Below are 56,855 nucleotides of genomic sequence, written 5' to 3'. Positions count from 1 at the left end.
AACGGCCGCCGACACAGCCGGGTCGGGTCGTGACCGTCTGGCAGCCGTCATCGCGGTGCAGGTCGGTCACACGATGCTGCGGCCCGGCTCGAGTCGGGCCCTCGTCGGAGACCTGGGCCGCGCGATCCGTCTGCCGGAATTGGCGACGGCTGTGAAGCAGGTGTTCTACGAGCCGATCGCCAAGCTGCTCGTCGCTGGCGCGCAGGACGGCTCCCTGCGTAGCGTGGCCGATCCAAACAGTGCCGCAATCAGCATCTTCGGGGCGGTGATGGTCACGGCGATGCTGCACAACGTGGTCGATTCGGACGCATCGGTGAACGACGTTTCCGACGGTGTCATCGACCTCCTGATCAACGGGTTGTTGCCGTCAGCGTGACCCGGTCACCGGGATCGTGGCGCTGATGCTGGTGCCCTCGCCCGGATGGCTGGTCACCGTCAGCTCGCCGGAGAGCGCCTCGACGCGGTCGCGCAGACCCACCAGGCCCGAACCGCCGTCGGCGGAGGCGCCCCCGGATCCGTCGTCGGTGACCGAAAGCCGAAGCAGACCGGGGTCATTCGTGGTGTCGGTCGCGGTGTCCTCGAAGACGACCCGGACCGTCGCGGAGTCGGCGCCGGCGTGTTTGGCCACGTTCGTCAGCGCCTCGGCGACCACGTAGTAGGCCGCCACCTCCACCGGCTCGGGGAGGCGGCGTTCCACCTCGACCTCCAGATCCACCGGGACCGTGGAACGCCGCGCGAGGTTGCGCATCGCCGGTCGCAGGCCGCCGCGCGACAACACCGCTGGGTGCAGACCGCGGGAGAGTTCCTGGAGATCGGAATGCAGTCCGGCCAATCCGTGGACGACCGTCGCCAGCTGCGCGCGCAACTCTTCGTCCTCAGTGGCCGCTTCGGCGGCGCGCAGTTGCAGGCTCAAGGACACGATGCGCTGCTGGGCGCCGTCGTGGAGGTCGCGTTCGAATCCGCGCCGCGCCTCGTCGGCCGCGGCCACGAGGCGCGCCCGGGAGGCCGTGAGCTCGGCACGCGTCTCGGCATTGGCGATGGCCGTGGAGATCAGATCCGCGAAGTCCCCGATGTGGGCCTCGGCCACCTCGGGCAGACCCTGCCGGCCGTGGGACCCCACCGCGAGCACGCCGCGCGTCCTGCCGTCGACGATCAGCGGCGCACCGGCTCCCGTATGGACGCCGATCGCTCGTAGCCGCGACGCGATCTCGCCGGAAGCTGCGTCATAGTCCTCGATGCGCGCCGCTGCGCCCGTGCGCCGCACCCGCTCGCTGACGCTGTCCCCGTCGAGAGTGAAGCGTTCCCCGACGTCCCAGGCCGGCACGTCACCGTTGTTCAGCGCCGCGAGGACGACGCACGACTGGTCGGCCTCGAAGGCCAGCAGCGTCACGTGGTCCACCTCGAGGCTGTGCGCCAATTCGGCGACGGCGCCGCTGTAGACATCGGCCAGCGGTGCACCGCGCGCCACCAGCGTCGCGACCCGGCGCAACGCGGTCTGCTGGGCGCGTGCCGCCCGTACGCGGTCCTGCTCCTGGCGGCGCTCGGTGACGTCGCGGGCGCCGCCGAGCAGAACGCCGTTGTCGTACACGACATTCCACTCCAACCAGCGCACCTCGCCGTCGCGGCGCAGGCACCGGTTCTCGAACTGGGCGGCGCCATCGGTGCGCGGCACCGCGGCCAGCGCCGCTGTCGTCACGTCACGGTCGTCGGGATGGATGAACTGGAGGAGGGGGCGGGCCACCAGCTCGGCGGCCGAATAGCCCAGCGCCCGTTCGAAGGCCGGATTGACGCGGGTGAGGCGGGCCGAACCGTTCTCGCCCGTCCCGATGAAGAGCAGGTCGGTGGCGACGACGAAGAAGCGCTCCAGTTCACGGCGGCTGGCTTCCAGCTCGGCGGTGATCTCCTCCCGGTCGCACGCAGCGGCCAGCAGCGCCTGCAGCGCAGGCACCATGCGGTGCACTCGCCGCACCGACGCGACGGGCAGATCGCGGGGGATGAACAGCATTCCGGTCTCTTCGGACCCGTCGCGCAGCGGGATGGCCAGCTGATCGCCCCGGGCGTCCTTCTCGCCGACGGTCAGCTCGGCGTACGGCAACCCGAGCACGTCGGCGAATCGGCGCCCGGCATCGTCGAGCGCCGGGCCGACCGCGGGGGCGCGCAACATCACGCGCGCCAGGTCGGCCGACAGGTCGGCCTCCCGGCGCCGCTGTTCGGCCTCGGCGGCGCGCAACCGTGCTTGCCCCACAAGGGCGTTGGTGAGGAACGCCAGGGTCAGGAAAATCGCGAGGGCCGGAGCCAGACTGTCGCGGCCCTCCAGATGCAGATACGCATACACCGCTGCACTGGCCAGGGACGTGGCGATGGAGAGGCCGAAACCCCAGCCCGCCGACACCACCAGCACGCCGAGCAGCAGCAGCGCACCGAACGCGTTCTCGGGGGCGATCCGCTTCAGTGCGAAGACCGCCATCACCTCGGCGACCAGGAAACCGACCGCGACGACGATGCCGAGGCTCAGGGGCCGCGCAGGGGAGCGCACCACCTGCTCCAGGAAACGGGCAGGCACAGATTGCCAGGTCACCGGCCGATGGTAGACCCCAGGATTACCGGTAACAGGAATGCCAACGGCAGCGACGCCTGACAAGCTCGAGTCATGAATGGTCCGCGCTGCTTGATCGTCGATGACAGTGCCGACTTCCGCGACGCCGCCCGCGCCATGCTCGAACGTGGCGGCATCGAGGTGGTCGGCACGGCGTGCGACGGCACCGAGGCGATGCGGCGAGCCGAAGAGCTGCACCCCGACGTCGCCCTGGTCGATGTCGACCTCGGCACCGAGAGCGGGTTCGACGTGGCCGAGCTGCTGCGCGGTGTGCCGGTGATCCTCACCTCCACCCATGACGAGCAGGACTTCGCCGACCTCATCGCCGCGAGCCCCGCCCTGGGCTTCGTGCCGAAGCTGGCGTTGTCGCCGGGCGCGGTGAGGCAGCTGTTGGAGGAACGGCCCTAGCGGGTTTCGAGATACATGATCACCGCGCGGACGCGGCGGTGGTCGTCACCCGTCTCCGGCAGGTTGAGTTTGGTCAGGATGCTGCGCACGTGCTTTTCCACCGTGCCTTCGGTGACCCACAACCGCCGGCCGATGCCTGCATTCGACAGGCCCTCCGCCATCAGCGTCAGCACCTCGTGCTCGCGGGTGCTCAGTGCGGCGAGTGGATCGTCGCGCTTACGTGCCGAGACCAGCTCGGCCACCAGCGCGGGGTCCACGACCGAGGCGCCCTTGGCGATCCGCTGCAGCGTGTCGACGAAGTCGGAGACGTCGGTCACGCGCGTCTTCAACAGGTAGCCGATGGCGTGACCGCCGGCCAGCAGTTCCATCGCGTGGTCGACGTCGACGTGGGCCGACAGCACCACGATGCCCACACCCGGGAACTCGGTGCGGATCACCCGCGCGGCATCGAGACCCTCGCTGGTGTGCGACGGCGGCATGCGGATGTCGACCAGTGCCAGGTCGGGCTGCTGCTCACGCACCAGGGTCAGCAGGCCCTCGCCGTCGCCGGCCTGGCCGGCGATCTCGAAGCCCGAGCGCTCCAACAGGCTCGCCAGACCTTCGCGCAACAGCACGTCGTCGTCGGCGACGACCACCCTCAGGGCGCACATAGCGACACATTGTCGCATCGACGGCCCATCTCAGCAGCGGTGACGGCGCGGATTGGGTGCTAGCGGTAACGGCGGACTACGGCCAGCATCGACGACGGCGCCCCCGATCACGGCGAAGCTTGACGTCATGAGCACCTGGGTCGGGCGTCCCGTCGATCGTGTCGAAGGCCTCGACAAAGTGACGGGGCGCGCGCTGTACACCGCCGACACCCCGGCGCCGGCGGTGCGCTACGCCGCGCTGGTGCAGTCACCCATCGCCCGCGGCCGTGTGACGGCGCAATCCGTGGCGACAGCCGCCGCGTCCGCGGCCTCCTCTCCCGGTGTGGAGTATGTGCTCACGCCGCTGAACTGCCCGCCGCTGCACCCACTTCCGAAGGACCTGACCTGGGACCTGCCCATGGAGCGGCGTCCGCCGCTGTCGGACCTCACCGTCCAGCATGTCGGTCAGCACATGGCCCTGGTGGTGGCGGACTCTCCCGAGAACGCCGCGCAGGCCGCGGATTCGATGGTCTTCGACTATCGCGAGGAGCGCGCCGCACTGTGCGCCGCGGAGGTCCTCGCCCAGCCGCAGGGCGACGAGCCCCCCGACGCGGTCGTCCGGCACGGGGCCTACCGACCGGACCACTTCGTGAAGCTGGACGACGAGAAGCTGCAGGACCACCGCGGACCCCGCGCCGAGCCGCCCGGCACCAAGGTGGAGGCGACGTACCGGACCACGGTCAACACCCACTATCCGATCGAGCTGTCGGCGACGATCGCGCAGTGGGACGGTGACCACCTCACGGTGCACGACAGCACGCGCTGGATCACGGGTGAACGACGCGCTCTCGCCGCGTATCTCGGCCTTCCCGAGGACCACGTCAGGATCGTCTCGCCTCTGGTGGGTGGAGCGTTCGGCGCCAAGAGCTTCCTCTGGATGCATGTGGTGCTGTGCGCGGTCGCGGCCCGCGCGGTGGGGCACCCCGTCAAGCTGGTGCTCACCCGCCGGCAGATGTACACCTCGACCGGGCACCGGCCCCGCACCGAGCAGCGCGTCGCGCTGATCGCCGACTCCACGGGCCACCTCGCCAGCACCGAGCAGCACACCCTGACCGAGACGTCGACCGTGGCCCATTTCTGCGAACCGGCGGGTCTGTCCGCCCGTGTCCTCTACCGGTCGCCGCGGATGGCGGTGACCCACACGGTGGCCCGGATCAACGCCCCGACACCGTGTTTCATGCGTGGGCCGGGGGAGGCGCCCGGCCTGTTCGCCCTCGAGGTGGCCATGGACGAGCTCGCCTGCGCGCTCGGGCGGGATCCGCTGTCGCTGCGCACGGAGAACATGGCCGAGGGTGACCAGACCAACGGGCGGCCCTGGTCGGCGTCCCATCTGGCCGAGTGCTACGCCGTGGGCGCACAGCGCTTCGGTTGGGGCGGGCGACCGGTGGCCCCTCGGAGCCTGCAGCGCAACGGGATTCGGATCGGGTGGGGGATGGCGACGGCCACCTACCCCGGCCGCCGCATGGCTGCCGGGTGCCGGGTCGAGACAGGGGTCGACGGGCACGTCCGATTCAGCGCCGCCACCCACGAGATCGGCACCGGGGTGCGCACGGTCATGACACAACTCGCGGCCGACACGACGGGCCTGCCGATGTCGCGGGTGAGCTTTCTCTCCGGTGACTCACGATTCGCCGCCGCGCCTTACAGCGGTGCTTCGCAGACCACCGCGACGGTGGGGTCGGCGGTGTTTGAAGCCGCGAAGGAATGGACCCGCCGCCTCGGGGGCCGGGCGCCGCTGGGGACCCGGGTGTCACCGGAGTTGGCCGCTGAACTGACGTTCACCGTCGCCAGTGGCGGAGCGCCCGACAGTGGACCGGTGTCCCAGTCGTTCGGCGCGCACTTCTGCGAAGTCGAAGTCGACGAGGAGATCGGACGCGCGAGCGTCACCCGCTGGGTGGCGGTCATGGACTGCGGCCGCGTGCTCAACCCGAAGCTGGCCGCCAACCAGGTGATGGGCGGCATCACTTTCGGCGTCGGGATGGCGCTGATGGAGCAGGTGCCCCACGACCCGCGCACCGGTCAGCCGCTCGGCGAGTACTACGTGCCCACACACGCCGACCGGCCCGCGTTCGACATCACGTTCGTGGAGGGGGCCGACGCCGCCCTCGACCCGATCGGCGTCCGCGGCATCGGCGAGATCGGCACCTGCGGGGTGCCCGCCGCCATCGCCAACGCCGTTCACCACGCGACCGGAAAACGGCTGCGAGAGCTGCCGATCACCCTCGAAGCCCTCCTGGAGGAACAGCCGTGACCGCACCCGCCCACCGGATTTGCCTGACCGTCAACGGTATCGACCGCGAGACCCCCGCGGACGTCCGCTCGACCCTGCTCGATGTGTTGCGCGAGCGCTGGGGCCTGACCGGCACCAAGAAGGGATGCGACCACGGACTGTGCGGTGCCTGCACCGTGCATGTCGACGGCGAACGCGTGCTGAGCTGCCTGACGTTGGCCGTCTCGGTCGACGGCGCCGAGGTGCACACCGTCGAGGGCCTCGCCGACGGCGACGAGCTGGATCCGCTGCAGCGGGCGTTCGTCGACAAGGACGCGTTCCAGTGCGGCTACTGCACACCCGGGCAGCTGTGCTCGGCGCGGGCCCTGCTGACCGAGCACGCACGCGGCGACCTGTCGGCGGCATCCTTCGACGACGACACGGTCCGCCATGCCGGGCAGGACGCGTTGTCGGACAACGAGATCCGCGAGCGCATGGCGGGCAATATCTGCCGGTGCGGCGCCTACGCCAACATCGTCGCAGCCATCACCGCGGTGCACGAGGCGTCATGAAGACCTTCGACTACCACCGGGCGACCACGGTCGGCGACGCCATCGAACACGCCTCGGCGGGGGCACGTTTCTACGCGGGTGGAACGAACCTGCTCGACCTGATGAAATCCGGCGTCGAGTCTCCGGACGCCCTCGTCGATGTCGGCCGACTCGGCCTCGGCCGGGTGGAAGAGACCGCCGACGGCGGCATCCTGATCGGCTCGGGCGTCACCAACACCGCGGCCGCGAACCACCCCCTGGTGCGCACCCGGTATCCCGTGCTGTCCCAGGCGATCCTGTCGGGTGCGACCACACAGATCCGCAACATGGCGACGGTGGGCGGGAACCTCATGCAGCGCACCCGCTGTCCGTACTTCATGGACCCCGCCGCAGGTCGATGCAACAAGCGGGCCCCGGGATCCGGCTGCGCAGCCCGTGAGGGCTTCAGCCGCGAACACGCCGTGTTCGGGACCAGCCTGCCCTGCGTCGCCGTGCACCCGTCCGACATGGCCGTGGCGCTCGCCGCCCTCGATGCCGTGGTCCATGTCGAGGGTGGCGCCGGACAACGGGCGATCCCCCTGCGCGAGTTCTACCTTCTGCCCGGCGCACATCCGGAACGGGACACCACCGTCGAGGCCGGGGAGCTGATCACCAGGATCGAGCTGCCCGCGACCCCGTACGGCCGGCACAGCTGGTACCTCAAGGTGCGCGACCGGCACAGCTACGCCTTCGCCCTGGTCTCCGTTGCGGCCTGCCTGCACGTTCGCGACGGCGTCATCGCCGCGGCCGCGGTGGCGGTCGGCGGTGTGGCGGCCACCCCGTGGCGGGTCCCCGCCGCGGAGGCGGCCCTGGTGGGCCGCGTTCCCGACCGTGCGGTGTTCGCCGACGCGGCCGAGGCGCTGGTGCACGGTGCAGCACCGTTGAGCCAGAACGGATTCAAGGTGATGCTGATGAAGAACAGCGTGGTGCGCGCACTGTCGCAGGCCGCCCGCCGCTGAGACGCCGAGTGCGCGGTTCCCGACGGCGGCGGAAAATGGCGTCAGGAACCGTGCACTCGCGGCAGTCGCAGGGACCGTCAGCCGCGCTCGTGGCTGTCCTCCATCACCGTGCGTCCGATTTCGGCGTAGACCTGCGGCCTGGTGTGCCGCAGCCACAGCGCGTATCCGAGCCCGATCAGGAACACTGCCGCGATGAAGAACGGCGCGTTCTTGAACACCAGGGAGTCGGCGGCGTATCCAGCTGCGAACGCGCGGTTGTCCCAGAGCAGCCACACCACGTATGCCATCGCCACCGCACCCAGCAGCGGGCAGATCAGCGTGGTCACGATATTGCCGCGGTGCGTCTTTCGCACCCAGAAGTACCAGATGACCGCGACGGAGCAGATCGCCTGGACGAGCAGGATCGCCGCGGTGCCGATCAGCGCCAGGATGCCGTAGATGTTCGTGTACGGCACCAGCGCCGGGGTGTCCACCGGCACGCCGTCGGCGCCGGGCACCTGAACCGCGGTGAAGGCGAAGAACGCGACGACGATGGCCAGCGTGATGACGCTCTGCACCGCAGAGGCGATATAGGGCGAACCGTGTCGGGGGTGCGCGGCGCCGAGCGTGGATTTCACCTTCGCCGAGGGAATCTCGCGACCCAGGGCGAACAGGTATCGCGACGCGGCGTTGTGGAACGCCAGCGCGCAGGCGAACGACCCGATGACGAGGAGAATCTTGTACACGTCGAGCAGGACACCGCCGAGATTGGACTCCACCAGGTTGAAGAACAGGTCGAGCGGGGACGCGCTGATGGATGCATCCACCGACGTCTTGGCGCCGTTGCCCGCCAACACCATCGCCGAGATGAACGTGTAGAACAGGCCGAGGCCGATGACCGCGATGAGGGTCGCCCGGGGGATGATCTTCTTGGGGTTGCGCGATTCCTCGCCGTAGACGGCCGTGGTCTCGAATCCCACCCAGGACCAGAACGCGAAGAACAAGCCGATCGCCATCGAGCCGGCGGCGGCCGCGGTGCCGAAGGCGCCTTCGGGCAGGCTCGTGAACGCGTTGTGCAGCAGCACCGTCTTGTCCAGCATGAAGCCGTCGGGACCGCCGCCCCCGGCGATCACCGTGAGCGCCAGGGCGAGCAGGATCAGGACCTCCGAGACCAGGGTGACGCCGAGGATCGCCGCGGTGAGGCTGATGTGGAAGTGGCACAGCGCGCCGATGACCACGATCGCGCCGATGGCGAACGCCAGCCACGGAACATCAACTCCGACAATGGTGTTTACCGCGTCGTTGGCGAAGTAGGCGCACCCGCCGATGAGTGAACCCTCGAAGACGACGTAGGCGAAGGTCGCGAGGAATCCACTGGCCATTCCCCAGACCTGGCCGAGGCCGTGGGAGATGAACCCGTAGAAGGCGCCCGTGGTCGTGATGTGTTTGGCCATCGCGACATAACCGAGCGCGAACAGGGTCAGCGCGATCGTCGCGAACAGGAATCCCGCCGGTGCGCCGAGGCCGTTGCCGAAGCCCACCGCGATCGGCACGTTGCCCGTCATCGCGGTGATCGGCGCCGCATTGGCGACAGCCATGAAGATGACGGCGACCATGCCGATCGCACCCTTTTTCAAGCCCGCGGGCGCCGGCTCGACGGCTGCGGATTCTGTGGCCATAACGGTTCTCCCGCTTCGGAATGCAGTGTGAGGAGCCTGCGGCACTGCAGACCGAGGAAGCGTTGCACTGTATAGACCACTCGACAACTCGGGTAATGCACTGTTAACACCAGGTCGGGGAAGGCGCCGGCCGGCCCATCGCCGCGAGCTGTGTCAGAGCCCGCCCCCGGGGCCGGAAATGCATTCGGCCCGCACCCTTTCCGGGTGCGGGCCGTGCAGGTCGGTCATTGTCAGCGCAATGACTGCGTGTCGATGACGAATCGGTAGCGGACGTCGCTGGCCAGCACCCGCTCGTAGGCCTCGTTGATGTAATCGGGTGCGATGACCTCGATCTCGGGTGCGACGCCGTGTTCGGCGCAGAAATTCAGCATCTCCTGGGTCTCGGCGATACCGCCGATCAGCGAACCGGCGATGCTGCGCCGGCCGAAGATCAGCGAACCCGCCGGAACCTCCATGGGGTGTTCGGGCATGCCCAGTTCGACGAGCGTGCCGTCGAGCTTGAGGAGCTTGAGGTAGTCGTCCAGATTCAGGTTGGCCGACACGGTGTTCAGGATGAGGTCGAAGCGGCCGCGCAGCTCTTTGAACGTCTCGCGGTCGCTCGTGGCGCGGTACTCGGTGGCACCGAGTCGCAGGCCGTCCTCCATCTTCTTCAGCGACTGGCTCAGCACCGTCACCTCGGCGCCCATCGCCACGGCGATCTTCACCGCGAGATGGCCCAGACCACCGAGCCCGATGACCGCGACCTTCTTACCCGGGCCCGCGTTCCAGTGGTGCAGCGGCGAGTACGTGGTGATGCCCGCGCACAGCAGAGGTGCCGCCTCGTCGAGCGAGATGGACTCGGGGATGGAGAGGACGTAGTTCTCGTCGACGACGATCGCGCCGCTGTATCCACCCTGGGTGGGCTCGCCGTCGCGTCCCACGCCGTTGTAGGTGCCGACCATTCCGCCGCCGGTGCAGTACTGCTCCTCACCGGCCCGGCAGGCCTCGCACTCGCGGCACGAGTCGACGAAACAGCCGACGCCGACGCGGTCGCCGACGGCGAACTTCGTCACCTCGGAGCCGACCTCGGTGACGATGCCCGCGATCTCGTGCCCCGGCACGATCGGGTACTGCACACCACCCCACTCCTCACGGACCGTGTGGATGTCGGAGTGGCAGATGCCGGCGAAGTGGATGTCGAAAGCGACGTCGTGCGGTCCGACCTCGCGGCGGGTGATGGTGGTCTTCGTCAGCGGTTCGGTGGCCGACGTGGCCGCATAAGCGGTAACAGTGCTCATCAGATCCTCTTGTTCTACGCGTTGTCTGCACGGGGCGCTCGCCTGATTCCGGCAACGCTTCCGGTACGTGCCGCCTCGATGCGGCTCAATCCGTTCCCAACGGCCCGCCGGCCCGCGTTAGTCCCGAATCTGCCTGTGATCTCGGATCGGGGGCGGCGGCCAGACGGTGACGGTCAGTTGATGGGAGCGTTGACCCATCGTAGGTCGGCAAGCACGCCGCGGGCGGCGACGATGCCCTCTCCTGTTTGCCACACCTCGTTGTTCACCGCGAACACCCGGCTGTCGCGGGTCGCCGACAACCGCTTCCAGGCATCGCTCTCCATCACCTCGGGGGCCCGTTCGCGCGCTTCGGCTGTGGCGAAGGACACGTACACGATGTCGCCGTCGGCGTCGGAGAAATCGGGGGAGTCGCCGAGGTCGGTGTCGGTGATACCCACCTCGACATACGGCTTGTCGGAGAACCGCTGGGCGGCGGGCCGGTCGACGCCGACGTCGGCGAGGATGCCGCCGGCGAAGTTGTCGACGCCGAAGATCCGCATCGTGGTGTCGGTGAACTGCACCACCGACGCCTGGAAGTGGGTCGCGTCGTTCTCCGCGCCCGTCTTGTCGGCGGCACGCGCGAAATCGTCGATCAGGGCGTTGGCGGCCTGCAGCCGGCCCGTCGCGGCCCCCACCGTCCGCAGGTTGTCCTTCCAGGCCGCGCCGGGCGGCCCGCCGAAGACGGTGGGCGCGATCTCCGACAGCGCCGGGTGCTCGTCGGGGGTCAGGGACACCGACCCCAGGATCAGGTCGGGTCCGGCGTCGCGGATCGCCGCCAGGTCGGGATCGGTGCGGCTGCCGACGCCGGGCAGCCCGTGCACGACGGCGCCGAGATAGGACGGCTGCACCTCGGAGCCGTCGGGAAGTGCGGCGGCGACGATGCGCCCCTGCAACCCGAGTGCGCACAGCGCATCGAGCTGGTCGCCGGACAGCACGACGATCCGCTGCGGGTCGGCGGGCACGACCGTCATCTCGGGAACGGGAGGGGAGACGCCGTGGCCCGTCGCGTTGGGCACCTCGCGCTCCGGCGGCCCGTCGTCGAGCCGCGCGGGCTCGGCCGCACACGACTCGTCGGGCCTGCGGTCGTTTCCGAGCACACCGGCGTTGGCGATGCGGGTCGTGCTCGTGGCGGGCGTTCCGGACGGTCCGGACGCCGGGGTCCGCTCGGACGTACCGCATCCGTTGAGGCCGACCACCGCGACCGCGGCGCCGACCGCGGCCAGCCCGATCCAGCGGCCCGTCCGCGCTCCGGTCACCAGCACGCGCAGACGGTAACATCAGGCTGCTCCGAGGCAGGTCAGCGCGCGTGGTCCGGCGGTGTCGGCGCGTCAGAGAAACGAAATACGACCGTTTGTAGGACCTCCCCGGCCGTCGGTGTTCCGGGGAGTTAGGATTCATATCGGACCGTCGGCCTGCCGGCCGTCCGATCCGGGTACCCGGGTAGTGATACGGAAGGTTGGAGGACCAGTTGGTAGCCGAAGCGCCCCCAATCGGAGAACTTGAGGCCAGGCGTCCCTTCCCGGCGCGGATCGGTCCCAAGGGGAATCTGATCTACAGGCTGATCACCACCACCGATCACAAGCTGATCGGCATCATGTACTGCGTCGCGTGCTTCGCGTTCTTCCTCATCGGCGGGTTGATGGCGCTGTTCATCCGCACCGAGCTCGCCGCCCCGGGGCTGCAGTTCCTGTCGAACGAGCAGTACAACCAGCTGTTCACCATGCACGGCACGGTGATGCTGCTGTTCTACGCCACCCCGATCGTGTTCGGGTTCGCCAACCTGGTGCTGCCGCTGCAGATCGGCGCCCCCGACGTCGCGTTCCCGCGTCTGAACGCGTTCTCGTTCTGGCTGTTCCTGTTCGGCGCGCTGATCGCGACCGCCGGCTTCATCACCCCCGGCGGCGCCGCCGACTTCGGCTGGACCGCCTACTCGCCGCTGACCGACGCGATCCACTCGCCCGGTGCGGGCGCTGACCTGTGGATCATGGGCCTGGCCGTGGGTGGTCTCGGCACCATCCTCGGTGGCGTCAACATGATCACGACCGTGGTCTGCATGCGCGCCCCCGGCATGACGATGTTCCGGATGCCGATCTTCACCTGGAACATTCTGGTGACGTCGATCCTGGTGCTGCTGGCCTTCCCGCTGCTGACCGCGGCGCTCTTCGGTCTGGCCGCCGACCGCCACCTCGGCGCGCACGTGTACGACCCGGCGAACGGCGGTGTGCTGCTCTGGCAGCACCTGTTCTGGTTCTTCGGCCACCCCGAGGTGTACATCATCGCGTTGCCGTTCTTCGGCATCGTCTCGGAGATCTTCCCGGTCTTCAGCCGCAAACCGATCTTCGGCTACACCACGCTGATCTACGCGACGCTGGGTATCGCGGCGCTGTCCGTGGCGGTGTGGGCCCACCACATGTACGCCACAGGCGCTGTGCTGCTGCCGTTCTTCTCGTTCATGACGTTCCTGATCGCCGTCCCGACCGGCATCAAGTTCTTCAACTGGATCGGCACGATGTGGAAGGGGCAGTTGACGTTCGAGACACCGATGCTGTTCTCGATCGGCTTCATCGTGACCTTCCTGCTCGGTGGCCTGTCCGGTGTGCTGCTGGCCAGCCCGCCGCTGGACTTCCACGTCACCGACAGCTACTTCGTCATCGCGCACTTCCACTACGTGCTCTTCGGCACCATCGTGTTCGCCACCTATGCGGGCATCTACTTCTGGTTCCCGAAGATGACGGGCCGGCTGCTCGACGAGCGCCTGGGCAAGCTGCACTTCTGGCTGACGTTCATCGGCTTCCACACCACGTTCCTGGTGCAGCACTGGCTGGGTGACGAAGGCATGCCGCGCCGCTACGCCGACTACCTGGAGTCCGACGGCTTCACCACGCTGAACGTGGTCTCCACCATCGGCGCGTTCATCCTCGGCCTGTCGACGCTGCCGTTCCTGTGGAACGTGTTCAAGAGCTGGCGTTACGGCGAGGTGGTCACGGTCGACGATCCGTGGGGCTACGGCAACTCCCTGGAGTGGGCCACCAGCTGCCCGCCGCCGCGGCACAACTTCACCGAGCTGCCCCGGATCCGTTCGGAGCGTCCGGCGTTCGAGTTGCACTACCCGCACATGATCGAGCGGATGCGTCGTGAAGCCCACGTCGGTCGTGCCCACGGCCCCGAGGACGGCGACGTCACGCGCAACGAAGAGAACGTCCGCACCTGACGGTGATCACACGCGACACTCGGGGGTGAGCGCTCGTCCGTGACTGAACCTTTCGGCTCTTCACGCAACCGTGCCTCCCTCCTGATCACCGTCACCGGTCGCGACCAACCGGGCGTCACCTCGGCCCTGTTCGAGGTGCTGTCCCGCCACAATGTCGACCTGCTGAACGTCGAACAGGTGGTCATCCGCGGCCGGCTCACCCTCGGTGTCCTGGTCGCCGCGACCGACGATGTCGCGTCGGGCACCGAGTTCCACGCGGCCGTCGAGCACGCCATCCACGGGGTGGGCCTCGACGTGACCATCGAGCGCAGCGACGGGCTGCCGGTGATGCAGGTGCCGTCGACGCACACCATCGTGGTGCTGGGACGGCCCATCACCGCGGAGGCGTTCACCGTCGTCGCCCGGGAGGTGGCCGCGCTCGGGGTCAACATCGACTTCATCCGCGGCGTGTCCGACTACCCGGTCACCGGCCTCGAGCTGCGGGTGTCGGCGCCGGCGGGGGTGCACGCCGAGCTGCAGGCCGTGCTGGCCAGGGTCGGCGTCGCCGAGGGCGTGGACATCGCGGTCGAGGACTACACACTGACGCGGCGGGCCAAGCGGCTCATCGTCTTCGACGTCGACTCCACGCTGATCCAGGGTGAGGTCATCGAGATGCTCGCCGCCCACGCCGGGGCAGAGGCCGCGGTCGCCGAGGTCACCGAGGCGGCCATGCGTGGCGAACTCGATTTCGCGGAGTCTCTGCACCGCCGGGTGGCCACCCTCGCCGGTCTGCCCGCCGAGGTCGTCGACGAGGTCGCCGACCAGCTCGAGCTGACGCCGGGTGCCCGGACCACGATTCGCACGCTGCGGCGGCTCGGCTACCACTGCGGCGTCGTCTCGGGTGGCTTCCGCCAGGTCATCCAGCCGCTGGCCGAGGAACTGATGCTCGACTACGTTGCGGCCAACCACCTAGAGATCGTCGACGGCAAGCTGACCGGCAGGGTCATCGGGCCCGTCATCGACCGGCCCGCGAAAGCCAAGGCGCTGCGCGACTTCGCGGCCCAGGTCGGGGTGCCGATGGAGCAGACCGTGGCGGTCGGCGACGGTGCCAACGACATCGACATGCTGTGCGCGGCCGGGCTCGGGGTGGCGTTCAACGCCAAACCTGCGCTGCGCGAGGTGGCGGACGCGTCGCTGAGCCACCCCTACCTGGACACCGTGCTGTTCCTGCTGGGCATCACCCGCGGGGAGATCGAGGCCGCCGACGCCCTCGACGGCGTGGTCCGCCGGGTCGACATCCCCGACTGAACCGGGATTTCGGTGTAGTTGGTCACTCTGACGTTGACCGGCGGCACCGAAATCGCTGGGGGTGCGTCAGACCACGACCGTCGTCGGCTCGGGCGCCGACAGCCCGGTGACGGTGCGCCACGCGCGCGCGAGGAGTTCGATGGCTTCGACGAGCTGCTCGTCGGGCAGTGTGTACGGCACCCTGATGAAGCGCTCCAGCGTGCCGTCGACCCCGAAGCGCGGGCCGGGTGGGATCTCCAGCCCCATCCGCGATGCGGCGGCAGAGAGCGCCGAGCTCATCGGTGCGGGCAACCGGACCCACAGCGACATCCCGCCCTTCCCGGGCACCGGCTGCCAGTCGGGGAGATGCTGGGCGAGCAGTCGCAGCAGCAGCGCCCGTCGCGACCGCAGGATATCTCGGCGTTCCGGCAGTACCTCGTCTTCAGCGGCCAAAAGTGTTGCCGCAGCCAGCTGTTCGAGGATGGGTGTGCCCATGTCCACAGCGGGGCGCAGCGCGGCGATCGTGGCCAGGGTGCTGCGGTCGGCCCTGATCCACCCGATGCGCAGCCCGCCCCAGAACGATTTCGACATCGACCCGACGGTCATCACGAGGTCGCGGCGCGCCGTGACGACCGAGGCCAGCGGCGGGGGGACCTCTGCGTCGAGCCACATGTCGGTGATGGTCTCGTCGATGATCGTGCGGGTCCGCGTGTCACCGATGATGTGCGCCAACCGTTTCCGGTCGGCGACCGGCATGGTCATCCCGGTGGGGTTGTGGTTGTCGGGGATCAGATAGGCCAGGCTCGGGGCCAGTTGGCGCACCGCCGCCTCGACGGCGTCGAGTTCCCAGCCGTCGGGGGCCAGCGCGACGGGGACCGGCCGTAGACCGCGCGTGGCCATGGCGGCCAGCACACCGTGATAGGTCGGCTGTTCGACGAGAACCCGGTCGTCGGGCTGGGTGTAGGTGGCCAGGATGAGACCGATCGCGTGCAACGCTCCCGTCGTCACCATGATCTCGTCGGGATCGGTGGGAAGCCCACGCGCGCAATATCTTTCGGCGATCGCCGCGCGAAGGGGCGCCACGCCGCTCAGCTCGATGCCGATGTCGTGCAGGTACGGCGTCACCTGTTCGGCCGCGTCGGCGAACGCCCGTGCCGCGATGGCCGCCGGCGCGGCCAGGGTGGCCGCTGACAGGTTGGCCGCCGCGACGGTCACGCGGCTCGGCGCCGGCGGCTCCACAGGGAGCGCCGTGGTGCTGCGAGCCCCACGGCGGGCGTTGAGATAGCCGTCGTCGCGCAGCTGGGTGTAGGCCGCCGTGACGGTGGTGCGGGACACCCGCAGCACCTCGGCGAGAGCCCGTTCGCTGGGCAGCCGGGCGCCGACCGGGACGCGGCCGTCGATGATCAGCAGCCGGATCGCGTCCGCGAGACCGTGGTAGGCGGGCCCGCTGCGACTGGATGTGCGCCAGTTGCCCAGCTCACGTGCCAGGAGGTCCACATCGAGCGATCTGGTAGCCAGTGCCTCAGTCATTAGGGCCAGTATTGTCCAACTGGCTATTGATCAGCAAGCCAGTTGCGCAAGATCATGGCCACATGACCCACTGGATATCTCGACTGGCCCACCGGTTGGCCGATTTGTACTACATGCCGCCCATGGGCGGCGGAATGCTCGACGAGCGGGACGCGGACGCCCGACGGGTCCGCAGCGAACTGGATGCCATCAGGATGCACTTCCCGGATCACGCCTAGCATGACGAACGTGGGAGGCGGAACGAGTCCGGCCGGGAGATCCGGCCGGGCGCCGAGGGTCGGCAGGGGGGCGTTACGGGCGACCGCGCTGCTCGTCGGACTCTGTGGCTACGGCACTTCGATGGCGATGATGGTGCGCGCCGGTCTCGGGCTGGACCCGTGGGACGTCTTCCACCAGGGTCTCGCGCTGCAGACCGGCATGACGATCGGCACGGCCTCCGCGGTCGTCGGCGTCGCGGTGCTGCTGGCCTGGATCCCGCTGCGCAACAGGCCCGGAATCGGCACGATCGCCAACGTCATCGTCATCGCGGTCACCGTCGACGTCGCCCTGTTGCTCATCCCCGCCCCGACGTCGCTGCCGGTACGCATCGCGCTGATGGTCGCCGCGGTGGTGTGCAATGCGATCAGCACGGTGCTCTACATCGGCGCCGGTCTCGGCCCCGGGCCGCGGGACGGCCTGATGACGGGTCTGGTGGTTCGCACCGGGAGGTCGGTTCGCCTGGTGCGCACCACGATCGAGGTCACCGTCCTTCTGGTCGGGTGGCTGCTCGGCGGCACCGTCGGGGTCGGCACCCTGCTGTATGCGCTCGGGATCGGTCCGCTGGTCCAGCTGTTCGTCCGCGTGACTCCTCGCAGGGTGCTCGCGGTGAGCGGGTGGGCCCGGGTGGAATCGGCGCACCGCGCGGTCGATGATGTCAGGGATGAGCAGCCCCCCGGTGTCGGATTCGCTGACGGCCCAGGCGATCGCGCTGGGCGAGAGAACGCAGCGTGCGGTCCTGGGCATAGCGGGTAGCCCCGGCGCCGGGAAGTCGACGCTGGCCGACGCCCTGCTGGCGGACATCGCGGCCCGCCGCGGACCGGAATGGGCCGCCCATGTGCCGATGGACGGCTTTCACCTCGCCGATGCGCAACTGCAGCGCCTGGGGCTGCTGGACCGCAAGGGGGCGCCGGAGACCTTCGATCCCGACGGCTATGCCCACCTGCTGACCCGGGTCCGCCATCACGCCGGTGCCGACGTCTACGCCCCCGGCTTCGACCGCGCGCTCGAACAGCCGCTGGCGGCCGCGCTGGTCGTGCCGGCCACCGCGCGACTCGTCATCACCGAAGGCAACTACCTGCTGCTCGACCGGCCGCCGTGGCGCGCGGCGCGGCGGGCCATGGACCAGGTGTGGTTCGTGACCTCCGACGAGCAGACCCGCATCGACCGGCTCGTCGCCCGCCACGTCGCGTTCGGCAAGACCGATGACGCGGCGAGGTCGTGGGTGGGCGGGGTCGACGGACCGAACGCCGAACTGGTCTCGGCGACCGCCGGGGCCGCCGACCGCGTCGTGGTCAACGGTGCGCGCGGCTGGGCGTTTTCGGCCTGATTACGATGGGCGGGTGCCCGTCGAGGAAGTAGAAGCAGCCGACCCTGACCTGCTCATCGACTTCGCGAAGGTCAGCCTGCGGCGTAACGGCCGCGTCCTGGTCGGGCCGGTGACGTGGTCGGTCGAACTCGACGAACGCTGGGTGGTGATCGGCCCCAACGGGGCGGGCAAGACGTCGCTGCTGCGCATGGCGGCGGCGATGGAGCATCCGTCCTCGGGCACCGCCTACATTCTCGGCGAGCGGCTCGGCAGGGTCGACATGTCCGAACTGCGCGCCCGGGTCGGTCTGAGCAGCGCGGCCCTGTCGCAGCGCATCCCCGACGACGAGACCGTGCGCGACCTGGTGGTGTCCGCCGGATACGCCGTGCTGGGTCGCTGGCGCGAGCAGTACGACGACGTCGACTACGAGCAGGCGGTCGACATGCTCGAAAGTGTCGGCGCCGAGCACCTCGCGGAGCGGACGTACGGCACCCTCTCCGAAGGAGAGCGCAAGCGCGTCCTCATCGCGCGATCGCTGATGACCGATCCCGAGCTGCTCCTGCTCGACGAGCCCGCCGCCGGCCTGGACCTGGGTGGGCGCGAGGAGCTCGTCGCGCGGATGAGCGACCTGGCCGCCGATCCGGACGCACCCGCGCTCGTCCTGGTGACCCACCACGTCGAGGAAATCCCGCCGGGGTTCTCGCACTGCCTGATCCTGTCGGAGGGCAAGATCGTCGACTCCGGCCAGCTGAGCGACGTGCTCACCGCAGAGAACCTGTCCACGGCGTTCGGGCAGTCGATCGCGCTCGACGTGATCGACGGACGCTACTTCGCGCGGCGGGTCCGTAGCCGCGCAGCACACAGGAGGCGGCAATGAGCGAACAGACGGCCGACGACCCGCTGGTCCCGCGGCCCGCCGCGACGGTCATGCTCGTCCGGGACACCGCCGAAGGCATCAAGATCTTCCTGATGCGCAGGCATTCGGCCATGGATTTCGTGGCGGGCGTGATGGTCTTCCCCGGCGGCGGGGTCGACAACCGGGACCGCAACGCCGACGTCGCGTGGCGCGGTCCCGACCGGCACTGGTGGGCGCAGCGCCTCGGCGTCGACGCCGAGCTCGCCGAGGCCCTGGTGTGCGCGGCGGCCCGCGAGACGTTCGAGGAGTCCGGCGTGCTGTTCGCCGGGTCGGCCGACGATCCCGATCTGCTCGTCGACGACGCCTCGATCTACCGCGACCAACGCCAGGCGCTGGAGAACAAGTCGCTGTCCTTCGGCGAGTTCCTGCGCTCGGAGAAGCTGGTGCTGCGGGCCGATCTGCTTCGCCCGTGGGCGAACTGGGTCACGCCGAAAGAAGAGCGCACCCGGCGCTACGACACGTATTTCTTCGTCGGAGCGCTCCCGCAGGGTCAGCGTGCCGACGGCGACAACACCGAGACCGACAAGGCCGACTGGGTGACCCCGCAGGCGGCCCTCGACGACTTCGCCGAGGGGCGCAGCTTCCTGCTGCCGCCGACCTGGACCCAGCTCGATGCGCTCAACGGGCGCACCGTCGCCGAGGTGCTGGCCGTGGAGCGCAAGATCGTCGCGATCGAGCCGTCGCTGGCCGCCAAGGAGGGCGGCAACTGGGAGATCGAGTTCTTCAACAGCGACCGCTACAACGAGGCCCGCAACCGGCGTGCACCGCAGGGGTACACCGACGGGGCGCCGCTCGCGTGAGGGAGTTCGTCAGCGCGATCGTGCCCGACGGCGGCCCACGGGTGGTCGCGACCCTGCTGGTGTCGAGGCCGCCCACCAACGCGCTGACCCGGCAGGTATGCCGGGAGATCACCGAGGCCGCCGCCGAACTCGGCGACCGCGACGACGTCGCTGCGGTCATCGTCTTCGGCGGCCACGAGATCTTCTCCGCCGGCGAGGACATGCCCGAGCTGCAGACCCTGAACGCCGAGGAGGCCGCGCAGGCCGCCGAGCTGTGCGGCAGGGCCGTCGACGCGCTGGCCGGGCTGCCGAAGCCGACCGTCGCGGCGATCACCGGATATGCGCTCGGGGCGGGCCTGACGTTGGCGCTCGCCGCCGACTGGCGGGTCAGCGGCGACAACGTCCGGTTCGGGGCGACGGAGATCCTGGCCGGTCTGGCGCCCGCAGGCGGGGGCGCAGCCCGCCTGGCCGGCGCGGTCGGCCCGAGCAAGGCCAGGGACCTGGTGTTCAGCGGGCGGTTCGTCGACGCGCGCGAGGCCCACGAGCTGGGCCTGATCGACGAGATGGTGGCCCCCGACACCGTCTACGACGCGGCGATGGCCTGGGCCGGCCGGTTTCTGGAGTATCCACCCGAGGTGCTGGCCGCCGCGAAGGCGTCCTTTTCCGAGCAGCGGGCACCGTCGGGACCGTAGCGCCCACCCGGTCAGCGGCGCGTCGGTGAGGATGCCGGAGACGTTAGGCTGCCCTGCATGACGGAAATGAAGGAATCCGGCGCCCACCCCGATGTCGCCGATCCCGCGCCGCAGCCACGCGCGACCCAGGAGCAGGTCGAAGCGGCGATGCACGACACCAAGCTGGCCCAGGTGCTCTACCACGACTGGGAGGCCGAGACCTACGACGAGAAATGGTCGATCTCCTACGACCAGCGCTGCGTCGACTACGCCCGCGGCAGGTTCGACGCCGCGGTGCCCGAGGAGATCCAGCGGGAGCTCCCGTACGACCGCGCCCTAGAGCTGGGCTGCGGCACGGGCTTCTTCCTGCTCAACCTGATCCAGGCGGGCGTCGCGCGGCGGGGTTCGGTGACCGACCTGTCGCCCGGCATGGTCAAGGTCGCCACGCGCAACGGGCAGTCGCTCGGCCTGGACATCGACGGCCGGGTCGCCGACGCCGAAGGCATCCCTTATGAGGACAACACCTTCGACCTCGTCGTCGGTCACGCGGTGCTGCACCACATTCCCGATGTCGAGCTGTCCCTGCGCGAGGTCGTCCGCGTGCTCAAGCCGGGGGGCCGGTTCGTATTCGCCGGCGAGCCCACCACCGTCGGCAACCGGTACGCGCGCGAGCTGTCGACGTTGACGTGGCGGATCGCGACGAACGTGACGAAGCTTCCGATGCTGTCCGACTGGCGGCGGCCCCAGGCCGAGCTCGACGAATCCTCCCGCGCCGCTGCTCTGGAGGCGGTCGTCGATCTGCACACCTTCGACCCCGCCGACCTCGAGCGGATGGCCGCCAATGCCGGTGCCGTCGAGATCCAGACGGCCAGTGAGGAATTCACCGCCGCCATGCTGGGATGGCCGGTCCGCACCTTCGAAGCCGCGGTGCCGCCCGGCCGGCTGGGCTGGGGCTGGGCGAAGTTCGCCTTCGGCAGCTGGACGACGCTGTCGTGGGTCGACTCCACGGTGTGGCGCCGGGTCGTCCCGAAGGGCTGGTTCTACAACGTGATGATCACCGGGGTGAAGCCGGGGGCCGAGTCGTCGTAGCGTTCGGCCTCGACGACGTCCGCTTCCTCCGCAGCGACGCAGGACGTGCGGCGCTGAGCGAGGTTGCCGGGCTCCGTCTGACCGATTCGTCTCTGGTCGCCGACATCGCCTCGGCGAGAAAGAGTTTCGGTGATCGCACCGGGGTGCTCGTCGAGACCGTCCGCCTCCGCCGCAAGGCGGTGTCGAAGATCCCCCACGCCGACGGATGGCTCTTCACCGACGACGCGCTCCAGCAGGCGACGGCGGCACCGGTGGCAGCCCACCGCGCGCGGCGCCTGGCCGGTGCGCTCGTGCACGACGCGACGTGCTCGATCGGCACAGAGCTTGCAGCACTTGCCGACCGCGCAACATTCGCGATCGGCAGCGACGTCGACCCCGTCCGGCTCGCCATGGCGAGTCACAATCTCGCCGTCGCCGGTCGCGCCGCCGCGCTCTGCCGGGCCGACGCGTTACGGCCGGTGACCGCCGACGCCGTCGTCGTGGTCGACCCGGCCCGCCGCAGCGGTGCCCGCCGACGCTTCGACCCCCGCGCCTACGTGCCGCCGCTCGACGCGCTGCTCGAGGTGCTACGGCGTCGCGACTACGTTGTGAAGTGCGCTCCCGGAATCGATTTCGCGGTCGTCGCCGAGCTCGGTTTCTCCGGGGAGATCGAGGTGACGTCACTGGGTGGCAGCGTCCGGGAGGCGTGCCTGTGGTCTGAGGGTCTGGCCGGTGGGGGAGCGCGGCGCCGGGCGACGATGCTCGACACCGGCGAGGAGATCGGCGACGACGAACCCGACGACTGCCCGGTGGCCCCGGCCGGCCGGTGGATCGTCGATCCCGACGGGGCGGTCGTACGGTCGGGCCTGGTGCGCCACTATGCGGCCCGGCACGGGCTGTGGCAGCTCGATCCCGACATCGCCTACCTGTCGGGTGATCGATTGCCCGACGGCGTGCGGGGGTTCGAGGTGCTCGACCAGTTGCCGTTGCGCGAACAGTCGTTGCGCCAGGCGCTTTCGGCGCGGGGGGTGGGTGCGCTCGAGATCCTGGTTCGCGGGGTGGATGTCGACCCCGACGCGCTGCGCACGCGGCTCCGGCTCCGCGGCGAGGGCTCGGCCACGCTGGTCCTCACCCGCCTCGGCTCGGGGGCCGCGAGCCGGACCACCGCTTTCCTGTGCCGGCCGTCACGGTGAACGCTCACGTACCCTGGCCGTAACGGTTCTGACGCCAGCGCCGAAATTCCTGTCACACCCTGATCCTGGAGACATTCGACGATGCGCATTCTCGCTGCTGCTGTGACGGCTGCCGGCATCTCGGTGGGCCTGATGGCCGCGCCGACGGCCGCCGCCCAACCGGTGGCCCCCGTGCCGTCGGCGTGCGCCGCGCTGGGCGGGACGGTCGACGCCGAGCAGATGTGCCGCGTCCACACCGAGACTCCCACCTACCGCCTGGATTACACGTTCCCGGCGGACTATCCGGACCAGCAGGCGCTCACCGCGTACCTGACGCAGACCCGGGACGGTTTCGTCAACGTCTCGGAGATGCCGGGGTCGTCGTGGAACCTGCCCTACGTCCTCGACGCCCGGGGGACCGGGTACCGCACCGGACCCGACGACGGCGGCACCCGCAGCGTGGTCTTCGAGGTGTACGAGAACGTCGGCGGCGCGCATCCGCAGACGTGGTTCAAGTCGTTCAACTGGGACGTCGCCAAGAAGGCGCCCTTGACGTTCGACACGCTCTTCCGGCCCGACACCGAGCCGCTGAACACCATCTTCCCGATCGTGCAGGCGGATCTGTCGCGGCAGCTCGGCATCGACGCGCCGATCTCGCCGGCCGACGGCCTGGACCCGGCCAAGTACCAGGAATTCGCCGTCACCGAGGACGCGGTGATCTTCTTCTTCGGCCAGGGCGAGATCATGGCCGGCGCCGGCGGCGCGCTGCAGGCGACCATTCCGCGCACGGCGATCGAGTCGATGCTCGCCGCTCCCGTTCAGCCCGGCACGAATCCGTAGACCTGGCCGTCGCTGGTCGCGGTCACGACGCGCCCGTCATGGGCGACCGAGACCCCGACGGGCCATCCGCGGGCGTTGGGCAGGGGGTAGGTGTTGACCGTGCTGCCGTCGCCCAGGCTGAACACCGTCAGGGCCTGCCCCGGCGCCTCGTCATCTCCGTCTCGCACCACCGCGTAGCCGACACCGGCCAGGCTCGACGTCGTCAGCGGAGACACATCGTCGCGGGTCCACACCACCTCGCCCTCCTCGGCGGTGTCGCGGATCGCTGTCAGCCGCGAACCCGGCCCGCCGCCGGCGACGATCAGCCCGTCCGGCGTGACCGACGGCGGCGTCTGGGCGAGGTAGTCCAGCGGCACCGACCATTTCGCGGTGCCGTCGGCGGAGTCGAGGGCCCACAGCCGTTCGTCGCGGCCGTTGACGTAGACAGTCGACCCGTCGCGGGACAGCACGGGGCTGGCCAGCGGCCCGCCCCCGACGGCGTCGCTGGTCCACTCGCGGGTCAGCTCGGGGGTCTGGCCCTGCTGGTAGCGCAGAGCGGCCAGCACCGGCTTCTCGGCGCCGGGCTCCCACAGCGGCACCACGATGATCCCGGTGGCCTCCGAGAAGGCCGGTGCCGCGGCGACCGGGCACTGGGGACGTGCGAGCCGGCAGTCGGCGAGGCCGCGCTCGGAATCCCGCGGATCCAGGCCGGCGACCAGGTCCACCGACGTGCCGCTCACGGTGCCCCGGTGCGCGTCGAACACCAGCACCTGGCCGAGATGGGTGACCACCAGCAGACGGCCCGGAGCGACCATGCGCAAGGTCAGCGGCAGGCCGATGACCGGGCGGCGCCACCGCACCCACTGGGTTGTCGGAAAGGACTGCACGAGGCCCGGCTGTCCGATGTAGAGGTTGTCGAAGCCGTCCAACAGCGGGCTGGCGACACCTCCGCCCTGAACGAGCCGGGTGCACCAGCGCTGCCGCGCGCGGTTGTCGATCTCCCACACCATCAGCGAGCAGCCGGAGGCGGTCTGACCGTTGACGGCCAGGTAGTTGCCCGACCCCGTCGCCACCTGCGCCGCGAGCGTGCCCTTGACCGACCGGGCCCACTCCAGCCGCAGCGTGTCGGCTCCGTCGACCGGGGTCGAGCTGCTGTTCGCCGCATCCGCGTACTGCGCCGACCAGCCGGTGGCCGCACGGGCGTCGACCCAGGAATCGGTGGTGCCGCAACCGCCGAGCACACCGGAGACGAGGCTCGTCAGAACCACTACGAGAATTCGCCGGAGCACAGGGTCCCTTCTGATCGCGGTGTATTGCGAGCCCACGTGAGGGTAACTGCTGAGCCCCCCGGCAGGCGCGTAGGCTGTCCGGCCATGACGACGATGTGGGGAGCGCCGCTGCACAAGCGCTGGCGAGGGTCGAGGCTGCGCGATCCCCGCCAGGCCAACTTCCTGACCCTGGCCTCGTTGAAGTGGGTGCTCGCCAACCGCGCCTACACCCCGTGGTACCTCGTCCGATACTGGCGTCTGCTGAAGTTCAAGCTGGCCAACCCGCACATCATCACCCGGGGAATGGTGTTCCTCGGCAAGGACGTCGAGATCCAGTCCACGCCCGAGCTGGCCCAGATGGAGATCGGGCGGTGGGTCCACATCGGGGACAAGAACACCATCCGCTGCCACGAGGGCTCGCTGCGCATCGGCGACAAAGTGGTCCTGGGCCGCGACAACGTCATCAACACCTACCTCGACATCGAACTCGGCGACTCGGTGCTGATGGCCGACTGGTGCTACATCTGCGATTTCGACCACCGGATGGACAGCATCGAGCTGCCGATCAAGGACCAGGGCATCGTCAAGGGACCGGTGCGCATCGGCCCCGACACATGGGTCGGTGTGAAGGTCAGCGTCCTGCGCAACACCACGATCGGTCGGGGCTGTGTGCTGGGCTCCCACGCGGTGGTCCGGGGCGACATCCCGGATTTCTCCATCGCGGTCGGTGCGCCCGCCAAGGTCGTCAAGAATCGCAAACTCTCATGGGAGACGTCGGCGTCCGAACGTGCCGAACTCGCCGCGGCGCTCGCCGACATCGAACGCAAGAAAGCCGCCCGGTGATCACGAGGTGGACCCCGCCCGCTTCCGCGCGGTAACCACTGCACGGGCGTCGCGCAGGTGACAGCATTTCCCCGGTGACCACCAGGACGCCCCAGACGATCTCCTACCCCGCGCCCGGCGCACGCCCCTACCGCCGGGACGAGGCGCCGCTGGCTCCCCACGTGATCGTGCTCTTCGGCGCCACCGGGGACCTGGCCAAGCGGAAACTCCTGCCCGGCATGGCCTATCTGGACCAGTCCGAGCTGGCCCCCCACATCCAGGTCGTCGGCACCTCGCTGGAGGACCTCACCGACGACGAGTTCCGCGCCGTCGCCAAGGAGGCCATCGAGACCTACGGCAGACACAAGCTGACCGACGAGCAGTGGGCCAGCTTCTCCAAGATCCTGACCTACGTCCCGCAGGGCGCCGGGTCAGAAGCCCTCGCCGCGGCCGTGGCCGACGCCGAGTCCCGTCTCACCTCGGGCGCCGGCACCGGCGCGGACGCCCACGAGGTGCAGCGTCTGCACTATCTGTCGGTGCCGCCGAAGGCCGCCCGGGCCGTGATCACGATGCTGCGGGAGGCCGATCTGGTCGACCGCTCCCGCGTGGTCATGGAGAAGCCGTTCGGCACCGACCTGGCCAGTGCCGTCGCCCTGAACGACTTCGTGCACGAGACCTTCCGGGAACGGCAGATCTTCCGCATCGACCACTTCCTGGGCAAGGAGGCGGCACAGAACATCCTCGCGTTCCGGTTCGCCAACGGCCTGTTCGAACCGATCTGGAACCGCAACTTCATCGACCACATCCAGATCGACATCCCCGAGACGCTGGGCCTCGACGAGCGGGCCAACTTCTACGAGAGCACCGGCGCCTTCAAGGACATGGTGGTCACCCACCTGTTCCAGGTGATGGCCTTCGTCGTGATGGAGCCGCCCACGGCGCTGGAACCCCGGGCGATCAGCGAGGAGAAGAACAAGGTCTTCCGCTCCATGCTGCCGATCTCACCCACCGACGTGGTCCGCGGACAGTTCAGCGGATACCGCGAACTCGACGGGGTGGCACGCGATTCCGACACCGAGACGTTCATCGCGCTCAAGGTCGGCATCGACAACTGGCGGTGGGCGGGGGTTCCCATCTATCTGCGCACCGGAAAGCAGATGGCCGAAGGGCTGCGGGTGATCTCGATCGCGTTCAAGGAGGCGCCGCGCACCATGTTCCCGTCGGGATCGGGTGTCGGCTCACAAGGCCCCGACCACCTGACCTTCGACCTGGCCGACGCCTCGAAGGTGTCCCTGTCTTTCTACGGCAAGCGGCCCGGGCCCGGGATGAAGCTGGAGAAGATGTCGATGCAGTTCTCCACCCAGGAAACCGAACAGCTCGGCGACGTGCTCGAAGCCTACGAGCGGCTGATCCTCGACGCGATGCGCGGCGATCACACGCTCTTCACCACCGCAGAGGGAATCGAATCCCTATGGGAGCGTTCGATGGATCTGCTCGAAGATCCCCCCGCGGTGAAGCTGTACCAGCCGGGCACCTGGGGCCCCAACTCGATCCACCAGCTGATCGCCCCGAACGCCTGGCGGCTGCCCTTCGAGCGGGGCTGGCGGGAGCGCAAGGACTAGCGCGGCACTCATCGCCCCAGTCTGCTCTTCGCGCAAGCGCTCATCGCGCCGGCAGCGGGCGCTCCACGATGGTGCGCCTCGGCTGGGGCCTGCGCTCCGCGCGCTTGGCGGCCAGATAGACCTGGGCGGTCTCCGAAGCCACTGTCTGCCAAGCGAACTCGGATGTCAGACGGTCCCGGGCGGCCACCGCGCGATGCTGGGCCGCTGCGGGGCCGTCGAGTGCCGCGCGGACCGCGTCAGCCAGGGCAGCGACACTGCCGGGCGGATACGACAGACCCGTGACGCCGTCGATGACCGCTTCGCCGAGGCCGCCCGCGGTCGAGGTGACCAGCGGCGCACCGGCCGCGGCCGCCTCGAGCGCGACGATGCCGAACGGCTCGTAGTGTGACGGCAGCACCGCGACGTCGGCGCGGTGCAGCAGCGTCAACAGCTGCGAATGATCTACGCGGCCCACGAAATTCGTCGCCTTGACCACCTTGTGCTTACGCGCCTGCGCCTCCAGGAACGCCAGCTGTGTCCCGTCGCCGGCGATCGTCAGCGTGGTACCCGGATGGGTGCGCCGGATCCTCGGCAGAGCGGCGATCGCGTCGTGCACGCCCTTCTCGTATTCGAGGCGACCGAAATAGAGCAGCTCGGCGGGTCCGGTGTGCCGGCGGCGGCGCGCGAACGGCCAACCGTCGGTGTCGATCCCGTTGGGAATGGTCGTGACATCGGCCAGTTCGGGGCCGAACAGGGTGGTGATCTCGTCGCGCATGGAGGTCGAACAGGTGATCAGAGCGTCGGAGTCGCGCACCAGCCAGGACTCCAGGGCGTGCACCTGACGGCTCACCGGGCCGGAGACCCAGCCGGAATGACGGCCGGCCTCGGTCGCGTGGATCGTGGAAACCAGTGGCACATCGAAGAACTGGGCCAGCGCGACGGCGGGGTGGGCCACCAGCCAATCGTGGGCGTGCACGATATCGGGCCGCCAGTCGGACAGGACGAGGCCCGCCCGGATCATCGCGTGGCCCATCGCCAGCGTCCACGCCATCATGTCGGTGCCGAACGCGAACTCGTGCGGGTCCTCCGCCGCGGCGATCACCCGCACGCCGTCGTGTACCTCGTCTGTCGTCGGGTGCGTCTGGGGGTCGGTCCCGGTGGGGCGCCGGCTGAGGACGACGACGTCGTGACCCGCCGCGGCGAGTTCGGTGGCCAGGTGGTGTACATGGCGGCCCAGCCCACCGATCACCACCGGCGGGTACTCCCACGACACCAGAAGGATCTTCATTCTCACGGCGTCGGCAGCCTTCGCGCGTCGAGTGCGCCGAAGAGCCCGTCGGCGCGGTTCCAGCCCTCGGCGAGTCGCTGCGCATGTTCGCGCCGGCCCGACGCGAGCGCCGAGGCGATCTCGCGGGTGGCGTGCGCGTGCAGATGCGCGCGGTAGCGCGCGTAGTCGGCGGCCGAGTCCTTGCTCACCATGAACGGCCAGTCGCTGGACACCGTCAGCAGCGTCTCTCGCAGGATCTGGTCGGCCACGAAGTCCCTCGGGGTGGGTGCACCCACCGAGGCTCCCTGGGCCAGCGCCTTGTCGACGGTGGTGAGTGCGGTGTCGACGACCTCACTGTTGAGCTGCACCAGATCGGCGACCTTCTCGCCCGACCACACCTGCCAGTCCTTGCCCGAACCCCAAGAGCCGGCGGGCAATTCGACCGGCGGACCGACGAAACCACCGGCGATCGCGTCGGACAGCGTGCCGACCCGCACGCCGGCGGCGGGCAGGGCCCGCAGCACCCGTTCGAGCCACACGGGGCCCTCGTGCCACCAGTGGCCGAACAGTTCGGTGTCGAACGCGGCGATCACGTGGGCGGGCCTACCGATGCGGGCACTCTCGGACGCTAGGCGGCGCCGGACCGTGTCGACGAAGTCGGCCACATGGACGTCCACCGCGGCGTCGGCGCGCGCAGCGTCGTAGGGCGCCTTGGCATCTGACGGAACGCCGCGGCCGGTCACGCGTGCGGGTTTGAGTCCGGTGGCGTGGTCGTAGGTGTGGAAGTCGCGGTAGGCCGCATGGCCGGGATATCCGGACTTCGGCGACCAGACGCGGTAGCTGACCTGGAGGTCCCGCCCGAACGCCACCACGTCCGACCCGGCGACCGGCCGGCCGAGCGCGGTATCGCCGTGCAGGGACGGTCCGTCGACCATGAAATGCGTCACGCCGGCGGCGTCGTAACCGACTTCCATGCCCGGCGCGTACGCGCATTCGGGCGCCCAGATCCCGGTCGGGGAGTGGGCGAAGCGGGCACCGGCGTCCGCCAGCCCCTCGCGCAGGGCGAACTCCCGCAGCCGGGGGTTCAGCAGCGGCTGGAACGGGTGGGCCAGAGGTCCGCCGAGCAGTTCGACGACCTCGCCGTCGAGCAGGTCGCGCAGGACCGGGCTCGCGCCGTGGCGCCACAGCGCATCGAATTCGGCGAGTTCGCGCTCGGCCTCGGCGTACTCGCGAGACCCGAAGCGGCGCAACGCTTCCGGCTGGGATGCCGGCGACTCTCCGGTGGCGACCCGGGTCGACGCCGCCTCCAGCGCGCGCAGTTGCCAGTTCGCCAGCCAGTGGTGCATACCCTGCAGGCAGTACGGGTCGTCGAGCTGGGCGGCCACCACCGGGGTGATCCCGAGGCTGACCAGGTGGCGCCGGTCCTCGGCGGCCAGGGTCCGCAGCACCCGGATCAGCGGAAGATAGCTCGCCGACCAGGACTGGTAGAGCCATTCCTCGCCGACCGGCCACCGTCCGTGGTGCGCCAGCCACGGCAGGTGGGTGTGTAGGACCAGGGTGAAGAGTCCGGGGACGGGTTCCGGCTGCCCCGCACCGCCGTCCGTCACGGCCGGACCGCGATCGCCACCAGGTCCAGGCTGTCGTCGATCGGCCTGGCCGGGGTGCCCTCGACGAGGTCGAAGTCGTCGACGGTCACCGATTCGATGTCGGCCAGCAGCTGCGCGGGCCACGGCGCATCGGCCAGGGCGCGCTCGATCTGTGCGTCGATGAGCGAGCCGCCGTGTCGGGCGTCCAGCTCGCGCAGCCGCTCGCCGTGGAACACGCCCAGCATCGACTCCATGCCGAAGCCCGCGGCTTCGAGCAGTTCGGTGAGCTCGTCGGCGTTCAGCTCGCGGGTGTGGAACGGATTGACGGGGGTGTCGAGACCGGGGGAGAACGTGATCCGGTTCGGGGTCGACATGAGCAGGATCCCGCCGGGGCGCAGGACCCGCGCGCACTCGGCGACGAACTGCCCCTGGTCCCACAGGTGCTCGATCACCTGGAAGTTGACGACCACATCGACAGAGCCGGACGGCAGAGGCAGCTCCGCGAGGTTGCCGTGCCGCATGTCGACGCGCGGGTAGCGCGCCCGCACGTGCGCGACCGCGGTCTCGTCGTAATCCAGCCCGATCACACTGCGCGCCACGTCGGCGATCAGGTCTGCGCCGTAACCTTCGCCACACCCGGCTTCCAGCACATCGCGATTTTGGCAACGTTCCACGAGCCGCCGGTACACGATCTCGTGCCGGCGGAACCAGTAGTTCTCCTCGGGCACGCCGGGGATCGTCCGCTCACCCGTCAGGGGCAGGCCGGGTTCGTTCCCAGGCGGACGTGCGTTTTCCCCGGTCGCGTCGCTCTTGTCCGTCGCCCCGGTCACAGTTGCGCTCATTGGAAGGCAGGCTAACCCCTCACGCGCGGATGGCGAACTCTTCGCGGGGTCACGGTGACCGCGGGGCCGACAGATCGCAAACTTCGACCAGCTATGGTGTTGCTGCGGACCCTTTTAAGTTACCCACGGGTAACATGGGGGCGATTGCTTCAAACGTGGTATGGCCAGGCCGGTCACCGGCCTCATCGAGGAGGACGAACCAGAGTCATGACGAACATCGTGGTCCTGATCAAACAGGTCCCTGACACATGGTCCGAGCGCAAGCTGTCCGAGGGCGACTGGACCCTCGACCGCGAAGCCGCAGACGCCGTGCTCGACGAGATCAACGAGCGCGCGGTCGAAGAAGCGCTGCTGATCAAGGAGCGTGAGGGCGGCGACAGCACCGTCACGGTCCTGACGGCCGGACCCGAGCGTGCCACGGAGGCCATCCGCAAGGCCCTGTCCATGGGCGCCGACAAGGCCGTGCACCTCGTCGACGAGGGCCTGCACGGTTCCGACATGGTGCAGACCGGCTGGGCGCTGGCCCGCGCGCTGGGCACCATCGAGGGCACCGAGCTGGTCATCGCCGGCAACGAGGCCACCGACGGCACCGGCGGCGCCGTGCCGGCGATCATCGCCGAGTACCTCGGTCTGCCGCAGCTGACCCACGTGCGCAAGCTGACCGTCGAGAACGGCAAGGTCACCGGCGAGCGCGAGACCGACGACGGCCTGTTCACGCTGGAGGCGTCGCTGCCGGCCGTGGTCAGCGTCAACGAGAAGATCAACGAGCCCCGCTTCCCGTCCTTCAAGGGCATCATGGCCGCCAAGAAGAAGGAAGTGACAAAGCTGACGCTCGCCGAGATCGGTGTCGAGGCCGACGAGGTCGGCGTCGCCAATGCCGGCTCCAAGGTGCTGTCGTCGACGCCGAAGCCGCCCAAGACCGCGGGCGAGAAGATCACCGACGAAGGTGAAGGCGGCAAGAAGGTCGCCGAGTACCTGGTCGGTCAGAAAATCATCTAGAACTTTCCATCCATAGAGACAGACATAGAGGCAAACGAAACCCATGGCTGAAGTACTCGTGCTCGTCGAGCACGCCGAAGGTGCGCTGAAGAAGGTCACATCCGAGCTGATCACGGCCAGTCGTGTACTGGGTGAGCCCGCCGCCGTCGTGGTGGGCAAGCCCGGAACCGCCGAGGGCCTGGTCGACGGGCTCAAGACGGCCGGCGCCGCGAAGATCTACGTCGCTGAGTCCGATGACGCGGAGAACTACCTGATCACCCCGTACGTGGATGTTCTGGAGTCGCTGACCGAGTCTGCTACCCCCGCCGCGGTCGTGCTGGCTTCCAGTGCCGACGGCAAGGAGATCGCGGGACGCCTGGCAGCCCGCATCGGCTCCGGCATCCTGAGTGACGTCGTCGAGATCAAGGAAGGCGGCAAGGGCATCCACTCGATCTTCGGCGGTGCCTACACCGTCGAGGCCGAGGCCGTCGGCGACACCCCGGTGATCACCGTGCGTCCCGGCTCCATCGAGGCCGAACCGGCCGATGGTGCCGGCGAGGTCGTCAATGTCGAGGTGCCCGCACCCGCCGAGAACGCCACGAAGATCACGTCGCGCGAGCCGGCTGTCGCCGGTGACCGCCCCGAGCTCACCGAGGCGACCGTGGTCGTGTCCGGTGGTCGCGGTGTCGGCAGCGCCGACAACTTCGGCATCGTCGAGGATCTGGCGGACTCGCTGGGCGGCGCTGTCGGCGCCTCGCGCGCAGCGGTCGACTCGGGCTACTACCCGGGCCAGTTCCAGGTCGGCCAGACCGGCAAGACCGTGTCCCCGCAGCTGTACATCGCACTGGGCATCTCCGGCGCGATCCAGCACCGCGCCGGCATGCAGACGTCCAAGACGATCATCGCCGTGAACAAGGACGAAGAGGCGCCGATCTTCGAGATCGCCGATCTCGGCATCGTCGGCGACCTGTTCAAGGTCACCCCGCAGCTGACCGACGCGGTCAAGGCCCGCAAGGGTTAAGTCCGCCGCCCAACGGCTCCATAAGGCCCCCACCTCGCCACGAGGTGGGGGCCTTGTGCGTGATGCCGTGAGACGGGGTCCGTGGCGAGGTCCGTGCGAACCGAACCGTCACCCAGCGCTCACGAACACGTCACGCGCAGATCGCCGACGCGCCCGACATCTGCGCGACCGTGCAGGCTATGGGCACTGCTTCTGTACTCATCCGCAGCGACGACACGGCCGTTTCCACCCCCGCGGGGCCGGCACCGCGCTATTCGATGCTCCTGTGCACCGACAACGAATCCATCGAGGCGGCGCAACGCCTGCGCCACGAGGTGTTCACCTCCGAGCCGGGGTTCGCCCTCGGCGACGACGGCGGCGGGCTGGATGCGGACCGCTTCGACGAACACTGCGACCACCTGCTGGTGCGCGACGACGGCACCGGTGAACTCGTCGGCTGCTACCGCATGCTGCCGCCCCCGGGCGCGATCGCCGCCGGAGGCCTCTACACCGCCACCGAATTCGACGTCACCGCCCTCGACGCGCTGCGTCCGTCGCTGGTGGAGATGGGGCGTGCCGTCGTGCGCGACGGCCACCGCAACGGGGCCGTGGTCCTGCTGATGTGGGCCGGCATCCTGGCCTACCTGGATCAGAGCGGATACGACTACGTGACCGGGTGTGTGTCGGTGCCGGTCCTCGACCCCGAGGGCCACACCCCGCCGGGTTCGCGGCTGCGCGGAGTCCGCGATTTCGTGATGCGCCGCAACGCCGCCCCGGCCGAACACACCGTCCACCCGTACCGGCCCGTGGTGATCGACGGCCGCGGCCTCGACGAGATCGCGCCCCCGCCGCGCGTCTCGGTGCCCCCGCTGATGCGGGGCTACCTGCGGCTGGGGGCCCAGGTGTGCGGAGAGCCCGCCCACGACCCCGACTTCGGCGTCGGCGACTTCCCCGCCCTGCTGGACAAGCGACGGGCCGACACGCGCTATCTGCGACGGCTGCGCTCGGTCGGCGCGGCCACCGACGCGGTCTCGGACGGGGCGCGGTCATGACGCTGACCGCCGAACACGCCTGGCTGCAGCGCGCGACCTGCGGTGAGGGGTGCGTCCATGCCGGCGCCGACGGCCCCGGACGGCGGTGGGTGGTCGCGCTGCGCACATCGGTGCGCATCGCCGCGGCGCTCACGGTGTTCGCCGGAGTGTGGGTGCTTGCTCTGCCACTTCCGGGTCGCGCACATCTGCAACGCGGATTCTGCCGCCTCATGCTGCGCAGCCTCGGGGTGCGGATGGCCGTCTCCGGCGGACCGATCCGCAACCTGCGCGGTGTGCTGGTGGTCAGCGGCCACGTGTCCTGGATCGACGTCTTCGCGATCGGCACGGTCTTGCCGGGCTCGTTCGTGGCCCGCGCGGACCTGGTGAACTGGCCCGCGCTGGGCCCGGTCGTGCGGCTCATGAAGGTCATCCCGATCGACCGCGGCTGCCTGCGCCGGCTGCCCGCTGTGGTGGCGGCGGTGGCCGAGCGCCTGCGGGCGGGTCACACCGTGGTCGCGTTCCCCGAGGGCACGACCTGGTGCGGGCTCGGTTACGGACGCTTCCGCCCGGCGATGTTCCAGGCGGCCATCGACGCAGGCAGGCCGGTGCAGCCCCTGCGGCTGAGCTACCGCCACCGGAACGGGCGCCCCTCCACCGTGCCCGCGTTCGTCGGCGACGACTCGCTGCTGACCTCCATCACGCGCGTCATCACCGCGCGGCGCACCGTCTGCCACGTCACCGTCGAGTCCCTGCAACTGCCCGGCGAGGACCGCAGGGACCTGGCCGCGCGCTGCGAAGCCGCGGTCCGGGGCGACGACGCGCAATCGACGCAGCTGACGTCGCTGAGCTGCGGCGAGGGTCACGCCCTCGCGGCCTAGCCGCGATAGCGGTGCCGCGGCGTACGGCGGCTATTCTGGAACCGCTATGTCTGCGTCCGCGGCTCCTCCCAGGCCGGTCTACCTCGACCACGCCGCCACCACCCCGATGCGTCCCGCCGCCATCGAGGCGATGACCGCTGCGATGGCGACGGTCGGCAACGCGTCGTCGCTGCACGGGTCGGGCCGGCTGGCCAGGCGGCGGCTGGAGGAGTCCCGCGAGACCCTGGCCCATCTCCTGGGGGCGCGCCCGTCCGAGGTGATCTTCACCGCGGGCGGCACCGAGAGCGACAACCTCGCCGTCAAGGGCATCTACTGGGCCCGCCGCGACTCGGATCCGCAGCTGCGCCGGATCGTCACCACGCCCGTCGAACACCACGCCGTCCTGGACGCCGTGCAGTGGCTGGTCGACCACGAGGACGCCGAGGTGACGTGGCTTCCGGTCGACGAACACGGGGCGGTCAGTCCCGCCGACCTCAGGGAGGCGCTGCGCGATTCCGCCGACGTGGCGTTGATCTCGGTGATGTGGGCCAACAACGAGGTCGGCACGATCATGCCGATCAGGGAACTCGCCGCCGTCGCAGCGGAATTCGGGATCCCGATGCACAGCGACGCGGTGCAGGCCATCGGCGCGCTCCCTGTCGACTTCGCGGACAGCGGACTCGCGGCGATGAGCATCGCCGCCCACAAGTTCGGCGGGCCCACCGGGATCGGGGCGTTGCTGCTGCGCCGCGACACCGCGTGCGTGCCGCTGCTGCACGGCGGCGGTCAGGAGCGCGACGTGCGTTCGGGCACGCAGGATGTCGCCGGAGTCGTCGGTATGGCGGCGGCCGCGCGCGTCGCCGTCGAGGCCATGGAAACGGGCAGCGTGCGCATCCGCGACCTGCGCGACCGGCTCGTCGAGGGCGTTCTCGCCGCCATCGACGACGTCGACGTCAACGGTGCGCAGGGCATGGGCCGGCTGCCCGGCAACGCGCATTTCACCTTCCGCGGCTGCGAGGGTGATTCGCTTTTGATGTTGTTGGACGCCAGAGGAATCGAGTGCTCGACCGGGTCGGCCTGCACGGCCGGCGTGGCGCAGCCGTCCCACGTGCTGACCGCGATGGGCGCCGATCCGGCCAGTGCCCGCGGCTCCCTGCGTCTGTCGCTGGGGCACACCAGCTCCGAGGCCGACGTCCAGGCGGCCCTGGACGTTCTGCCTGCCGCGGTCGAGCGTGCGCGGCAGGCCGCCCTGGCCAGCTCGGGACGGCACTAGCCATGCGGGTACTGGTCGCCATGAGCGGTGGCGTCGATTCCTCGGTGGCGGCCGCCCGGATGGTCGACGCCGGACACGAGGTCGTCGGAGTGCACCTGGCGCTGTCGTCGGCGCCGGGGACGCTGCGCACCGGATCGCGTGGCTGCTGTTCGAAGGAGGACGCCGGTGACGCCCGCCGGGTCGCCGACGTGCTGGAGATCCCGTTCTACGTCTGGGATTTCGCCGACCGGTTCAAAGAAGACGTGATCGACGACTTCGTCGAATCCTATGCGCGCGGCGAGACCCCGAACCCCTGCGTGCGCTGCAATGAGCGGATCAAGTTCTCCGCGTTGGCCTCTCGCGCACTCGCCCTGGGCTTCGACGCCCTGGCGACGGGGCACTACGCCCGGCTGTCCGGCGGCCGGCTGCGACGCGCAGTCGACCACGACAAGGACCAGTCGTATGTGCTGGCGGTCCTGACCGCCGACCAGTTGCGGCACGCGGTCTTCCCGATCGGCGACACCCCCAAGTCGCAGATCCGCGAAGAGGCGGCCCGCCGCGGTCTGTCGGTGGCCGACAAGGCCGACAGCCACGACATCTGCTTCATCCCGTCCGGCGACACCCGTGCGTTCCTCGGTGCGCGCATCGGGGTGCGGCGTGGCAGCGTCGTCGATTCGGCCGGCACCGTCCTGGCCGAGCACGACGGCGTGCACGGCTTCACCATCGGTCAGCGCAAGGGGCTGGGCATCCCCGGACCCGGACCTGACGGACGTCCCCGGTACGTGACGGGCATCGACGCCCAGACCGGCACCGTGCACGTCGGCGACGTCGCCGAGTTGGAGATCACGCGCCTTGAAGGCGACGCCCCGGTGTTCACCTCCGGCGTGGCCCCCGACGGTCCCTTCGAATGCACGGTGCAGGTGCGTGCGCACGGTGGTGTCGTCGACGCCGTCGCCGAACTGCGCGGCGACACCCTGGACGTGGCGCTGCGCAGTCCGCTGCGCGGTGTGGCGCCCGGTCAGACCCTCGTGCTCTACCGGCCCGACCCCGAGGGCGACGAGGTGCTGGGGAGCGCCACGATCCGCGCCACACACTGAGTCAGCCCGGCACGTTGGCCAGGATGTTCGTCATCACGATGTCGGGCACCGAATCCGGGAACGCGCAGAAGGTGATCTCCACCATCACCGCCGACTTGACCCGGTAGTCGCGCCCGCAGCCGCCCGGCCTGGTCTGCACCGCATCCGTCGTGGCGGTCACCTCGCCGACCATGGCGCGCCCGGAGTCCGTCGCGCCGCATCCCTGGATCTGTCCGACCATCGAGGCGAACACCTGCTGCGCGGTCTCGGAATCGCGATAGCCCGCGGCCGCCTGCGAGATCAGTCCGCCGCCGGGCGGGTTCTGGTACATCGACTTGTGGAACTCCTCGACGTCCGCACCGAAGACCTGCGTCTCGGCGTAGAGCCATTCACATTGTGGGGGAACGGTTCTCATCAAGAAGTCGATGTCGACCGGGAACTTGCTGTCGGTGCCGGGAATCGGGGTCAGGTCCTCGCCCGCCCCGGTGATGGCCTGCATCTGCGCCCGCCCCAGAAGCACGGTGTCGACATCCACCGGCGACCGCGAATCGTCGTCGATGCCCGGGATCGGCCGCACCGCCGTGCCCTCGACGGTCTGCGTGCACCCGGCAGCCACGATCGCTGCGGCGCACAGCGCCGACGCGTAGGCGCGGCCCGTCATACCCAGACCCTAGTCCGTCGAATATCGTCGGGCGAGTGACTGTTTTCGCGACCGCTACGGGCATCGGATCCTGGCCCGGCACCTCGGCACGGGAAGCCGCCGAGGTGGTCGTCGGGGAACTCCACCGCCTGCCACACCTGGTCGAGTTGCCTGCCCGCGGCCCGGGCGCCGACATGATCGGCCGCGCCGGAGCTCTGCTGGTGGACATCACGCTCGACACCGTGCCGAGGGGATACCGCATCGCGTCGGGGCGGACGGCGGTGACCCGGCGCGCGACCAGCCTGCTGGACGAGGACCTCGACGCCCTCGAAGAGGCCTGGGAGACCGCCGGCCTGCGCGGCAGCGACCGTGCCGTGAAGATCCAGGCCCCCGGGCCGGTGACGCTGGCTGCACAACTCGAACTTCCCGGCGGGCACCGGGCGATCACCGACCCCGGGGCGGTGCGCGACCTGACCAGCTCCCTGGCCGAAGGGATGGCCCACCACCGACGGCAGCTGGAGCGCCGGCTGGAGAGCACGGTCGTGGTCCAGTTCGACGAGCCGTCGCTTCCCGCCGCGCTGGCGGGCAGGCTCACCGGGGTGACGAGCCTGAGCCCCGTGCACCCCGTGGACGAGGCGGTCGTCGCCGAGCTGCTCGACGAATGCGTCGCGGTGGTGGGCGGCGAGGTGGCAGTGCACAGTTGCGCCGCCGAGCTACCGTGGAAGATGTTGCAGCGCAGCGCCATTCATGCCGTTTCGGTCGATGTGGGCACCCTGTCGGCGGCTGATCTCGACGGGGTGGGGGAGTTCGTCGACTCAGGCCGGACGGTGCTGCTCGGGATCGTGCCGACCGCGGCCACCGGGCCCAGGCCGGCGCCGGAACAGGTCGCCGCCGACGTGGCGGCCGTCACGGACCGGCTGGGCTTTGCACGCAGCGTGCTGCGCGACCGGATAGGGATCACCCCGGAATGCGGGCTCGCCTTGGCGACGACGGCCTGGGCGCGCACGGCGATCGAGGTGCTGCAGCGCGCCGCCGACGGCCTGTCCGAGGATCCCGACGGCGCATAACCCTCGATCCGGAGCCGTTACTCGTCTAGTGTCAGTCGCGGGCGCGGGCTGGGGGCAGCCGCAGGAAAGCGCGCGGATGTCACGGGGTTGATGCGGTTGTCGGGGAAGCGTTCGGACCCGGGCGACGGTCGAGCCGACACCGAGGTCGCCCGCCTGCTCGCGCTGGACGCGTTCGAGATCCTCGACACCCCTCCCGAGAAGTCCTTCGACGGGCTGACGTCGCTCGCCGCGTACTTGTGCGACGCGCCCATGGCGGCGGTGACCTTCATCGACAGCCGCCGCCAGTGGCTCAAGTCCCGCCACGGCATCGACCTCACCGAGACGCCGCGCGAGTTGTCGTTCTGCGCGTACGCCATCGGTGCGGGCGTCGCTGTGCTGGAGATCCCCGACACGCATCTGGACCCGCGCTTCGCCACCCATCCGATGGTGGTGGGCGAACCGTACCTGCGCTTCTACGCGGGCGCCCCGATCCTGACCGACGAGGGCTACTGCCTGGGCACCATCTGCGTGATGGACCGCCGGCCCAAGACGCTGTCCGACGCCCAGCGCGCACACCTGCAGACGCTCGCCCGCCAGGTGCTCAGCCTGCTGCAGCTGCGCAGCCGCGCCCGGCAGTACACCTCGGAGATCAAACGCAGACTCGCCGCTGACGAGGCGCTGCGCCAGCAGCAGCACGTCCTGCGCGGCGTTCTCGAACACACCGACGTCCTGGTCTTCGCCAAGGACGTCGACGGTCGGTTCCTCATGGCCAATCACGCGCTGCAGCACGTCACCCGCGTCGACCGTCCGCTGATCGGTGGCACCGACTACGACTTCTTCCCCCGCGACGTCGCCGACGGGTACCGCCGCAACGACCGGCGCATCATGGACCGCGGAGAATTGCACGTCTTCAACGAGGAGATGGTGCATCCCGACGGCTCCGTGCACACCTACCGGTCGACGAAGTTCCCCCTCCTCGACGACGTCGGAGACGTCATCGGGGTGGGAGGGGTCAGCACCGACGTGACCGAGCTGGTGACGGCACGGGCCGCGCACGCCGCGGCCGAGCAGCGGTGGCGGGCCCTGGTGGAGCATTCGCCCGCCGCGGTGATCGTCGTCGACGCCGACGGCGAGCTCGCCTATGTCAACCCCGAGGGGGTGGCGCTTCTCGGTGCGGACAGTGCCGAGCAGGTCGCGTCGATGCCGGCGCTGCGCTTCGTTCCCGCGCGCATCCAGCGGCTCACCAAGGCACTGCTCGACGAGACGCTCGCCGGCAGGCAGTCGGTCCGCGCCCGACGGGGAGTGCTGCGACGGCTGGACGGCACCGAGGTCGCGGTGGAGTTCCACGCGACCGCGGTCAACCACTCCGGGGAACAGAGCGTGCAACTGGAGGTGCGCGACGTCTCGGAGGCGGCGGCCGCGCACGCGGAGCTCAAGCACGTCGCCTCGACCGACCCGCTCACCGGCCTGCTGAACCGGCGGGCCTGGGATCTGCGGGTCGGACAGATGCTGGCCGGCCCCGCCGACACCGCCCCGATGGCGATCGCGGTGATAGACCTCGACAACTTCAAGTCCTACAACGACACTCGCGGACACACCGCCGGCGATGCCCTGCTGCAGCAGTTCGCCACCGCGGCCGCCGCGGTGATCCGCAGCACCGATGTCCTCGCCCGTTGGGGCGGTGAGGAATTCATCGTCGCCCTCCCCGGGACGACTCCCGGCGAGGCCGAGACCATCCTGCAGCGGCTGCGTCGGTGTGTGCCCTCGGGTCAGACGTGCTCGATCGGCTACACCGAACACCGGGACCAGGACACCCTGCAGGATTCGGTGGTGCGGGCCGACCGCGCGCTCTACGAGGCGAAGACGAAGGGCCGCAACCAGGTTGCGCGGCTCTAACCCGTCCGCAGGTCCTTGCGCAGGATCTTGCCCGACGCGGACTTCGGGATCGCGTCGATGAACTGCACCTGACGGACCTTCTTGTACGGGGCCACCTGTCCGGCCACGAACTCGATGACCTCGGCATCGGTGAGCTCGGCACCCGACTGGGTCACCACGAAGGCCTTCGGGACCTCCTCGCCCTCGTCGTCGCGCACGCCGATCACCGCGGCGTCGGCGATGTCGGGATGGGAGAGCAGCACCGCTTCCAGTTCGGCCGGCGGAACCTGGTAGCCCTTGTATTTGATCAGTTCCTTGAGTCGGTCGACGATGTACACCAGGCCGCGGGAATCGACCTGCGCCAGATCGCCGGTGTGCAGCCAGCCGTCGGCGTCGATGGTCTCCTCGGTCGCCGCCTCGTTGTTGAGATAGCCGGCCATCACGTTCGGGCCCTTGAACCACAGCTCGCCGGTCTTGCTCAAACCCTCCTCGGGAATGCCGATCTCGTCGCCGGTCTCCGGGTCGACCAGTTTGGAGGCGGCGTTGGACACCGTCCAGCCGACCGAACTCAAGGGTGCCTCGTCGTGCATGTCCAGCCGGCCGCCGTCGAACGGCGTGATGTGGCTGACCGGACTCAGCTCGCTCATCCCGTAACCCTGAACGACCTTGCAGCCCAGACGCTTCGCGACGGCATGCCCCAGATCGGCGTCGAGCGGCGCCGCCCCCGACATGACCACGTTGAGCGAGGACAGGTCGTGCTCGTCGACCAGCGGATGCTTGGCCAGCGCCACCGCCACCGGCGGTGCGATGAACGCGATCGTGCACCTGTGCTCGGCGATGTTGCGCAGGAACCCGTCGAGGTCGAAGCTCGGCATGATGACCAGCCGCGCCCGGGCGTGGACCGCGGCATTGAGCAGCACCGTCATGCCGTAGATGTGGAAGAACGGGAGCACGGCCAGCACCACGTCGTCGGGCACCATGCCGTGCAGCGGACGGATCTGCGCGACGTTGGCGACCAGGTTGCGGTGAGTGAGCATGACGCCCTTGGGATTTCCCGTCGTCCCCGAGCTGTACGGCAGCACGGCCAGATGCGAGGACGGGGCGAAGTTCACCTCCGGGGCAGGCGCGTCGGAAGCGAGCAGGTCGGTGGCGTTCGGGTGGCCGGCACCGTCGCCGGAGCCGTCGCGGCCCGCACCGTCGAGTACGACGAGGTCCTCGTCGCCCAGACCCGCCGCGGCGGCACCCTCCTCGGCCTGGGCCAGCAGCGGTGTGACGGTGATCAGCATCCTGGCCCGGGAGTCGGTCAACTGCTTGGCGATGTCCTTGGCGGTGAACAGTGCGTTGATCGTCGTGGCCGTCGCGCCGGCGCGCAGGATCCCGTGGAACGCCACGGCGAACGCCGAGCTGTTCGGCGCGAGCAGACCGACCACGTCGCCGACGCCGATGCCGCGGGCGGCCAGCGCCCCGGCGAACGAGTCGATGCGGGCCACCATCTCCCGGTAGGTGGTCTGCCGGCCCGACGTGGCGTCGATCAGAGCGACCCGGTCGAGGTCGGGGTCGTCCGGGCCGGAAAAGCCGGAGAACAGATAGTCGTAGACGCTGGTGGTGGGGATGTCGACTTCGGGGAAGGGGCTTGAGAAGCTCATGGTGTCTCCGATCGAATCATGACGCGAACGTCTGCGGGTCGGCGTTGGTCGAGCTGGGTGATCAACTTCTTGGGCGCCACCAGACGGAAGGACGCATCGGCCAGTTCGGCGACCTCACGCCAGTCGACCGTCGCGGCGGTCAGGTCGAGGCCGAGCCACCCGAACGGACCCAGGTAGGCGGGGAAGAAGAAGCGGCGGTCCTGTTCGAGTGCCGCGCGGTCGCCGTCGTCGACCTTGACCAGGACCGAATGGGGGTACTGCACGTGATCGTCCTCGGGCGGACCCTTCACGCTGCCGCCGTAGACGACGAACATCTTCGGCGCGCAGAACACCGGCCGGCCCCACGAGACCTTCTCGAACGCCTCCGGGAACCCGAGCGCGATCTCGCGCACCTCCGCCAAGCCCATGTCGTCGTCGCCAAACATGATCGGGTGCGGCATGGGTGCAGCCTACTGAGCTGATCCCGCCCGGTCGGGCGAACTGTGTCGGCGCCCTTCGATAGCCTGCCAGGGTGAGTGCCAAGGCGACCCCGGATCCCGAATCGGTGCTGGCCGAACAGGCCGATGACGCGCCTGCTGCGGACGTGCGGCGTCGCTGGCAGGAGCTGGCCGACGAGGTCCGCGAACACCAGTTCCGCTACTACGTGCGCGACTCGCCGATCATCACCGACGCCGAATTCGACACCCTGCTGCGCACCCTGCAGGCGCTCGAAGACGACCATCCGGAGCTGCGCACCCCGGATTCGCCGACGCAGCTCGTCGGCGGTGCGGGCTTTGCGACCGACTTCACCTCGGCCGACCACCTCGAGCGGATGCTCAGCCTCGACAACGTGTTCACCCCCGACGAGCTCGCGGCGTGGGCGGGCCGCATCAAGAACGAGATCGGCGCCAACGCCCAGTATCTGTGCGAGCTGAAGATCGACGGGGTCGCGCTGGCGCTCGTGTACCGCAACGGACGGTTGGAACGTGCGGCCACCCGGGGCGACGGGCGCACCGGGGAGGACGTGACGCTCAACGCCCGCACCATCGACGACATTCCGGAAAAGCTTACCGGCACAGACGAATTCCCTCTTCCCGCCGTCCTGGAGGTGCGCGGCGAGGTCTTCTTCCGGGTGGCCGACTTCGAAGATCTGAACGCCGGGCTCGTCGCCGAGGGCAAGCCGCCGTTCGCCAACCCACGTAACAGCGCGGCCGGTTCGCTGCGCCAGAAGAATCCGGCGGTCACCGCCCGGCGTCGCCTGCGGATGATCTGCCACGGCCTCGGGCACATCGAAGCCGCCGGTGGCTTCCCGTTCGCCACGCTGCACGAGGCCTACCGCGCGCTCAAGGCGTGGGGTCTGCCCGTCTCGGACCACACCGCCGCTGTGACCGGGCTGGAAGCGGTCACCGAACGCATCGCGTACTGGGGTGAACACCGCCACGACGTCGAACACGAAATCGACGGCCTGGTGGTCAAAGTCGACGACGTCGCACTGCAGCGGCGCCTCGGAGCGACGTCGCGGGCACCGAGGTGGGCCGTCGCCTACAAGTACCCGCCCGAGGAGGCGCAGACCAAGCTCCTCGACATCCGCGTCAACGTCGGGCGCACCGGGCGCGTGACGCCGTTCGCGTACATGGAACCGGTGAAGGTCGCCGGGTCCACCGTCGGACTCGCCACCCTCCACAACGCCTCGGAGGTCAAGCGCAAGGGCGTGCTCATCGGCGACACCGTGGTGATCCGCAAGGCCGGCGACGTCATCCCCGAGGTGCTCGGCCCGGTGGCCGACCTGCGCGACGGCTCCGAGCGCGAGTTCGTGTTCCCCACGCACTGCCCGGAGTGCGGCACGCTGCTGGCGCCGGCCAAGGAGGGCGACGCCGACATCCGGTGCCCCAACTCCCGGACGTGCCCGGCGCAGTTGCGCGAGCGCGTGTTTCACGTCGCCGGCCGCGGCGCCTTCGACATCGAAGGGCTCGGCTACGAGGCCGCGATCGCCCTCCTGCAGGCCGGGGTCATCACCGACGAGGGCGACCTGTTCGGGCTGACCGCCGACGACCTGCTGCGTACCGAGCTGTTCACCACCAAGGCCGGTGAGGTCTCGGCGAACGGCAAGCGGTTGCTGACCAACCTGGGCAAGGCCAAGGCGCAGCCGTTGTGGCGTGTGCTGGTGGCCCTGTCCATCCGGCACGTCGGCCCGACCGCGGCGCGCGCGCTGGCCACCGAGTTCGGCAGCCTCGAGGCGATCATCGCGGCCTCCGAGGAGCAGCTCGCGGGCACCGAGGGCGTGGGCCCGACCATCGCGGCCGCGGTCATCGACTGGTTCACGGTGGACTGGCATCGCGCGATCGTCGACAAATGGCGCGACGCCGGGGTCAGGATGGCCGACGAACGGGACGCGAGCATCGAGCGCACCCTCGAAGGGTTGTCGATCGTGGTGACGGGCTCGCTGACCGGCTTCAGCCGCGACCAGGCCAAGGAGGCGATCATCGCCCGCGGTGGGAAAGCCGCCAGCTCGGTGTCGAAGAAGACCGCGTATGTGGTGGCCGGCGATGCGCCCGGGTCGAAGTACGACAAGGCGATCGAGCTGGGCGTGCCCGTGCTCGACGAAGCGGGCTTCCAGCGTCTTTTGGACACCGGACCCGAGGTGACCGAACCCGCCGGCGATCCCGAGGTGACCGAACCGGCCGGCGATCCCGAGTAGTGGTCAGCCCACGATGGTGGTGATGATCCCGGCCAGGTAGCCCAGCCGCGCGACCTCGCTCGGACGGAACGCGGGCCCGCCGGGCCGTCCCAGGACCACGGCCGTGTGCGGATCGCCCAGCGGCGCGGCCGCCAGGGTGGTGTCCATGTCGCGCCACACCTGCGGCACCCAGTCCGCGGTCGCGTCCAGCGCCTCGGCGCGTTCGATCGGCAGCCAGGGCAGGTCGGCGGCCTGGGTCTCCGGTGCGCCGTGGCTTCCCGCCAGGCGTTCGGGCCCCGACGCGGTCAGCGCAACCACCGTCGACCACCCCACCCGCAGGACCTTCGGCGCCTCGTCGACCAGTACCTGCAGCCGGTTCCGTTTCCCCTCGGCGGCGGCGACGTGATCGATGAGCTCCAGCTCGCGGTGGGCTTCGAGAAGCCCGGTGTGCGGGCGGATGCTGTCGACATACACGCCGTGCAGCTTCTCGGCCGCGGTGATCAGCATGTCGGGCATGGCGCCGAGGGGCAGCTCCACCACCAGATCGTCGATCGCATAGCCGGCGGCACGTTCCACCACGTCCAGGGACAGGATGTCGGCGCCCACCGAGCCCAGGGCCACGGCCAAGGAGCCGAGACTGCCCGGCCTGTCCTCGAGCTGGACCCGCAGCAGATACGAAGGCACGGCCACACTGTGTCACGGACCCTCAGGTGCGGGCGACTCGAAGGCCGGCCGCCCCCGCACGGCTGGGGCGGTTCGCCGACCGGTCGTTGAACTAGGCTTCGTGGTCGTGTCACAGATCTCCCGAGACGAGGTTGCCCACCTCGCCCGCCTCGCGCGCCTTGCCCTGACAGACAGCGAGCTCGACAGCTTCGCCGGGCAGCTGGGCGCCATCCTCGGCCACGTCAGCCAGATCCAGGCCGTCGACGTCGCCGGCGTCGAGGCCACCGACAACCCGCTGGTTCGGCAGGCCGGAGCGGAGCGACCCGGGGAAGCAGCCGGAGTCGTCAACGTGTTCCGCCCCGATGAGACGCAGCCGTCCCTGACCCAGGACGAGGCGCTCGCCGCCGCGCCGCGGGCCGAGGACGGACGTTTCGCCGTGCCACGCATCCTGGGAGAAGCAGAGTGAACGAGCTCATCACGCTGGACGCCGCCACGCTGAGCGCGAAGATCGCCGCGAAGGAGGTGTCCTCGACCGAGGTCACGCAGGCGTGCCTCGACCAGATCGCGGCCACCGACGGGGAGCTGCACGCCTTCCTGCATGTCGCCGGCGAGCGGGCGCTGGAGGCTGCGGCGGCCGTCGACAGGACTGTCGCGGCCGGTGAGGAGCCGGCGTCGCCGCTGGCCGGGGTTCCGCTCGCGCTCAAGGACGTCTTCACCACCACCGACATGCCGACCACCTGCGGCTCCAGGATTCTCGAAGGCTGGACATCCCCGTACGACGCGACGGTCACCGCGCGGCTGCGCTCCGCCGGCATCCCGATCCTGGGCAAGACCAACATGGACGAGTTCGCGATGGGCAGCTCGACCGAGAACTCTGCCTACGGTCCGACCCGCAACCCGTGGGACGCCGAACGCGTGCCCGGCGGTTCGGGTGGCGGCAGTGCGGCTGCCCTGGCGGCGTTCCAGGCTCCGCTGGCCATCGGATCCGACACCGGCGGCTCGATCCGTCAGCCCGCGGCGCTCACCGCGACCGTCGGCGTGAAACCGACCTACGGCACCGTGTCGCGGTACGGCCTGATCGCGTGCGCGTCGTCGCTGGACCAGGGCGGGCCCTGCGCACGCACGGTGCTCGACACCGCGCTGCTGCACCAGGTCATCGCCGGCCACGATCCCCGGGACTCCACGTCGGTCGACGCTCCGGTTCCCGATGTGGTGGCCGCGGCCAGGGCCGGCGCCGAGGGCGACCTCGCGGGCGTCCGCGTCGGCGTGGTGAAGCAGCTGCGCAGCGGCGAGGGCTATCAACCCGGCGTGCTGGCGTCGTTCAACGCCGCCGTCGAGCAGCTGACAGCGCTCGGTGCCGAGGTCAGCGAGGTGGACTGCCCGCACTTCGACTATTCGCTGCCGGCCTACTACCTGATCCTGCCCTCGGAGGTGTCGTCGAACCTCGCCAAGTTCGACGGCATGCGCTACGGCATGCGGGCCGGCGACGACGGCACCCACAGCGCCGAGGAAGTGATGGCGATGACGCGCGCGGCCGGCTTCGGGCCCGAGGTGAAGCGACGCATCATGATCGGCGCCTACGCGCTGTCGGCCGGCTACTACGACGCCTATTACAACCAGGCCCAGAAGGTGCGCACCCTGATCGCCCGCGACCTCGACGCGGCGTACCAGAAGGTCGACGTGCTGGTGTCCCCGGCGACCCCGACCACGGCATTCCGCCTCGGGGAGAAGGTCGACGACCCGCTGTCGATGTACCTGTTCGACCTGTGCACGCTGCCGCTGAACCTTGCGGGCCACTGCGGGATGTCGGTGCCGTCGGGGCTGTCGGCCGACGACAACCTGCCCGTCGGTCTGCAGATCATGGCCCCGGCACTGGCCGACGACCGGCTCTACCGGGTGGGCGCCGCCTACGAAGCTGCCCGCGGTTCGCTGCCAACCGCGCTCTGACAGGGGAGGATGGTCGCATGCGGATCGGAGTCTTGACCGGTGGCGGCGACTGTCCTGGCCTGAACGCGGTCATCAGAGCGGTGGTGCGCACCTGTGACGCGCGGTACGGCTCGTCGGTCGTCGGGTTCCTCGACGGCTGGCGGGGACTGCTCGAAGACCGTCGTATCCAGCTGAAGAACGACGATCGCAACGACCGCCTGCTCGCCAAGGGCGGCACGATGCTCGGCACCGCCAGGACCAACCCGGACAGGCTGCGCGCCGGGCTGGACCAGATCAAGCAGACGCTGGAGGACAACGGCATCGACGTGCTGATCCCGATCGGGGGAGAGGGCACGCTGACCGCGGCGCACTGGTTGTCCGAGGAAGGCGTGCCGGTGGTCGGTGTGCCCAAGACAATCGACAACGACATCGATTGCACCGACGTGACTTTCGGCCACGACACCGCGCTGACCATCGCGACCGAGGCGATCGACCGGTTGCACAGCACCGCCGAGTCCCACCAGCGCGTGATGCTCGTCGAGGTGATGGGCCGCCACGCCGGCTGGATCGCGCTGAACGCCGGGATGGCCTCGGGCGCCCACATGACGCTGATCCCCGAGCAGCCGTTCGACGTCGAAGAGGTGTGCCGGCTGGTCAAGCAGCGGTTCCAGCGCGGCGACGCACACTTCATCTGCGTGGTCGCCGAGGGCGCCAAGCCGGCCGAGGGATCGATGCAGCTGCGCCAGGGCGGCATGGACGAGTTCGGCCACGAGAAGTTCACCGGCGTCGCGGCGCAGCTGGCGGTCGAGGTGGAGAAGCGGATCAAGAAGGACGTCCGCGTCACCGTGCTGGGACATGTTCAGCGCGGCGGCACGCCCACGGCGTTCGACCGGGTGCTGGCCACCCGCTTCGGGGTGAACGCCGCCGACGCCGCCCACGCGGGCGAATACGGGATGATGGTGTCGGCGCGTGGCACCGAGATCGGCCGGGTACCGCTGGCCGACGCGGTGCGCCAGCTCAAACTCGTCCCGCAGAGCCGCTACGACGACGCGGCCGAGTTCTTCGGCTGACGCCCCGCGAGCAGAACACACTCCGGCGTGTGGCGGGCGAAACGCACGAGTTTGCGTCTGCTCGGCGGGAAAAGGTGACCCACTAGGATCTGGTTCATGACTTCCGTGACTTCGGCGACCGCCACGCTGCTCGACTACGACGAGGTCATCGCCAAGTACGAGCCGGTGCTCGGCCTGGAGGTGCACGTCGAGCTCTCGACGGAGACCAAGATGTTCTGCGGCTGCGCGAACAAGTTCGGCGCCGAGCCCAACACCCAGGTGTGCCCCGTGTGCCTGGGGCTGCCCGGCTCGCTGCCGGTGCTCAATCAGAGCGCCGTCGAATCCGCGATCCGGATCGGCCTGGCGCTCAACTGCGATATCGCGCCGTGGGGCCGGTTCGCCCGGAAGAACTACTTCTATCCGGATCAGCCGAAGAACTACCAGATCTCCCAGTACGACGAACCGATCGCGGTCAACGGCCACCTCGACGTCCCGCTCGACGACGGCACCACCTGGCGCATCGAGATCGAACGCGCCCACATGGAGGAGGACACCGGCAAGCTGACCCACCTGGGCAGCGACACCGGGCGCATCGCGGGCGCGACGACGTCGCTGGCCGACTACAACCGCTCCGGGGTACCTCTGATCGAAATCGTCACCAAGCCCGTGGAGGGCGCAGGGGAGCGGGCGCCCGAGATCGCGCGCGCCTACGTCACCGCGTTGCGAGATCTGTTGCGCGCGTTGGGTGTATCGGATGTCCGGATGGACCAGGGCTCGATGCGCTGCGACTCCAACGTGTCGATCAAGCCGATCGGTCAGGCCGAGTTCGGCACCAGGACCGAGACGAAGAACGTGAACTCGCTCAAGAGCGTCGAGGTGGCGGTCCGCTACGAGATGCGCCGCCAGGCAGCGGTTCTGGAGTCCGGCGGCTCGATCGTGCAGGAGACGCGCCACTTCCACGAGGACGGGTACACCTCGCCGGGCCGCAGCAAGGAAACCGCCCAGGATTACCGGTACTTCCCCGAACCCGACCTCGAGCCCGTCGCTCCGAGCGCCGAGCTCGTCGAGGAGCTGCGGCGGACCATCCCCGAGCTTCCGTGGCTGGCGCGCAAGCGGATTCAACAGGACTGGGGGATCTCCGACGAGGTGATGCGCGACCTCGTCAACATCGGTGCGCTGGACCTGATCGCCGCCACCGTCGACCACGGCGCCTCCAGCGATCAGGCGCGTGCCTGGTGGGGAAACTTCCTGGTGCAGAAGGCCAACGAGTCCGGGGTCGAACTCGAAGCCCTGCCGATCACGCCCGCGCAGGTCGCCACGGTGGTCAAGCTTGTCGACGACGGCAAGCTGTCCAACAAGCTCGCCCGCCAGGTGGTCGAGGGCGTGCTCGCCGGCGAGGGCGATCCCGAGCAGGTGATGGCCGACCGCGGTCTGGCCGTGGTGCGCGACGACTCGCTGATCCAGGCGGCCGTCGACGAGGCGCTCGCCGCCAATCCGGACATCGTGGAGAAGATCCGCGGCGGGAAGGTCCAGGCCGCGGGCGCGATCGTCGGCGCGGTGATGAAGGCGACCAAGGGCCAGGCGGACGCCGCGCGCGTGCGCGAACTCGTCATGGCCGCGTGTAGCTAGCGCGAAAGCCTGATTTGAGAAGACGAGTCCAAGACCTGGTCTTCCGGGTCCTGCAACATCCGCTGCGGTGGCTGTCGCTTCGCTCCATCGTCATCCTCTCCCAGCTGGGTGTGACGATCCTGGTCCTGACCCTCGGCGTGTGGGTGTGGGTGGGCGTCACCAACGATCAGTACGACCAGCTGGACCGGCGACTGGACTCGCTGTCGAGCTTCGGTGACGTGAACACCCTGCTGCGCAGCGCGCAGGAAGGAGTCGGCCCCGAGCCCACCGAGGGCGGGCTGGTGCGGACGGCTCGCTTCGCCGGCGCCACGGTGTCCAGCCCCGCCGACATCGTGCTGCCCGCCCTCGACAGCGGTTACGCCGACGCCACCATCGACGGCGTGGAGTACCGGGTGCGCACCATCAAGACCGGCAACGCCTCGATCGCGCTCGGCGCGCCGCTGGCCGAGACCCAGGCCCGCATCGATTCGCTGCACTGGCGCGTCTTCTGGATCTGCTCCAGCGTGATCCTCACGACGATGCTCGTGGGCTGGGTCATCGCGCTGATCATGGTCAACCCGTTCCGGCTACTCGCCCAGCAGGCCCGGGCCATCAACGCCCAGTCGAACCCCGACGAGGTGCAGGTCCGCGGTGTCTGGGAGGCGGTGGAGATCTCCGAGGCCGTCGAGGGCATGCTGGCGCGCATCGGCGACGAGCAGCAACGCACCAGAGCCGCACTGGAATCGGCGCGCGACTTCGCCGCCGTCGCCTCGCACGAACTGCGCACCCCGCTGACGGCGATGCGCACCAATCTGGAGGTGCTCTCCACGCTCGACCTCGGACCCGAGCAGCGGATGGAGGTCATCGGCGACGTCATCCGGACGCAGTCGCGGATCGAGGCCACGCTCACCGCACTGGAGCGGTTGGCGCAGGGCGAGTTGACCACTGTCGACGACTTCGTCCCGGTGGACGTCGCCGAACTCCTCGACCGCGCCGCCCACGACGCGATGCACCACTACCCGGGGCTCGACGTCTCCCTGGCGTCGTCGACGACGGTGCTGATGCTCGGGATGCCGGCGGGCCTGCGCCTCGTGATCGACAACGCGATCGCCAACGCGGTCAAACACGGTGGGGCGACGCAGATCCGCCTGAGTGTCGTCAGCTCGCACGAGGGCGTGGAGATCGCCGTCGACGACAACGGTTCCGGCGTTCCCGAAGATGAGCGCACGGCGGTGTTCCGCCGCTTCCATCGCGGTACGACCGCGTCGAGGTCGGGCTCCGGGCTGGGGCTGGCGCTCGTGGCGCAGCAGGCCGAGATCCACGGTGGGACAGCGTCGTTGGAGGTCAGCCCGCAGGGCGGGACCCGGCTGATGCTGCGCCTGCCGGGGTCCGGACCCAGCTGAGGCCGTCAGCCGCCCGGGCTCAGGTGTTGTCGGCGTTGGTGCGCGGGAAGCCGCCACCCTGCGGGAACAGCGGGAACACCACGTCGTCGAGCTTCATGGCGTCACCGGAGGTCTTGTTGACCGTCCCACCCCACACGTTGCCGTCGGCGGAGACCTGGAGCGCCCAGGCGTGCCCGTGCTGGTCCTGGCGGACCACCTCCGGATCGCCGGTCACCGCACCGGTTTCGGGCGCCATGCGCACCGCGACGGTCTGCTTGGTGTTGACGAGGTTCACCAGCACGGTGCCGTCGAGCGCCGCGCAACCGGCGACCCCGGGCCGGTCCGGCCACGTCCACACGGTCGAGACCCGCGAATCCTTGGTGATCCGCTGCAACCGGTCGGCCGTCGGCGTCCGGTCGGTGACGTAGAGCGACTCGTCGGCGGGGTCGATGCACATGCCCCCGCCCGGCCCCAGGCCGGACAGCGCCGTCGTCGTGGGCGCCTGATTGACCGTCGTCGGCTGCTCGATCCGCAGCAGCTTGCCCGCCAGCGAACCGGGGTCGGCGGCCTGGGCCGGGCTGCCGGCATCGCCGGTCTGGACGACCAGCGTGGTGGGACTCGTGAAGACCAGCGAACCGGTGTTCCCCGTGGCCCCCTTCGGGATACCGGTCAGGATCGGCTTGGGCGGATCGCCTTCGGCGATACGCACCACCCGGTTGTCCGACGGGGTGCTGATGTAGGCGTACATCAACCGGTCCTGCATGTAGGTCGGGGACAGGACGATGTCCATCAGGCCGCCGTCGCCGCTGGGATCGACCGGGATCACCATCTTCTGGATCGGCTCGGCACGCACCGACACCTGTTTCACCGCGCCGGTGGTGCGTTCGGCCACTAGCGCGGACTGGCTGTCGGGCAGCATGATCAGGCCGCTGGTGCTCTCCAGACAGCCCTGCATGACCCCCGGCGCCGGGCACTCCTTCGGAAACGGCTTGGCCGGCAACGGAGGCGGGGGAGGCGGGGTCGAGGTCGGTCCCGGCGCGAGCTGCGGTTCGGTGGTGAAGGGCTGCGACTGCGCCGAGTCGAACCGGGCGCAGCCGGCACCGGCAAGCAGCGCCGCGCACAGCAGCGCGACGAAAGCCTTCGACGACCCACGCTCGCTCATGCACGCCAGGTTACGGATCGCCGACGAGTGCCCGCCACGCGCTCCCGGCCGCGACCAGCGCAACTGCGGGAAAAGACGTGCTCAACGCGCCGCGCCAATTCCCGGCAAGGGCTGGACTTGCACTTACCCTGGCTGTCGTGACGAGTCCCCTTGACCCACGCCCCTGGCAGCGGCCCGACGATTCGGCTGGCCGGCCCGCGTCGGCGAGCCTCGTCGACCCCGAGGACGACCTTCCGTCGGCGAACTACAGCGGAGATTTCGAGACCACCGCGATTCCTCGTTACGACTCGGCCAAACCGTCCGACCCGCAGCCGTTCCTCCTCAACGATCCCGAGCCGCTGCCCTACGTGCAGCCCGCCACGGGCCTGGCCCCGGGTGCCTACGGGTCGGCCGCGGCGCGGACGGAGGTCGGCGTCGATCCGGACCGCCGCGACGATCGCCGCGGAACCCAGGACCTGGGGCTGCTCCTGCTCCGCGTCGCCGTCGGCGCACTGCTGATCGGGCACGGCCTGCAGAAGATCTTCGGCTGGTGGGGCGGCCCCGGACTCGGTGGCTTCCGCGACCAGCTCACCGATGTCGGGTTCCGCAACGCCGACATCCTGACCTATGTCGCCGCCGGCGGTCAGATCGCGGCCGGCGTCCTGCTCGTCCTCGGCCTGTTCACCCCGATCGCGGCGGCGGGTGCCCTGGGTTACCTGGTCACCGCGGTGCTGGCGGAGGCCTCGATCGCCCGCGACGAGGCCCGGCTGTCGGCGTTCCTCACCGACGGCCACGAATACCAGCTCGTCCTGGTCGTCGCCGTCGCGGCGATCATTCTGATCGGCCCCGGCAAGTACGGTCTGGACGCCGGCCGCGGCTGGTCCCGCAGGCCCTTCGTCGGCTCGTTCGCCGCGTTGCTCCTCGGTGTCGGAGCAGGCGTGGCCATCTGGGTCTTGCTCAACGGCGCGAACCCCCTGGCCTGACGCGCCCCTCAGCGACCCCGGCGGACGTCACTCGTACGGGTTGGGCACCCGTCCGCCGCTGGCTGCGGTCAGGGACGGCAGCGTGGAGAACGTCACCGCGGGCAGGGTCAGTTCGCCGCCGTCGCGTCGTTGCGCCACCGCCCATGCCCCGCGACCGAACCTCAGGCCGGCGATGTCGTCCCACCGCACCGTCTGGCGTCCGAACAGGGAGCGTGCGGTGACGGTGTCCCGGTCGGCGATGGTCCGGTAGCGGACGATCAGCACCGAGATCGCGACCGGGATCAGGAAGAACACGACGAACCACGCCGGCCCGGCGAACACCACCGCCATCAGGGCGATGGTCAGGAAGCCGACGGCCACGTGTGCCATCGGCGAGATCTTGATGACGACAGGCGACGACTCCTGGGCCGAAGGGGTGCGCATCTCGCCATCATCGCACCGGCGCGCGTTCCGCATCACTCACGTGCGCGCGGCGCACGCGTCTGTGGGGCGCAGATTTGACCTTTGAGCAGTAGGGCGGCTACCGTCGTCTGCTATGCAGACCTTGCTCGTAGTAATTGGGTTGCGCGTTGATGCCGCGCTGGCCCTGATTCGGGCATAGCAAAACCGCATCGACGCGCAACCCTCGCTCAGCCACCGGGCTGACGGGGGTTTTTTGTTGCCCCAGCACCGATTTGAGAAGATCAGCCGAGTAGAGAAAGACCAGAGGACACCGTGAGCGCACCCACGAAGCGACCGCCCGAACAGTCGGCGACCCCGACAAACGGGTCTGCGGCTGCCGCGAAGCACAACTCCGCGATAGCCCCGGCGCAGCCCAACACCGCCAATAGCGTTGCCCCGCACCAGCTCACCGGAGCGCAGGCGGTCATCCGCTCCCTCGAGGAGCTCGGTGTCGACGTCATCTTCGGTATCCCCGGAGGTGCCGTGCTGCCGGTCTACGACCCGCTGTACGACTCGCAGAAGCTGCGTCACGTCCTGGTGCGCCACGAGCAGGGCGGTGGCCACGCCGCCAGCGGCTACGCGCACGCCACCGGACGCGTGGGGGTGTGCATGGCCACCTCGGGTCCCGGCGCGACCAACCTGGTGACCCCGCTGGCCGACGCCTACATGGACTCGATCCCGATGGTGGCGATCACCGGCCAGGTCGGACGGAGCCTCATCGGCACCGACGCGTTCCAGGAAGCCGACATCTCGGGCATCACCATGCCGGTCACCAAGCACAACTTCCTGGTGCGCAACGGCGACGACATCGCCCGCGTCATCGCCGAGGCCTTCCACATCGCCGCCAGCGGCCGGCCGGGTCCGGTGCTCGTCGACATCCCCAAGGACGTGCTGCAGGGCGACTGCACATTCGCGTGGCCGCCGCAGTTCGAGCTGCCGGGCTACAAGCCGAACACCAAGCCGCACAACCGGCAGATCCGCGAGGCCGCCAAGCTGATCGCCGAGGCGCGCAAGCCCGTCCTCTACGTCGGCGGCGGCATCATCCGCGGTGAGGCCTCCGAGCAGCTGCTGGAATTGGCCGAGCTGACCGGTATCCCGGTGGTGACCACGCTGATGGCGCGCGGCGCGTTCCCGGACAGCCACCGGCAGAACCTGGGCATGCCCGGGATGCACGGCACCGTGGCCGCGGTCGCCGCACTGCAGCGCAGCGACCTGCTGATCGCGCTGGGCACCCGGTTCGACGACCGCGTGACGGGCAAGCTGGATTCGTTCGCCCCCGATGCGAAGGTGATTCACGCCGACATCGACCCCGCCGAGATCGGCAAGAACCGGCACGCCGACGTGCCGATCGTGGGCGACGTCAAGAACGTGATCACCGACCTGATCGACGCGCTGCGCGCGGCCTCGGTCGGCGCGATCGAGATGGACGCCTGGTGGGAGTACCTGGACGGGATCCAGTCGACGTACCCCCTGAGCTACGGCCCGCAGAGCGACGGCAGCCTGAGCCCGGAATACGTGATCGAGACGCTGGGCAAGATGGCCGGCCCGGACGCGGTGTACGTGGCCGGCGTGGGTCAGCACCAGATGTGGGCGGCGCAGTTCATCTCCTACGAGAAGCCCAAGACGTGGCTCAACTCCGGTGGTCTGGGCACCATGGGCTTCGCCGTTCCGGCCGCCATGGGCGCGAAGATGGGCCGTCCCGAGGCCGAGGTGTGGGCCATCGACGGCGACGGCTGCTTCCAGATGACCAACCAGGAACTGGCGACGTGTGCGATCGAGGGCGTGCCGATCAAGGTCGCGCTGATCAACAACGGCAACCTCGGCATGGTGCGGCAGTGGCAGACGCTGTTCTACGAGCAGCGGTACAGCCAGACCGATCTGGCCACGCACACCCGCCGCATCCCGGATTTCGTGAAGCTGTCCGAGGCGCTGGGGTGCGTCGGATTGCGTTGCGAGCGTGCCGAAGACGTGGAAGGCGTGATCGCGCAGGCGCGCGAGATCAACGACCGGCCCGTGGTCATCGAGTTCGTGGTGGGCGCCGACGCCCAGGTGTGGCCGATGGTGGCCGCAGGCACCAGCAATGATGAGATCCAGGCGGCCCGCGGGATCCGTCCGCTGTTCGACAACGAAGAGGGACACGCATAATGCCCACCACGCACACGCTGTCGGTGCTCGTCGAGGACAAGCCCGGCGTCCTGGCCCGTGTGGCGTCGCTGTTCTCCCGCCGCGGCTACAACATCCAGTCGCTGGCCGTCGGCGCCACTGAGCACAAGGACCTCTCGCGCATGACCATCGTGGTCGACGTCGAGGAGTCACCGCTGGAGCAGATCACCAAGCAGCTCAACAAGCTGATCAACGTGATCAAGATCGTCGAGCAGGACGAGGCGAACTCCGTCTCCCGTGAGCTCGCGCTGATCAAGGTCCGCACCGATGCCACGACCCGCAGTCAGGTCATCGAGGCGGTCAACCTGTTCCGCGCCAAGGTCGTCGACGTGTCCAATGAGTCGCTGACGGTGGAGGCCACAGGCACGCCTGAGAAGATCGAAGCGCTGCTGCGGGTGCTCGAGCCCTACGGGGTCCGAGAGATCGTCCAGTCCGGTGTGGTGTCGCTGTCCCGCGGTCCTCGCGGTATCAGCACCAAGTAGTAACCCGAGAAGCCAAGTACAGAAAGAAGATTCACGAAGATGGCAGTTGAGATGTTCTATGACGACGACGCGGACCTGTCGGTCATCCAGGGCCGCAAGGTCGGCGTCATCGGCTACGGCAGCCAGGGGCATGCGCATTCGCTGAGCCTGCGC

The 56,855-nt window shown here is 69.6% G+C and carries 52 protein-coding genes (2 of these 52 cut by a window edge); 36 read left to right on the top strand and 16 right to left on the bottom strand.

Annotated elements, in window-relative coordinates:
* Positions 1–376 carry the 3' portion of a TetR/AcrR family transcriptional regulator gene (locus FHR72_RS15015; RefSeq protein WP_311736148.1) on the top strand. The gene continues 224 nt to the left of window position 1, outside the view, so only the last 376 of its 600 coding nucleotides appear in the window; its start codon lies beyond the left edge, outside the window; the stop codon is at positions 374–376.
* Here FHR72_RS15015 and FHR72_RS15010 read toward each other — a convergent pair.
* Positions 368–2,578, bottom strand: a complete 2,211-nt coding sequence (locus FHR72_RS15010) for a PAS domain-containing protein (RefSeq protein ID WP_311736147.1) — start codon at positions 2,576–2,578, stop codon at positions 368–370. The two genes, FHR72_RS15015 and FHR72_RS15010, sit on opposite strands and share 9 nt — an antisense overlap.
* A 72-nt stretch (positions 2,579–2,650) precedes the next feature.
* Here FHR72_RS15010 and FHR72_RS15005 point away from each other — a divergent pair, with 72 nt between their 5' ends.
* Entirely contained in the window at positions 2,651–3,004 is a 354-nt protein-coding gene (locus tag FHR72_RS15005; RefSeq protein ID WP_183469357.1) for a response regulator, read from the top strand.
* On the opposite strand, the gene FHR72_RS15000 is transcribed toward FHR72_RS15005, so the two are convergent.
* A complete protein-coding gene (locus tag FHR72_RS15000) occupies positions 3,001–3,654 on the bottom strand; it encodes a response regulator (protein ID WP_183469355.1) in 654 nt (217 codons plus the stop codon). The two genes, FHR72_RS15005 and FHR72_RS15000, sit on opposite strands and share 4 nt — an antisense overlap.
* Positions 3,655–3,781: 127 nt before the next feature.
* Between FHR72_RS15000 and FHR72_RS14995 the strand changes: the two genes are divergently transcribed.
* Genes FHR72_RS14995 through FHR72_RS14985 form a run of 3 tightly spaced genes read left to right on the top strand, consistent with a single transcriptional unit; the run spans position 3,782 to position 7,451 of the window.
* Positions 3,782–5,944, top strand: a complete 2,163-nt coding sequence (locus tag FHR72_RS14995) for a xanthine dehydrogenase family protein molybdopterin-binding subunit (protein ID WP_183469353.1) — start codon at positions 3,782–3,784, stop codon at positions 5,942–5,944.
* Positions 5,941–6,474: a (2Fe-2S)-binding protein gene (locus FHR72_RS14990; protein WP_183469351.1), complete on the top strand. Its 534-nt coding sequence runs from the start codon at positions 5,941–5,943 to the stop codon at positions 6,472–6,474. The genes FHR72_RS14995 and FHR72_RS14990 overlap by 4 nt, the downstream gene beginning before the upstream one ends.
* Positions 6,471–7,451, top strand: a complete 981-nt coding sequence (locus tag FHR72_RS14985) for an FAD binding domain-containing protein (protein ID WP_183469349.1) — start codon at positions 6,471–6,473, stop codon at positions 7,449–7,451. The genes FHR72_RS14990 and FHR72_RS14985 overlap by 4 nt, the downstream gene beginning before the upstream one ends.
* A gap of 77 nt (positions 7,452–7,528) precedes the next feature.
* Here FHR72_RS14985 and FHR72_RS14980 read toward each other — a convergent pair whose 3' ends face one another.
* From FHR72_RS14980 to FHR72_RS14970, 3 genes are all read right to left on the bottom strand, one after another.
* Complete coding sequence (locus tag FHR72_RS14980) at positions 7,529–9,109, bottom strand: APC family permease (RefSeq protein WP_183469347.1); 1,581 nt, start codon at positions 9,107–9,109, stop codon at positions 7,529–7,531.
* Between the two features lie 230 nt (positions 9,110–9,339).
* Positions 9,340–10,386: an NAD(P)-dependent alcohol dehydrogenase gene (locus FHR72_RS14975; protein ID WP_183469345.1), complete on the bottom strand. Its 1,047-nt coding sequence runs from the start codon at positions 10,384–10,386 to the stop codon at positions 9,340–9,342.
* 173 nt (positions 10,387–10,559) lie between these two features.
* Positions 10,560–11,687 carry an iron-siderophore ABC transporter substrate-binding protein gene (locus FHR72_RS14970; protein ID WP_183469343.1) on the bottom strand — a complete coding sequence of 376 codons (1,128 nt, stop codon included), beginning with the start codon at positions 11,685–11,687 and terminating at the stop codon, positions 10,560–10,562.
* 206 nt (positions 11,688–11,893) lie between these two features.
* On the opposite strand from FHR72_RS14970, the gene ctaD reads away from it, so the two are divergent.
* Together ctaD and serB are read left to right on the top strand one after the other, a co-directional pair.
* On the top strand, positions 11,894–13,636 hold the full coding sequence (gene ctaD / locus FHR72_RS14965; protein ID WP_183469341.1) for an aa3-type cytochrome oxidase subunit I: 1,743 nt from the start codon (positions 11,894–11,896) through the stop codon (positions 13,634–13,636).
* A 39-nt stretch (positions 13,637–13,675) separates the two neighbouring features.
* Positions 13,676–14,923: a phosphoserine phosphatase SerB gene (gene serB / locus FHR72_RS14960; protein ID WP_183469339.1), complete on the top strand. Its 1,248-nt coding sequence runs from the start codon at positions 13,676–13,678 to the stop codon at positions 14,921–14,923.
* A gap of 66 nt (positions 14,924–14,989) precedes the next feature.
* On the opposite strand, the gene yczR is transcribed toward serB, so the two are convergent.
* Positions 14,990–16,432 carry a MocR-like transcription factor YczR gene (yczR, locus tag FHR72_RS14955; RefSeq protein WP_183469337.1) on the bottom strand — a complete coding sequence of 481 codons (1,443 nt, stop codon included), beginning with the start codon at positions 16,430–16,432 and terminating at the stop codon, positions 14,990–14,992.
* Positions 16,433–16,494: 62 nt separating this feature from the next.
* Between yczR and FHR72_RS14950 the strand changes: the two genes are divergently transcribed.
* The 9 genes from FHR72_RS14950 to FHR72_RS14910 all read left to right on the top strand — a co-directional run bounded on the left by FHR72_RS14950 (position 16,495) and on the right by FHR72_RS14910 (position 23,442).
* Entirely contained in the window at positions 16,495–16,650 is a 156-nt protein-coding gene (locus FHR72_RS14950) for a hypothetical protein (protein WP_183469701.1), read from the top strand.
* A 121-nt stretch (positions 16,651–16,771) separates the two neighbouring features.
* The gene (gene yczE / locus FHR72_RS14945) at positions 16,772–17,443 is read left to right on the top strand and encodes a membrane protein YczE (RefSeq protein ID WP_260156051.1); all 672 of its coding nucleotides are present in this window, start codon (positions 16,772–16,774) and stop codon (positions 17,441–17,443) included.
* Positions 17,352–18,017, top strand: coding sequence for a nucleoside/nucleotide kinase family protein (locus tag FHR72_RS14940; protein ID WP_183469333.1), 666 nt, complete (start codon positions 17,352–17,354; stop codon positions 18,015–18,017). Before yczE ends, FHR72_RS14940 begins: the two co-directional genes overlap by 92 nt.
* Positions 18,018–18,030: 13 nt before the next feature.
* Positions 18,031–18,873 (top strand): ABC transporter ATP-binding protein, encoded by an 843-nt coding sequence (locus FHR72_RS14935; protein WP_183469331.1) that lies wholly within the window; start codon positions 18,031–18,033, stop codon positions 18,871–18,873.
* Complete coding sequence (locus tag FHR72_RS14930; RefSeq protein WP_183469329.1) at positions 18,870–19,712, top strand: NUDIX hydrolase; 843 nt, start codon at positions 18,870–18,872, stop codon at positions 19,710–19,712. Before FHR72_RS14935 ends, FHR72_RS14930 begins: the two co-directional genes overlap by 4 nt.
* The gene (locus FHR72_RS14925) at positions 19,709–20,383 is read left to right on the top strand and encodes an enoyl-CoA hydratase (RefSeq protein ID WP_183469327.1); all 675 of its coding nucleotides are present in this window, start codon (positions 19,709–19,711) and stop codon (positions 20,381–20,383) included. The genes FHR72_RS14930 and FHR72_RS14925 overlap by 4 nt, the downstream gene beginning before the upstream one ends.
* A 57-nt stretch (positions 20,384–20,440) precedes the next feature.
* The gene (locus FHR72_RS14920; RefSeq protein WP_396888451.1) at positions 20,441–21,451 is read left to right on the top strand and encodes a class I SAM-dependent methyltransferase; all 1,011 of its coding nucleotides are present in this window, start codon (positions 20,441–20,443) and stop codon (positions 21,449–21,451) included.
* Entirely contained in the window at positions 21,397–22,623 is a 1,227-nt protein-coding gene (locus FHR72_RS14915) for a THUMP-like domain-containing protein (protein ID WP_260156050.1), read from the top strand. The genes FHR72_RS14920 and FHR72_RS14915 overlap by 55 nt, the downstream gene beginning before the upstream one ends.
* A gap of 81 nt (positions 22,624–22,704) precedes the next feature.
* Complete coding sequence (locus FHR72_RS14910; RefSeq protein ID WP_183469325.1) at positions 22,705–23,442, top strand: esterase; 738 nt, start codon at positions 22,705–22,707, stop codon at positions 23,440–23,442.
* On the opposite strand, the gene FHR72_RS14905 is transcribed toward FHR72_RS14910, so the two are convergent.
* Positions 23,421–24,710: a BamB-related PQQ repeat family beta-propellar protein gene (locus tag FHR72_RS14905; RefSeq protein WP_183469323.1), complete on the bottom strand. Its 1,290-nt coding sequence runs from the start codon at positions 24,708–24,710 to the stop codon at positions 23,421–23,423. The genes FHR72_RS14910 and FHR72_RS14905 overlap by 22 nt on opposite strands.
* A gap of 84 nt (positions 24,711–24,794) precedes the next feature.
* On the opposite strand from FHR72_RS14905, the gene FHR72_RS14900 reads away from it, so the two are divergent.
* Together FHR72_RS14900 and zwf are read left to right on the top strand one after the other, a co-directional pair.
* Entirely contained in the window at positions 24,795–25,532 is a 738-nt protein-coding gene (locus FHR72_RS14900; protein ID WP_183469321.1) for an acyltransferase, read from the top strand.
* A gap of 74 nt (positions 25,533–25,606) precedes the next feature.
* Positions 25,607–27,133 (top strand): glucose-6-phosphate dehydrogenase, encoded by a 1,527-nt coding sequence (gene zwf, locus FHR72_RS14895; protein WP_183469319.1) that lies wholly within the window; start codon positions 25,607–25,609, stop codon positions 27,131–27,133.
* Positions 27,134–27,173: 40 nt separating this feature from the next.
* On the opposite strand, the gene FHR72_RS14890 is transcribed toward zwf, so the two are convergent.
* From FHR72_RS14890 to FHR72_RS14880, 3 genes are read right to left on the bottom strand one after another with little or no spacing between them, the layout of a single operon-like run.
* Positions 27,174–28,400, bottom strand: a complete 1,227-nt coding sequence (locus FHR72_RS14890) for a glycosyltransferase family 4 protein (protein ID WP_183469661.1) — start codon at positions 28,398–28,400, stop codon at positions 27,174–27,176.
* A 2-nt stretch (positions 28,401–28,402) separates the two neighbouring features.
* Positions 28,403–29,986, bottom strand: a complete 1,584-nt coding sequence (locus FHR72_RS14885) for a 1,4-alpha-glucan branching protein domain-containing protein (protein ID WP_183469317.1) — start codon at positions 29,984–29,986, stop codon at positions 28,403–28,405.
* A complete protein-coding gene (locus tag FHR72_RS14880) occupies positions 29,983–30,807 on the bottom strand; it encodes a class I SAM-dependent methyltransferase (RefSeq protein ID WP_183469315.1) in 825 nt (274 codons plus the stop codon). The genes FHR72_RS14885 and FHR72_RS14880 overlap by 4 nt, the downstream gene beginning before the upstream one ends.
* Before the next feature lie 207 nt (positions 30,808–31,014).
* Here FHR72_RS14880 and FHR72_RS14875 point away from each other — a divergent pair, with 207 nt between their 5' ends.
* From FHR72_RS14875 to mnmA, 6 genes are all read left to right on the top strand, one after another.
* Entirely contained in the window at positions 31,015–31,806 is a 792-nt protein-coding gene (locus FHR72_RS14875; protein WP_183469313.1) for an electron transfer flavoprotein subunit beta/FixA family protein, read from the top strand.
* Positions 31,807–31,849: 43 nt separating this feature from the next.
* Positions 31,850–32,806, top strand: coding sequence for an electron transfer flavoprotein subunit alpha/FixB family protein (locus FHR72_RS14870; protein WP_183469311.1), 957 nt, complete (start codon positions 31,850–31,852; stop codon positions 32,804–32,806).
* A gap of 179 nt (positions 32,807–32,985) precedes the next feature.
* Positions 32,986–33,837 (top strand): GNAT family N-acetyltransferase, encoded by an 852-nt coding sequence (locus FHR72_RS14865; protein WP_183469309.1) that lies wholly within the window; start codon positions 32,986–32,988, stop codon positions 33,835–33,837.
* Positions 33,834–34,694 (top strand): lysophospholipid acyltransferase family protein, encoded by an 861-nt coding sequence (locus tag FHR72_RS14860; protein ID WP_183469307.1) that lies wholly within the window; start codon positions 33,834–33,836, stop codon positions 34,692–34,694. Before FHR72_RS14865 ends, FHR72_RS14860 begins: the two co-directional genes overlap by 4 nt.
* 46 nt (positions 34,695–34,740) lie before the next feature.
* Positions 34,741–35,946, top strand: a complete 1,206-nt coding sequence (locus FHR72_RS14855) for a cysteine desulfurase family protein (protein ID WP_183469305.1) — start codon at positions 34,741–34,743, stop codon at positions 35,944–35,946.
* A gap of 2 nt (positions 35,947–35,948) precedes the next feature.
* The gene (gene mnmA, locus FHR72_RS14850; protein WP_183469303.1) at positions 35,949–37,022 is read left to right on the top strand and encodes a tRNA 2-thiouridine(34) synthase MnmA; all 1,074 of its coding nucleotides are present in this window, start codon (positions 35,949–35,951) and stop codon (positions 37,020–37,022) included.
* A gap of 1 nt (position 37,023) precedes the next feature.
* On the opposite strand, the gene FHR72_RS14845 is transcribed toward mnmA, so the two are convergent.
* Positions 37,024–37,662, bottom strand: coding sequence for a sensor domain-containing protein (locus FHR72_RS14845; RefSeq protein WP_183469301.1), 639 nt, complete (start codon positions 37,660–37,662; stop codon positions 37,024–37,026).
* 35 nt (positions 37,663–37,697) lie between these two features.
* Between FHR72_RS14845 and FHR72_RS14840 the strand changes: the two genes are divergently transcribed.
* Together FHR72_RS14840 and FHR72_RS14835 are read left to right on the top strand one after the other, a co-directional pair.
* A complete protein-coding gene (locus FHR72_RS14840; protein WP_183469299.1) occupies positions 37,698–38,708 on the top strand; it encodes a uroporphyrinogen decarboxylase/cobalamine-independent methonine synthase family protein in 1,011 nt (336 codons plus the stop codon).
* 90 nt (positions 38,709–38,798) lie between these two features.
* Positions 38,799–40,583: a sensor domain-containing diguanylate cyclase gene (locus FHR72_RS14835; protein WP_183469297.1), complete on the top strand. Its 1,785-nt coding sequence runs from the start codon at positions 38,799–38,801 to the stop codon at positions 40,581–40,583.
* Here the strand turns inward: FHR72_RS14835 and FHR72_RS14830 are convergent.
* Together FHR72_RS14830 and FHR72_RS14825 are read right to left on the bottom strand one after the other, a co-directional pair.
* Positions 40,580–42,208 carry a 4-coumarate--CoA ligase family protein gene (locus FHR72_RS14830; protein ID WP_183469288.1) on the bottom strand — a complete coding sequence of 543 codons (1,629 nt, stop codon included), beginning with the start codon at positions 42,206–42,208 and terminating at the stop codon, positions 40,580–40,582. The genes FHR72_RS14835 and FHR72_RS14830 overlap by 4 nt on opposite strands.
* On the bottom strand, positions 42,205–42,648 hold the full coding sequence (locus FHR72_RS14825) for an MmcQ/YjbR family DNA-binding protein (RefSeq protein WP_183469286.1): 444 nt from the start codon (positions 42,646–42,648) through the stop codon (positions 42,205–42,207). The genes FHR72_RS14830 and FHR72_RS14825 overlap by 4 nt, the downstream gene beginning before the upstream one ends.
* 71 nt (positions 42,649–42,719) lie before the next feature.
* Here FHR72_RS14825 and ligA point away from each other — a divergent pair, with 71 nt between their 5' ends.
* A complete protein-coding gene (gene ligA / locus FHR72_RS14820; protein WP_183469284.1) occupies positions 42,720–44,885 on the top strand; it encodes an NAD-dependent DNA ligase LigA in 2,166 nt (721 codons plus the stop codon).
* A 3-nt stretch (positions 44,886–44,888) separates the two neighbouring features.
* Here ligA and FHR72_RS14815 read toward each other — a convergent pair whose 3' ends face one another.
* Positions 44,889–45,548 carry an ACT domain-containing protein gene (locus tag FHR72_RS14815; protein WP_183469282.1) on the bottom strand — a complete coding sequence of 220 codons (660 nt, stop codon included), beginning with the start codon at positions 45,546–45,548 and terminating at the stop codon, positions 44,889–44,891.
* 106 nt (positions 45,549–45,654) lie between these two features.
* Between FHR72_RS14815 and gatC the strand changes: the two genes are divergently transcribed.
* From gatC to FHR72_RS14790, 5 genes are all read left to right on the top strand, one after another.
* A complete protein-coding gene (gene gatC / locus FHR72_RS14810) occupies positions 45,655–45,993 on the top strand; it encodes an Asp-tRNA(Asn)/Glu-tRNA(Gln) amidotransferase subunit GatC (protein WP_183469280.1) in 339 nt (112 codons plus the stop codon).
* Positions 45,990–47,474, top strand: a complete 1,485-nt coding sequence (gene gatA / locus FHR72_RS14805) for an Asp-tRNA(Asn)/Glu-tRNA(Gln) amidotransferase subunit GatA (RefSeq protein ID WP_183469278.1) — start codon at positions 45,990–45,992, stop codon at positions 47,472–47,474. Before gatC ends, gatA begins: the two co-directional genes overlap by 4 nt.
* 17 nt (positions 47,475–47,491) lie before the next feature.
* Positions 47,492–48,523 carry an ATP-dependent 6-phosphofructokinase gene (locus FHR72_RS14800; RefSeq protein WP_183469276.1) on the top strand — a complete coding sequence of 344 codons (1,032 nt, stop codon included), beginning with the start codon at positions 47,492–47,494 and terminating at the stop codon, positions 48,521–48,523.
* 96 nt (positions 48,524–48,619) lie between these two features.
* Complete coding sequence (gatB, locus tag FHR72_RS14795; RefSeq protein ID WP_183469274.1) at positions 48,620–50,131, top strand: Asp-tRNA(Asn)/Glu-tRNA(Gln) amidotransferase subunit GatB; 1,512 nt, start codon at positions 48,620–48,622, stop codon at positions 50,129–50,131.
* A 14-nt stretch (positions 50,132–50,145) separates the two neighbouring features.
* Complete coding sequence (locus tag FHR72_RS14790; protein WP_260156044.1) at positions 50,146–51,513, top strand: sensor histidine kinase; 1,368 nt, start codon at positions 50,146–50,148, stop codon at positions 51,511–51,513.
* Positions 51,514–51,532: 19 nt separating this feature from the next.
* On the opposite strand, the gene FHR72_RS14785 is transcribed toward FHR72_RS14790, so the two are convergent.
* Complete coding sequence (locus FHR72_RS14785) at positions 51,533–52,654, bottom strand: PQQ-dependent sugar dehydrogenase (RefSeq protein WP_183469272.1); 1,122 nt, start codon at positions 52,652–52,654, stop codon at positions 51,533–51,535.
* Positions 52,655–52,791: 137 nt separating this feature from the next.
* On the opposite strand from FHR72_RS14785, the gene FHR72_RS14780 reads away from it, so the two are divergent.
* Positions 52,792–53,616 (top strand): DoxX family protein, encoded by an 825-nt coding sequence (locus FHR72_RS14780; protein WP_311736145.1) that lies wholly within the window; start codon positions 52,792–52,794, stop codon positions 53,614–53,616.
* Positions 53,617–53,643: 27 nt separating this feature from the next.
* Here the strand turns inward: FHR72_RS14780 and FHR72_RS14775 are convergent, their stop codons facing one another.
* Positions 53,644–54,039, bottom strand: coding sequence for a PH domain-containing protein (locus FHR72_RS14775; protein WP_183469268.1), 396 nt, complete (start codon positions 54,037–54,039; stop codon positions 53,644–53,646).
* 291 nt (positions 54,040–54,330) lie between these two features.
* Between FHR72_RS14775 and FHR72_RS14770 the strand changes: the two genes are divergently transcribed.
* The 3 genes in view from FHR72_RS14770 to ilvC are tightly spaced (at most 51 nt apart) and all read left to right on the top strand, a layout consistent with a single transcriptional unit that may run on beyond the window.
* The gene (locus tag FHR72_RS14770; protein ID WP_183469266.1) at positions 54,331–56,202 is read left to right on the top strand and encodes an acetolactate synthase large subunit; all 1,872 of its coding nucleotides are present in this window, start codon (positions 54,331–54,333) and stop codon (positions 56,200–56,202) included.
* On the top strand, positions 56,202–56,702 hold the full coding sequence (gene ilvN, locus FHR72_RS14765; RefSeq protein ID WP_183469264.1) for an acetolactate synthase small subunit: 501 nt from the start codon (positions 56,202–56,204) through the stop codon (positions 56,700–56,702). Before FHR72_RS14770 ends, ilvN begins: the two co-directional genes overlap by 1 nt.
* Before the next feature lie 51 nt (positions 56,703–56,753).
* Positions 56,754–56,855: the 5' portion of a ketol-acid reductoisomerase gene (ilvC, locus tag FHR72_RS14760; protein ID WP_183469657.1), read on the top strand. The gene runs 900 nt beyond the window's last position; the window shows 102 of its 1,002 coding nt (coding positions 1–102); its start codon is at positions 56,754–56,756; its stop codon lies beyond the right edge, outside the window.

Source organism: Mycolicibacterium iranicum, assembly GCF_014190915.1.
Taxonomy (GTDB): Bacteria; Actinomycetota; Actinomycetes; order Mycobacteriales; family Mycobacteriaceae; genus Mycobacterium; species Mycobacterium iranicum_B.
Note: the sequence above shows the minus strand (reverse complement) of the source record. Positions and strands in the feature narration are given on the sequence as shown.

Excerpts from the sequence above, each read along its gene's own strand:
- FHR72_RS14890 (WP_183469661.1), bottom strand. The coding sequence starts at position 28,400 with ATGAAGATCCTTCTGGTGTCGTGGGAGTACCCGCCGGTGGTGATCGGT.
- FHR72_RS14985 (WP_183469349.1), top strand. The coding sequence starts at position 6,471 with ATGAAGACCTTCGACTACCACCGGGCGACCACGGTCGGCGACGCCATC.
- FHR72_RS15000 (WP_183469355.1), bottom strand. The coding sequence starts at position 3,654 with ATGTGCGCCCTGAGGGTGGTCGTCGCCGACGACGACGTGCTGTTGCGC.
- FHR72_RS14830 (WP_183469288.1), bottom strand. The coding sequence starts at position 42,208 with ATGAGCTTCTCAAGCCCCTTCCCCGAAGTCGACATCCCCACCACCAGC.
- FHR72_RS14870 (WP_183469311.1), top strand. The coding sequence starts at position 31,850 with ATGGCTGAAGTACTCGTGCTCGTCGAGCACGCCGAAGGTGCGCTGAAG.
- FHR72_RS14775 (WP_183469268.1), bottom strand. The coding sequence starts at position 54,039 with ATGCGCACCCCTTCGGCCCAGGAGTCGTCGCCTGTCGTCATCAAGATC.
- yczR (WP_183469337.1), bottom strand. The coding sequence starts at position 16,432 with ATGACTGAGGCACTGGCTACCAGATCGCTCGATGTGGACCTCCTGGCA.
- mnmA (WP_183469303.1), top strand. The coding sequence starts at position 35,949 with ATGCGGGTACTGGTCGCCATGAGCGGTGGCGTCGATTCCTCGGTGGCG.
- ilvN (WP_183469264.1), top strand. The coding sequence starts at position 56,202 with ATGCCCACCACGCACACGCTGTCGGTGCTCGTCGAGGACAAGCCCGGC.
- FHR72_RS14940 (WP_183469333.1), top strand. The coding sequence starts at position 17,352 with ATGAGCAGCCCCCCGGTGTCGGATTCGCTGACGGCCCAGGCGATCGCG.
- FHR72_RS14950 (WP_183469701.1), top strand. The coding sequence starts at position 16,495 with ATGACCCACTGGATATCTCGACTGGCCCACCGGTTGGCCGATTTGTAC.
- FHR72_RS14880 (WP_183469315.1), bottom strand. The coding sequence starts at position 30,807 with ATGAGCGCAACTGTGACCGGGGCGACGGACAAGAGCGACGCGACCGGG.
- FHR72_RS14825 (WP_183469286.1), bottom strand. The coding sequence starts at position 42,648 with ATGCCGCACCCGATCATGTTTGGCGACGACGACATGGGCTTGGCGGAG.
- FHR72_RS14875 (WP_183469313.1), top strand. The coding sequence starts at position 31,015 with ATGACGAACATCGTGGTCCTGATCAAACAGGTCCCTGACACATGGTCC.
- yczE (WP_260156051.1), top strand. The coding sequence starts at position 16,772 with ATGGCGATGATGGTGCGCGCCGGTCTCGGGCTGGACCCGTGGGACGTC.
- FHR72_RS14975 (WP_183469345.1), bottom strand. The coding sequence starts at position 10,386 with ATGAGCACTGTTACCGCTTATGCGGCCACGTCGGCCACCGAACCGCTG.
- FHR72_RS14995 (WP_183469353.1), top strand. The coding sequence starts at position 3,782 with ATGAGCACCTGGGTCGGGCGTCCCGTCGATCGTGTCGAAGGCCTCGAC.
- FHR72_RS14930 (WP_183469329.1), top strand. The coding sequence starts at position 18,870 with ATGAGCGAACAGACGGCCGACGACCCGCTGGTCCCGCGGCCCGCCGCG.
- FHR72_RS14865 (WP_183469309.1), top strand. The coding sequence starts at position 32,986 with ATGGGCACTGCTTCTGTACTCATCCGCAGCGACGACACGGCCGTTTCC.
- FHR72_RS14980 (WP_183469347.1), bottom strand. The coding sequence starts at position 9,109 with ATGGCCACAGAATCCGCAGCCGTCGAGCCGGCGCCCGCGGGCTTGAAA.
- FHR72_RS14835 (WP_183469297.1), top strand. The coding sequence starts at position 38,799 with ATGCGGTTGTCGGGGAAGCGTTCGGACCCGGGCGACGGTCGAGCCGAC.
- FHR72_RS15005 (WP_183469357.1), top strand. The coding sequence starts at position 2,651 with ATGAATGGTCCGCGCTGCTTGATCGTCGATGACAGTGCCGACTTCCGC.
- gatB (WP_183469274.1), top strand. The coding sequence starts at position 48,620 with ATGACTTCCGTGACTTCGGCGACCGCCACGCTGCTCGACTACGACGAG.
- FHR72_RS14785 (WP_183469272.1), bottom strand. The coding sequence starts at position 52,654 with ATGAGCGAGCGTGGGTCGTCGAAGGCTTTCGTCGCGCTGCTGTGCGCG.
- FHR72_RS14910 (WP_183469325.1), top strand. The coding sequence starts at position 22,705 with ATGCGCATTCTCGCTGCTGCTGTGACGGCTGCCGGCATCTCGGTGGGC.
- FHR72_RS14900 (WP_183469321.1), top strand. The coding sequence starts at position 24,795 with ATGACGACGATGTGGGGAGCGCCGCTGCACAAGCGCTGGCGAGGGTCG.
- FHR72_RS14855 (WP_183469305.1), top strand. The coding sequence starts at position 34,741 with ATGTCTGCGTCCGCGGCTCCTCCCAGGCCGGTCTACCTCGACCACGCC.
- FHR72_RS14860 (WP_183469307.1), top strand. The coding sequence starts at position 33,834 with ATGACGCTGACCGCCGAACACGCCTGGCTGCAGCGCGCGACCTGCGGT.
- FHR72_RS14845 (WP_183469301.1), bottom strand. The coding sequence starts at position 37,662 with ATGACGGGCCGCGCCTACGCGTCGGCGCTGTGCGCCGCAGCGATCGTG.
- FHR72_RS14800 (WP_183469276.1), top strand. The coding sequence starts at position 47,492 with ATGCGGATCGGAGTCTTGACCGGTGGCGGCGACTGTCCTGGCCTGAAC.
- FHR72_RS14920 (WP_396888451.1), top strand. The coding sequence starts at position 20,441 with ATGACGGAAATGAAGGAATCCGGCGCCCACCCCGATGTCGCCGATCCC.